Annotated in this window: 35 protein-coding genes and 1 tRNA gene; 19 read left to right on the forward strand and 17 right to left on the reverse strand. The window is 62.2% G+C overall.

Annotation, left to right across the window (positions count from 1 at the left end; all coding sequences use genetic code 11):
• Window positions 1–2,087 (reverse strand): hypothetical protein (locus V7D69_RS05200; RefSeq protein WP_333605242.1); only part of this gene is annotated, 2,087 nt, incomplete at its 3' end.
• A gap of 202 nt (window positions 2,088–2,289) precedes the next feature.
• Here V7D69_RS05200 and infA point away from each other — a divergent pair.
• The 5 genes from infA to V7D69_RS05225 all read left to right on the forward strand — a co-directional run bounded on the left by infA (window position 2,290) and on the right by V7D69_RS05225 (window position 4,442).
• On the forward strand, window positions 2,290–2,535 hold the full coding sequence (gene infA, locus V7D69_RS05205; protein ID WP_091145658.1) for a translation initiation factor IF-1: 246 nt from the start codon (window positions 2,290–2,292) through the stop codon (window positions 2,533–2,535).
• The gene (locus V7D69_RS05210) at window positions 2,516–3,139 is read left to right on the forward strand and encodes a Maf family protein (protein WP_324063480.1); all 624 of its coding nucleotides are present in this window, start codon (window positions 2,516–2,518) and stop codon (window positions 3,137–3,139) included. Before infA ends, V7D69_RS05210 begins: the two co-directional genes overlap by 20 nt.
• Window positions 3,132–4,106 (forward strand): ribonuclease, encoded by a 975-nt coding sequence (locus V7D69_RS05215; protein ID WP_333605262.1) that lies wholly within the window; start codon window positions 3,132–3,134, stop codon window positions 4,104–4,106. Before V7D69_RS05210 ends, V7D69_RS05215 begins: the two co-directional genes overlap by 8 nt.
• Window positions 4,103–4,270, forward strand: a complete 168-nt coding sequence (gene yacG, locus V7D69_RS05220) for a DNA gyrase inhibitor YacG (RefSeq protein WP_324064362.1) — start codon at window positions 4,103–4,105, stop codon at window positions 4,268–4,270. Before V7D69_RS05215 ends, yacG begins: the two co-directional genes overlap by 4 nt.
• A 96-nt stretch (window positions 4,271–4,366) precedes the next feature.
• Window positions 4,367–4,442, forward strand: a tRNA-Phe gene (locus V7D69_RS05225).
• Between the two features lie 208 nt (window positions 4,443–4,650).
• Here the strand turns inward: V7D69_RS05225 and V7D69_RS05230 are convergent.
• The 6 genes from V7D69_RS05230 to V7D69_RS05255 form a co-directional block, all read right to left on the reverse strand.
• Window positions 4,651–4,815 (reverse strand): hypothetical protein, encoded by a 165-nt coding sequence (locus tag V7D69_RS05230; protein WP_333605243.1) that lies wholly within the window; start codon window positions 4,813–4,815, stop codon window positions 4,651–4,653.
• Window positions 4,816–4,832: 17 nt separating this feature from the next.
• A complete protein-coding gene (locus tag V7D69_RS05235; RefSeq protein WP_324064363.1) occupies window positions 4,833–5,957 on the reverse strand; it encodes a glycerophosphodiester phosphodiesterase in 1,125 nt (374 codons plus the stop codon).
• A gap of 2 nt (window positions 5,958–5,959) precedes the next feature.
• Entirely contained in the window at window positions 5,960–8,470 is a 2,511-nt protein-coding gene (locus tag V7D69_RS05240) for a TonB-dependent receptor (protein ID WP_324064360.1), read from the reverse strand.
• 358 nt (window positions 8,471–8,828) lie between these two features.
• Complete coding sequence (locus V7D69_RS05245) at window positions 8,829–9,026, reverse strand: hypothetical protein (RefSeq protein WP_324064359.1); 198 nt, start codon at window positions 9,024–9,026, stop codon at window positions 8,829–8,831.
• A 96-nt stretch (window positions 9,027–9,122) separates the two neighbouring features.
• Window positions 9,123–10,862 carry an alkaline phosphatase D family protein gene (locus V7D69_RS05250; protein ID WP_333605244.1) on the reverse strand — a complete coding sequence of 580 codons (1,740 nt, stop codon included), beginning with the start codon at window positions 10,860–10,862 and terminating at the stop codon, window positions 9,123–9,125.
• 133 nt (window positions 10,863–10,995) lie between these two features.
• A complete protein-coding gene (locus tag V7D69_RS05255) occupies window positions 10,996–13,287 on the reverse strand; it encodes a TonB-dependent receptor (RefSeq protein ID WP_442947041.1) in 2,292 nt (763 codons plus the stop codon).
• 294 nt (window positions 13,288–13,581) lie between these two features.
• Here V7D69_RS05255 and V7D69_RS05260 point away from each other — a divergent pair, with 294 nt between their 5' ends.
• The 11 genes from V7D69_RS05260 (at window position 13,582) to V7D69_RS05310 (ending at window position 38,293) form a co-directional block, all read left to right on the forward strand.
• Window positions 13,582–13,869: a hypothetical protein gene (locus tag V7D69_RS05260; protein ID WP_324063931.1), complete on the forward strand. Its 288-nt coding sequence runs from the start codon at window positions 13,582–13,584 to the stop codon at window positions 13,867–13,869.
• Window positions 13,870–14,157: 288 nt separating this feature from the next.
• Entirely contained in the window at window positions 14,158–15,249 is a 1,092-nt protein-coding gene (locus V7D69_RS05265; RefSeq protein ID WP_324063930.1) for an acyltransferase family protein, read from the forward strand.
• Between the two features lie 188 nt (window positions 15,250–15,437).
• Entirely contained in the window at window positions 15,438–18,521 is a 3,084-nt protein-coding gene (locus V7D69_RS05270; protein ID WP_333605245.1) for a CHAT domain-containing protein, read from the forward strand.
• A 92-nt stretch (window positions 18,522–18,613) separates the two neighbouring features.
• The gene (locus V7D69_RS05275; protein ID WP_333605246.1) at window positions 18,614–20,605 is read left to right on the forward strand and encodes an adenylate/guanylate cyclase domain-containing protein; all 1,992 of its coding nucleotides are present in this window, start codon (window positions 18,614–18,616) and stop codon (window positions 20,603–20,605) included.
• Window positions 20,592–21,341: a hypothetical protein gene (locus tag V7D69_RS05280; protein WP_333605247.1), complete on the forward strand. Its 750-nt coding sequence runs from the start codon at window positions 20,592–20,594 to the stop codon at window positions 21,339–21,341. The genes V7D69_RS05275 and V7D69_RS05280 overlap by 14 nt, the downstream gene beginning before the upstream one ends.
• A gap of 123 nt (window positions 21,342–21,464) precedes the next feature.
• The gene (locus V7D69_RS05285; RefSeq protein WP_333605248.1) at window positions 21,465–23,219 is read left to right on the forward strand and encodes a ShlB/FhaC/HecB family hemolysin secretion/activation protein; all 1,755 of its coding nucleotides are present in this window, start codon (window positions 21,465–21,467) and stop codon (window positions 23,217–23,219) included.
• Window positions 23,216–29,020, forward strand: a complete 5,805-nt coding sequence (locus V7D69_RS05290; RefSeq protein WP_333605249.1) for a hypothetical protein — start codon at window positions 23,216–23,218, stop codon at window positions 29,018–29,020. The genes V7D69_RS05285 and V7D69_RS05290 overlap by 4 nt, the downstream gene beginning before the upstream one ends.
• The gene (locus V7D69_RS05295; protein WP_333605250.1) at window positions 29,017–30,402 is read left to right on the forward strand and encodes a multiheme c-type cytochrome; all 1,386 of its coding nucleotides are present in this window, start codon (window positions 29,017–29,019) and stop codon (window positions 30,400–30,402) included. Before V7D69_RS05290 ends, V7D69_RS05295 begins: the two co-directional genes overlap by 4 nt.
• The gene (locus tag V7D69_RS05300) at window positions 30,402–32,384 is read left to right on the forward strand and encodes a heme-binding protein (protein WP_333605251.1); all 1,983 of its coding nucleotides are present in this window, start codon (window positions 30,402–30,404) and stop codon (window positions 32,382–32,384) included. Before V7D69_RS05295 ends, V7D69_RS05300 begins: the two co-directional genes overlap by 1 nt.
• A 21-nt stretch (window positions 32,385–32,405) precedes the next feature.
• Window positions 32,406–34,235, forward strand: a complete 1,830-nt coding sequence (locus V7D69_RS05305; protein WP_442947042.1) for a hypothetical protein — start codon at window positions 32,406–32,408, stop codon at window positions 34,233–34,235.
• Window positions 34,235–38,293 carry a hypothetical protein gene (locus tag V7D69_RS05310; protein WP_333605252.1) on the forward strand — a complete coding sequence of 1,353 codons (4,059 nt, stop codon included), beginning with the start codon at window positions 34,235–34,237 and terminating at the stop codon, window positions 38,291–38,293. The genes V7D69_RS05305 and V7D69_RS05310 overlap by 1 nt, the downstream gene beginning before the upstream one ends.
• Before the next feature lie 24 nt (window positions 38,294–38,317).
• Here the strand turns inward: V7D69_RS05310 and V7D69_RS05315 are convergent, their stop codons facing one another.
• From V7D69_RS05315 to V7D69_RS05330, 4 genes are read right to left on the reverse strand one after another with little or no spacing between them, the layout of a single operon-like run.
• Window positions 38,318–39,169, reverse strand: coding sequence for a phosphodiesterase (locus V7D69_RS05315; protein WP_324063813.1), 852 nt, complete (start codon window positions 39,167–39,169; stop codon window positions 38,318–38,320).
• A gap of 29 nt (window positions 39,170–39,198) precedes the next feature.
• Window positions 39,199–40,938 (reverse strand): cytochrome c3 family protein, encoded by a 1,740-nt coding sequence (locus tag V7D69_RS05320; RefSeq protein ID WP_333605253.1) that lies wholly within the window; start codon window positions 40,936–40,938, stop codon window positions 39,199–39,201.
• Window positions 40,939–40,942: 4 nt separating this feature from the next.
• Window positions 40,943–41,794, reverse strand: a complete 852-nt coding sequence (locus tag V7D69_RS05325) for a hypothetical protein (protein WP_324063815.1) — start codon at window positions 41,792–41,794, stop codon at window positions 40,943–40,945.
• A complete protein-coding gene (locus tag V7D69_RS05330) occupies window positions 41,794–44,238 on the reverse strand; it encodes a cyclic nucleotide-binding domain-containing protein (protein WP_333605254.1) in 2,445 nt (814 codons plus the stop codon). Before V7D69_RS05330 ends, V7D69_RS05325 begins: the two co-directional genes overlap by 1 nt.
• A 132-nt stretch (window positions 44,239–44,370) precedes the next feature.
• Between V7D69_RS05330 and V7D69_RS05335 the strand changes: the two genes are divergently transcribed.
• On the forward strand, window positions 44,371–45,303 hold the full coding sequence (locus V7D69_RS05335) for a tetratricopeptide repeat protein (protein ID WP_333605255.1): 933 nt from the start codon (window positions 44,371–44,373) through the stop codon (window positions 45,301–45,303).
• A gap of 20 nt (window positions 45,304–45,323) precedes the next feature.
• Here V7D69_RS05335 and V7D69_RS05340 read toward each other — a convergent pair whose 3' ends face one another.
• From V7D69_RS05340 to V7D69_RS05350, 3 genes are all read right to left on the reverse strand, one after another.
• Window positions 45,324–45,875, reverse strand: coding sequence for a Pycsar system effector family protein (locus V7D69_RS05340; RefSeq protein ID WP_333605256.1), 552 nt, complete (start codon window positions 45,873–45,875; stop codon window positions 45,324–45,326).
• Window positions 45,876–45,881: 6 nt separating this feature from the next.
• Window positions 45,882–47,237, reverse strand: coding sequence for an NADP-specific glutamate dehydrogenase (gdhA, locus tag V7D69_RS05345; protein WP_333605257.1), 1,356 nt, complete (start codon window positions 47,235–47,237; stop codon window positions 45,882–45,884).
• A 299-nt stretch (window positions 47,238–47,536) separates the two neighbouring features.
• Entirely contained in the window at window positions 47,537–47,884 is a 348-nt protein-coding gene (locus V7D69_RS05350; RefSeq protein ID WP_324064405.1) for a hypothetical protein, read from the reverse strand.
• Window positions 47,885–48,144: 260 nt separating this feature from the next.
• Here V7D69_RS05350 and V7D69_RS05355 point away from each other — a divergent pair, with 260 nt between their 5' ends.
• Window positions 48,145–49,074, forward strand: a complete 930-nt coding sequence (locus V7D69_RS05355) for a sensor histidine kinase (protein ID WP_324064406.1) — start codon at window positions 48,145–48,147, stop codon at window positions 49,072–49,074.
• 58 nt (window positions 49,075–49,132) lie between these two features.
• A complete protein-coding gene (locus V7D69_RS05360) occupies window positions 49,133–50,230 on the forward strand; it encodes a glycosyltransferase family 4 protein (RefSeq protein ID WP_324064407.1) in 1,098 nt (365 codons plus the stop codon).
• On the opposite strand, the gene V7D69_RS05365 is transcribed toward V7D69_RS05360, so the two are convergent.
• From V7D69_RS05365 to V7D69_RS05375, 3 genes are all read right to left on the reverse strand, one after another.
• Window positions 50,196–51,092, reverse strand: coding sequence for a glucosamine inositolphosphorylceramide transferase family protein (locus V7D69_RS05365; RefSeq protein ID WP_333605258.1), 897 nt, complete (start codon window positions 51,090–51,092; stop codon window positions 50,196–50,198). The two genes, V7D69_RS05360 and V7D69_RS05365, sit on opposite strands and share 35 nt — an antisense overlap.
• A 52-nt stretch (window positions 51,093–51,144) precedes the next feature.
• Window positions 51,145–52,371, reverse strand: coding sequence for a glycosyltransferase family 4 protein (locus V7D69_RS05370; protein ID WP_414691018.1), 1,227 nt, complete (start codon window positions 52,369–52,371; stop codon window positions 51,145–51,147).
• Window positions 52,368–52,952 (reverse strand): MlaA family lipoprotein (locus tag V7D69_RS05375; RefSeq protein ID WP_333605259.1); only part of this gene is annotated, 585 nt, incomplete at its 5' end. The genes V7D69_RS05370 and V7D69_RS05375, both read right to left, overlap by 4 nt.

Raw genomic sequence — 52,952 nt, forward strand, 5'->3', positions numbered from 1 at the left:
GCTGTCGGTGTGCAGAGCTGCTGGCGAATTGCCACGAAACGCGAGGAGTCAAAGCTTGGCCGGCCATCCGGTGCGACCACGCCCGGCGCTCCTGGCATCGGCCCCTTGGAACCGACTGCGGATTGCGCGGGCATGGCGCGAACCGGCGCCGCATCGCCTAACGAACCGACGGCGGCCCTGCCTCCGGATCCTGATCCGCCGCCTCCGAGACTGCCGGAAAGGTTCACCCCCCAACGAAGACGCGAACTGGACACTTCATGGAATGTCACCGCTCGGCGATCGACGGCAAGGAGATCTCCAGCCTCGTCACGTAGGACTCGTCCAGGAAATGCGGCCTCGATTGCCGGTGTCAGCAGCGGGAACGCTTCCGTCACGTCTGTCGATCGATTGTGGAAGTATTCGACGACCAGGTTGGATCGGGCGAGAAAAGGCAGCTTCCACGTTGCCGAAAGCTTGATGTCTCGCTGCTTTTCCTTGACCAGATCCGGATTTCCGCCGGTCGTGACCGTCACCAAGGCAGTCGTATCATGAGCGAAATCGTAAACCGGCACGTTGTAATTCAGGATTGTCGGCCCGCCGAGCTGCGCCAGGGTGGGAGCGGACTCGTTCGCGAGATAGCTTGCCTGGAAAGTCAATGTGCTGCTCGGCGACCAGGTAAAACCCGCACTCCAGTTCTTGAGCGTCCCGAAATCCGAAAGGCGATCCGCGCCGCCACTGACGTTGAAGGTCAGAGCGCCGATCGCGCTAAGGAAATCGCCGCTTGTAAGCGGCAAGGCAAGGTCGACGCCGCCCTGCACGTCACCCCGCAGAAGCTTTATAGTGCCAAGCGAATTGCGGGTATCATCGCTGAGTGTCCGATTGAAATCGTAGCCCGCCTTCAGCGTCAAGCTGGCATCGCCGGCGGGCAGGTGGAACGGCTTCCCCGCCAGCGTTGCCAGATTGCTGATCGTCATAGTGCGATTACGGGCGGTATCGACGCCAACGCCAGGTATGAAGGGCAGCGGACCGTCAAGTCGTAGTTCACCAGCCGCTGCGGCGCTCACCATGCTGGCGAGAGCGGGGCTGGAAGATACGGTACGCCGCCGGTCGACACCGGTGTTCGTCTCGACATAGCTGCCGTCGCTCGTGACATTGAGCTGCCACCTCCCCAGCATTTTGCCGTAGCCCAAGCTGGCATCGAACTCATCCGTGATGACCTCGGTTGTCAGGGGATCGGGCAAGGTTCGCCGCCTCGTTTGGTCGTCATAATGGAGCGTCACGGTGTCGAGCCCCGACCAGGATGTGGTCTCGGTATGCGTGTAGCCGCCACTTGCGGTGATGGAGCCGTCAAGCCCGTCCTTGCCCAACCCCTGCGTCATGGTGCCTTCGAGAGTGAATTGATGGTTTGCCGCGGCAAGGCTGCGATAACGGGCGGGATCAGGATCTCCGGCCACTTGGGAGGTCGCCGATTGCTTCTGCAGCACGTCCCGCTCGGCCTCTGTCAGCATGGAGGTTTCGTCCACCTTTGCCGTAACATTGTACCGGCGCGGGCCGGAAACTCTGAACAGGCCGCTCGATAGCTCGTAATTATCATAACCGCCGCGCGTCGGCCGGTTGTATTCGCCAGAACCGGTCACTGAGGCGAACTGATCCTTGAGGATGATGTTCACGACCCGCTGGTTGGGCGGATACCCGAAACGCAACGCGACTTCTTCGGGCAGAACCTCCAACCGCCGGATCGCTTCGGGTGGAATGTTGCGCATCTCTCGAAAATTGGTGATGCGCTGGCCGTTCACCAGGATCACCGGGCGACCGTCCCCACGCCCCCGCCCGCTGGTTGTCTGCGGCGAGATCGCGTCAATCAGTTCCTCGATCGAGTTGACGCCATAAGAGGCGATATCCTCTTCGTCGAAGACTTCGATGGGCTGTTCCGGAACATCGAGCTGCCCGCGAATACGCGGTGCATATACGAGGATTTCATTGCCGTGGACCTCCAGCGGGATATCCTGCTGCCGGCCCTTCCGGTCCGGCGGCGCCACGTCTTCGGCAAAGGCAGAGGTCGGAACGCACAGGCAAGCCGCCAGGCTGAGCAGGGGGAACGAACGCAACCGAGTATCTCCGCTGAGAAATATCCACTTTCCCCATCCCTGCCGTGCTGATGCCGTCCTCCCTTTTCCCGCACAAGTTGGGGCCCGGTAACATTTTGTCGCAACACTATTGCGCCGCCAAACCGCCAAGGCTTCCATTTTTGCCACGCCATAGCTATGTCGCGCCGCTATGACATTTCAGAACAATGGATATTGATCGCCAATGGCGAAAGAAGAACTCCTCGAGATGCGCGGCAAGGTGGTCGAACTCCTGCCTAACGCCATGTTCCGTGTAGAGCTGGAAAACGGCCACGAGATCCTGGGTCATACCGCAGGCAAGATGCGCAAGAACCGTATCCGCGTCCTCGTCGGAGACGAAGTGCTTGTCGAGTTGACGCCTTACGACCTTACCAAGGGACGCATCACTTACCGTTTCATGCCCGGTCGCGGTGGCCCAGGACAGTATTGAGGTCCTGCCGAGGGAGGAATCCACCGGCAATCCCTCACCGCGGCTGATACTCGCCTCGGCCAGCCCGCGTCGTCGGGAACTGCTTTCACGCCTTGGCGTGACCCCGGCCTCGATCGAAGCGGCTGATATCGACGAAAACCCCAGACCGCGCGAATTGCCGCGCGACTATGCCAGGCGCATGGCCAGCGAAAAAGCACTCGCCGTCGCTCCCTGCGACGGGTTCGTGCTCGCCGGCGATACTGTGGTCGCCTGCGGCAGGCGAATCCTGCCCAAGGCGGAAGACCAGGCCACCGCGCGCGCTTGTCTGACCCTGCTCTCCGGCCGGCGCCATCGGGTACTTTCAGCCATTGCGCTGTGGGGCCCCGATGGAAGCTTGCGCGATCGCTTGTCGGAAACGGTGGTACGTTTCAAACCGCTCTCCAGCCAGGAGATCGACGCGTATATCGCCGGCGGAGAATGGGACGGCAAGGCCGGCGGCTATGCTATCCAGGGTAGCGCCGAAGGACTGATCGCCTGGATATCCGGCAGCCATTCGGGCGTGGTTGGGCTTCCGCTTTTCGAAACCCGCGCTCTGCTGAAAGCGGCGGGGTTTGCAATTGCCTGAGTGGCTGGTCGAAGAAGGGATCGGCGAAAGTCGCGCGGTCCTGTTCGATCATGACGAAGCCATCGCCGCCCGCCTCGACTGGCCCGGCCGCCTCGGATCAGGCCAGGTCGCCGACGCCGTACTAGTTTCCCGGCGCGCGGGTTCGCCGCGCGGCACCGTTCGCTTCATCTCAGGCGAAGAAGCGCTGGTGGATGGACTTTCCGCCTCGGCCAGCGAAGGCGCTGCCGTCCGGGTGCAGGTGACTCGCGCCGCGATGGCCGAAACCGGTCGCTACAAACGCGCGCAGACGCGGGCTTGCGACTTGCCACCACGCGCCGCCCCCTCACTGGCGGAGAGCCTGAGCGTGGGCGGCGCCCGTGTTCGTGTGGTACGACGGTTTCCCGACGATATATGGCTGGATCTTATTGCCCAGGCGTGGGACGGCGTCATTCCATTCGATGGCGGCGCCATAGTCGTCACACCCACTCCCGCGATGACGCTGATCGACATCGACGGCCATCTGCCGCCGCGAGCTCTGGCGCTGGCCGCTGTCCCTACAATCGCCAAAGCCATCGGTCAGTTTGATCTGGCCGGCTCGATCGGTGTCGATTTCCCTACGCTTGAGAGCAAGGAGCATCGGCGCGCGGTTGACGAGGCGTTGTCGGAAAGTCTCAGCGCCTGGCCGCATCAGCGTACGGCTATGAACGGCTTCGGTTTCGTCCAGCTCGTGGCCCGACTGGAACGCCCCTCGATCCTCCAGCGTATCCGCAACGATCCGGCTGGTGCTGCAGCGCGTATGTTGCTCCGACAGGCAGAGCGTGTGGACGAACCGGGCCTCCTGCTACTGACGGCGCACCCCGCCATCCGCGCAAGCGTGAGCGCGGCATGGGAAGCCGAACTCGCTCGCCGCATGGGGCGCACTTTACGGTGGCATGAAGATCGCGGACTTGCACTGAACGGCGGATTCGCGCAGGCCATCGCCCCATGACCCGTTCCGAAAGAAAGTGCCCCATCTGCGGCAAGCCGCGCAGCGAGGAACATGCCCCGTTCTGTTCAAAGCGCTGTCGGGACCGTGACCTGCTCCAATGGCTTGACGAAGGTTATGCCCTGCCGGGCCCGCCCAGCTTTTCCGATGATTTAGAGGCGGATTGAAGTTCATCGGGATTAGGGGGTTGCCAAGGCGCGCCCGCTTCGCCATAGGCCCCCCACCAACGCTCGCCTGTCCATATGGATGGTCGCCGAAACAATGCCCGGGTAGCTCAGTTGGTAGAGCACATGACTGAAAATCATGGTGTCGGTGGTTCGATTCCGCCCCCGGGCACCATTACCGCTATCGCGGGATGGTGCATCACCTTTTGCCACATCGCGAAATCGTGTCGTTTGATTTGATGCTGTGAAAGTCGGCGTCGCCGAAATGACGGTTGTAACCATCGGTGTGCTTCCTGGGAGGCACAGAAAGACAATCAGCGTGCGAGGTGGCCCAGGCTGGACTCGGCAACGCCGGCGCGCTCCACGGGCCTTCTGCGCGCGTTCTATGGGGTGGTCAGATAGGCGATCACTTCGGCGACGTCGGCACCGGTCAAATCGTATCGCATGCCAGAAACCGCAAAGCGAGTGTTCGGATCGATCAGCATGTATCCTCCATGATTGTCGATGCCGCCATAACCGCGGACGCGACTTGCGCACGACATAGCCATGAGGGTCAGCCCAGGTCTCAAGCGCGCGCACCGTCCAGCGCCATGCGGCCCAGCCGGGGATCGTCGGTGAAGAACCCATCGATCCCGGCCGCCAGATAGAGACGGATCTCGGCCACGCTGCCACCGGGGTTGCGCGCGCCTCCTCCGGCGCCGTCACGAAAATCGGCGGCAAGGAAGTGGTTCTCGGGACGGAAAGTCCAGGTGCCGACGAGCAACCCTGCGGCGTGAGCATCGCCGATCAAGGCTGTCGGCGCGGTGAGGCGGCCGTCCGGGCCTAGCGGGATCAGGTCTCGACAATAGGGAGCCACAAAGTCCGCATAAGTGGCGATTTCGCGCAGGCCCTCGGGCGTCAGACGCTCTGCCCAGGTTCGCTTGTCGCCTGCCGCCACGCGGTCGGCTGGCGCGGCATCGTTTTCGGTGAGTTGCATCAGCCGCACATTTCGCGTGGCGGAAGACCGGCCATGCAGCCACTTCAGGTTGGCGATCTCGAAGCTCTGCACGATCACCGGCGCGCTTGAAAGATAGCTGTGCGCGCCCAACACGTCGAGGAAGCGCTGCTCCATCGGCAGGCCGATCGAGGCGAAGTAGCTGGAATGCTTAATCTCGGGGATGATCCCTACCACGCGGCCCCGCGCGGCGGCTTCGGCGGCGGCGAAATCGATCATCTCGTCGAAAGAGAGGACTTGGAACATGCCGTCGTAGCGCTGGCTCTCTGGCCGCAGTGAGCCAAGCCTTTCGCGTGCGCGCAAAGTCTTGATCTCGGCAAAAGTGAAATCCTCCGAGAACCACCCGGTCATCGCCACGCCGTCGATGGTCTTGGTCGTCCTGCGGGCGGCGTATTCGGGCCGGGCGGAGACATCGGTGGTTTCGGACAGATTGTTCTCGTGACGGACTATCAGGACGCCATCCTTGGTGGGCACCAGGTCCGGCTCCACGAAGTCCGCCCCGTCGGCGATCGCCAGCGCATAGGAGGCCAGCGTGTGCTCGGGCCGGTGCGCAGGTGCGCCCCGGTGGCCGAACACCAAGGGTTTCGGGCGGGCAGGCGAGGCGCCCCCCACCGCCGTCCCTTCGGCAAGGGCCAACAACGCCGCGGCAGCGGTGCCGGCCAGAGCAGCGCGACGGGTGATCGGCGCCGCCCTCATCGTCACAGGCCGGCCGAGAACGTGACGAACCACTGGCGCGGCGGGATCGGATAGGCCGAGAAGCTGTTCGTCGCAGAGCCCACTGAAATGGCCGACCAGCCGGTCCTGTCGGTCAGGTTGGTAACGTTCAGGCTGATCTCGGCTTTCCTCAAGTGCACCAGATCCTCTGGCAGATGCGCGGCAAGGCGCAGCGAGGCGAGGAAGTAGGACGGTACGCTGGTGTCGTTGGTATACGTCGCGAAGCGCTTGCCAACATAGTCGCCGACAAGCTGCAGCTCGAACGGCTCGACCGAAAGCGTAGCGACCGTCTTGTTCATCCACTTGGGCGATCCGGGCACCTGCTTGCCGCAAGTGGGCACCACGCCGCCTCGCACAGCGAAACCGCCAATGCAGGAACCGGTGGACGCGCCGATGCCGATGGCGGCAGCGGTGTAATCGCTCTGGTAGGTGGAGCTGTTGTAGGACAGCGCGTTGTATAGGGAGAATGTCTGCCCAAAGTGCAGCGTCACGGCGGCATCGACGCCGTCGGTGTGGACAGAGCCTACGTTGACCAAAACAGAGGTGCCGCCAGTGATGCCGCCACCCGCGATGCCGCCAGGGTTAGTGGGGATTCCCAGGAGGCGGTTATTGAAAACGACGTGGTAATAATTGACCTGCGCCTCGATCCCCGAAAGCAGTCCGGGGAAGCTGCGGCGCGTGCGTAAGCCCGCTTCGTAAGTCCAGCTCGTTTCCGGCTTGCCCTGCTGGGCGAAGGCATTGAACGCCGCCTGGCTGCCGGTGAACCAGGGCGAGAGCGAGCCGCCGCCCAGATAGGTCATGTACTGGTGCAGGTTCTTCTGCACGTTGAAATAGACCTGCTCATGCCCGTTGACGTCGTAGGTCGCGCCGACCGAAGGCAGGAACCAACGCGTGGTGTCGATCTTGCCGCTCGGCAAGCCGCCTGCGCCAAGACCCGAAAGCGACCCGGCCCTGGGCTGCACCACAAAGTTGCCCCGCGCCCACTGGCCGCTGGTCTTGACGCCCGCCTCGATCGTCAGGCGATCGGTAGGTTTCCACATGTCTTGCAGGTGGAGCTGCAGTTCGTCCACCTTGGCATTGCCCTGGTACTGGGTGAAAAGCGGGTTGGAGGGGCGGATATAAGGCGTGCTGCCGCCGGGATTATTGATGTCGAACGCGTACCAACGGCGGTACTGGGTAGCGCTGTTGCGCTCGTACCATGCGCCCAGTTCGACCTGGTGCGCGCCAAGGTCTGCATGGATCGTCGAGATCATGCCCCAGCGATCGATCCGGTACTCGGTGGTGCGGGTAATCAGCCCCGAACCGCCAGTGGCAGCGACCAAGGCATTGCCAAGCGCGGCGTTGCCGGCCCCATTGGCGTTGCTCCCGAAATGCGCGTCCGTCGCATAGTTAGGGTCGAGATATGCCTGCGCCACCGTTATCGACTGGCCAAGCGGGCCGGCAACGACGCCGACGCCGTCGTTATGGTGGTAATAAGCCGTGTTCGACCAAGTCAGCTTCGAGGAGAGGTGGGCGTCATAGCGGCCATAAGCGAGATAGTCGGTGCGCTGCGCGTCCGAGTAATAGTTGCGATAGTTGCTGCCGTTCGCTCCTGGCGTGTTACCGAAGGCGTCCATATAGCTGCGGATGCCAGCAAGGTTGGGGTAGAAGTAAGGTCGGGTGTAAGGCGTATATGCCTGCGCCGCGTTGGTGGCGGGGATGCGGAACACGGTCGCATCCTCGTTCGGCTCGATCTTGTCCGAATAGTCGAAGAACAGCGTCAGTTTGCCTGCGCCATCCTCATGCACGAACTTGCCGTTGGCCTGCCAGCCGCCCTGCCTGCCGTTGAAATCCCAGGCGCGGGCGCGCTGGCGCGCGGCCGAGACGTAGAACGCATTGTCGCCTGCGAACTTGCCGCTGTCGAGCCGGACATACGTGCGCGAAGTGCCGTAGGAGCCAATCGTCTGGTTGACCAGCGCCCCCATTTTGGGCGTCGGGTCGGCCGAGAAAGTCTCCACCGTGCCGCCCAGATTGCTGGTCGAAGGCGTGCCAAGATCGCCCGCGCCGGTCGTCACCACCACGCGGCCAACGTTCTCGGAAATCACCGCGCGCTGCGGCGAAAGGCCGTTGTAATTGCCATAGTTCTGGTCGCCCAGCGGTATCCCGTCCATCGTGTAGCCGAGCTGCTGGAAATTGAACCCGTGAATGAAGATTTGCGCGTTCTGCTCATTGTTACCCCAGGGGTCGGCGGTAATGTAGAGCACGCCGGGCAGCGTCTGGATCGCTTTCAGCGGCGAGACACCGGGCAGGATCTTCTGGATTTCCGCCTGCTGGATCGCAGTGGCCGAACGCGTGGTCTTTGCCGTGACGAGAATGGCTTCGGAGCCGCCATCAACAGCGCCTTCGCTGCTCGCGGCAGCGGCCGCAACGTCCTCTGCGTAAGCGGGCATGGTCGAAAGAGTGATGGCTATAGCGGAAAGCGAAAGCGTGGCGCAAAGTGCGCGGCGGAATGACATGATGCCCCCCTGGCGATGAAATATTGCAACTGCGAACGGGCACCTAGGCGTTTGATATTTCAGTGAGACGATGGATCGACGACAGTTCCATGAATCGCACAGGCAAAACCGGCCCCGACGATGCTAGACAGCATGCTCCCTATGCCTTGGGATTTGCAGGATCAGGCGGTCAGCTTGCGCAGAACGAACTGGACAATACAACGCGGAAATTCAGACATGCAGGATTTTCGCGCTGTTTTACGATGACACCCCGACACCATCTTTGTTATCGCGGCGCCTATCGAGAAGCGGTGGAGCATCTTCCATAAAGCGCGGGATAACATGAGGTCCCTTCAGATCGGTTTCAGCGAAGGCAAGGCTATACGTTGCGGCCTGGTGGGCGGCCGTGTTCAGGCGCCGCCTTATCGGCATCGATAACTGCTTTCGATCCAAGCTTCTTGCGCTCGCTTAGGATGCGCGCCTCCTCGTCGCCCATGTCGCCGGTATCGTTACCGCCGGTGGCGGGTAATACACGCTCCATCGAATCGAGGCTGTTTTCGCGGCGGTCCCGGTCCATGGATTTTCTCCGTTCTCACGCCGAGAACGCCGGGTGGGGACTGTCAGTTCTTCGCAAGGCCATGCCAATCCGTAGAAAACCATTACAAATCGTCGATCAGGCCGTAAATTCGACCTGACCATTTCGGCGCGCAAAGGGGACCCGGCGCAATACCGCCGTCCGGTAGAACGGGGAAAGAACAGTATCGACGGCGACGAAGGTAGCCATGCCTTGCTCGCGCCCAAATTCTACGCGGACGTAGCCCTGGTGCATGTTGTCGGTCCAGACAACCTCCGGAATATGCTCGGCATAAGCCCCGTCAAGCGAACGAGCGGTTGCGTCATCGAAGCCGCTGCTCACAAAATCGCCGGGAGAGGAAATGCCCGCCGCGCCGAACTCGATTCCGGCGGAGCGGCCCGCATCGTCAGCCAGCCGGTTAACCCAGAAGCTGTGACTGTCGCCTGAAAGGAATATCAGATCCCCCGCCCCGGCGCGACGCGACAAATCGTAAAGCCGCTCGCGCGCCCAGGGATAGCCGCCCCAGGCATCGGTATAGTCCGGCAGATTGAAGCGGCCCCTCCAAGCCAATGAAACTACCGGATCGGCGGCGAGCTGGACAAGCTCCTCCTTCGACTTGACGGTTGCCAACCGGGAAAAAGGGTCGGGAACCAAGCCCAGCTTCGCAACATCGGGCACTTCGACGCGCGCGATCACCATCGGGCAGCCGATGATCCGCCATGGCTGGCCTTGCTTTACTGAGCGAGACAGCGCCGCTTCCAGGTCTGCCTCGCATTCGGGCGATAGAATGCGCCGGCCGGACGCGCCAAGCACCTCTTTCTTGAAGCGCTCCGCCGATGCGGCGTCCGTGATCGTTTGCGCGTAATCGAGATACTCGATCTGCCGCGCGCGGGCAGTATGGCGGGTTTCCAGCGTATGCAGCGTGGCGAGGTCGCCAAAGCTGTAGCCGCGCCAGAACTGCATCCGCGTGAGGCCCTTGTGCGCCAGCCACTCCGGCTCACGCACGGGCATCCATTCGTAATATGCCTGAATCGAGGCGGCGCGGCGGCTGGGCCAATCGCCCTCGGTTTCGGGATGGTGATTCTGAGCGCCGCCAGTCCAGGGATTGTTGGCGCTCTCGTGGTCGTCCCAGCATGCCAGCAGGGTATGATTGGCGTGCATCGCCTGCGAGCCGGCGTCCGTCTTGTACTGCGCGTGCCGCGTACGGTAATCAGTCAGCGAGACGATGTCGTGCAACGGATCATGCACCCGGCCTATGCGACGGCCGACGTCAGCGCCCCAGCCATCCTTGCCGCCATATTCGTAAATATAGTCGCCTGTGTGCAGCACGAAATCGACGTCAGCATCGCGAGCGATGGCGTCATAGGCGTTGAAATACCCGAAGGCATAGTTGGAGCACGTCATCAGCGCGATCCCGAGACGATCCAGCTTGCCCTGCGGCAGAGTGCGCGCCCGACCCAGCGGCGAGATCACCTTACCCATCCGGAAGCGATAGTAATAAATGCCGCCAGGGATGAGACCTGTCGCCAATACTTTGACCGTCCAGTCGCGGGTGGCGTCAGTGGCGAACGCGCCGGTCTTCACGACTTGCGCGAAATCGGGCGTGGCACTCAGTTCCCACATGCCGTTCGCGGCGGTGTCCGCGCCGCTCACGCGGGTCCACAGAACGACGCTGGTGGCATCGGGATCGCCACTGGCCACACCGTGGCGGAAGGTCGGATTGGCAGGCGTCGCCTGAGCCAGCAACCGCGCCGGAGCCGTCAGGAAGGCAGTGCTCCCGGCTATTCCCGCAAGTATTGCCCGGCGGGATACTCCTGCATGGCGGAACGGATGATGCATGATTTGGGCTCCTGCGGCATGACGAAAGCCTTCTTTGTCACACCGATGTTGCGGTATTTGGAAAAAGAAGACGGGCCGGCATTCGCTGCCGTCCCGTCTTCAGAATGACTCCCGACAGGTCGGAAAGTGTCGATCAGAAGCCGGTCTTGAGCGTCATGAACGCCTGGCGCGGAGCGCCGACCAGCAGCGTCTGGTTGTCACCCGAGTTAGTGAAGCCGTTCGAACCGATGGTGGCGATGTACTGCTTGTCGAACACGTTGTTGACGGTGAACTGCAGCTCGGTCTTCTCATTGAAGTGATAGCCGATGGAAACGTCCGCCAGAAAGCGGCCGGGCACCGACTGGTCGTTGGTATAAGTGAAGTATCGCTTCGACATCCAGTTGAGGCCGATGCGGGCAAAGGCCCCATCATGCTGCCAGTTCACCTCGCCTCGCGCCATGTGCTTGGGACTATCGACCACGGTCTTGCCCTTGATCGGCGCGATGAGTTGGTTGTTACCGTTGAACACGTCGTCACGATAAGTCGAATCTGTATAGGTATACGAGGCGAAGAGGCTGATATCGCTGGTGACCTTGAAGTCGCCCGCTGCTTCCACGCCGATCGAGCGAACCGAACCGACATTCTGCAAAGCGGACGGATTGCCCTGAATGCCCGAGCCTACCGAAACTGCGAGCAGGCGGTTTTTGAAGTTCACCAGGTAGGCGCCGAGCACACCATTGAAGCGCGAGGTGTTGAAGCGCAGGCCCAGTTCGTATGTGTCCGAGGTTTCCGGCTTGAGCTTGTCCTTGATCGCGTTGAACCCGGCCTGGGTCGTGGAGAACGGGCCGCTCGTAACCGCCGCGGGGAAAGCACGGGTTGATTGCGTGAAGCCGGCGAATGCCTCAGCCTGGTCGGAAAGCTCGTAAACCACGCCGACATGCGGCTGGAACCAGTCCCGAGCCCTAATCTTGCCCTGGGGGAAGACGGACTGAACGATGGCCTTGGCCTCGTTGCTGACGTCGAAGCCCTTCCAGCCCAGTTCGGCCTTCAACGCGCCGAGATCGATCTTGTCCGAGACGTAGTACTGCTTGGTGATGGTGGTGAAATCGAACTCCCACTGCGTTGCGAACGGGTTCTTGGGGTAGTCGCGAAACGACAGGCCCGGATCGGTGCGGCTGGCCAGCGCGTAGAAACGACGGGCCTGGTTGAAGTCATTGTGCTCATACCAACCGCCGACGCTGATCGACTGGATGCCGAGCGTAAAGTCGAGCGATCCGAACACGCCGCCGCGATCAATGTCGTATTCGGTCGTGCGCAGGGAAATCGGCACGCCGTTCGGGCTAGGCACATAAGGGGTGGCCCAAAGGCCCCGGCCCTTGTTGTGGTGGTAATAGCCTTTGAGCGAGAACTTGACGTTATCTCCGAGGGGCGTGGTCATGCCCAATGAAGCGAGCGTGTCCTTGCGCAGGCCCGAAGCATCATAATAGGCATCGTCCACGGAGGTATACTTGCCAGGATAAACTTTCCCCGCTGCGGCGTTGGAAATGGGCGCGCCGGTATCGCCACGGTTATTACCGATATCCGCCAGCTGGATGGCCAGTGCATAGTTCGGATGCGTATTGTCGGAACTGTAGCCCAGCCGGCTGAGCATCCCCAGCGACATATCCTGGTAATCCTCTTCGCGGCGATCCGAATAGCTGAACCAGCCGTCGACCTTTGCCTCCCCAATCGGGATCACGACCTTGGCATTAACCAGATGCTGGTCCTGCGTGCCGTCGCCCTTGTACTTATCGGTGGAGCCATAAGCATAAGAGACATAGCCCTTCACGCCGTCCTGCGTGCCCATGTTCAGGCGGACGAAGCCGCGCTTGGTCTCGTCGCTGCCGTAAGTGCCCGCAACGTCAATGCCGAAGCGCCCTTCCGGGTCGGCCGAAAAGGTCTGGACCGTGCCGCCCAGGTTGCTGGTCGATTGCGTGCCAAGCGCGCCGGCGCCCTGCGCGACGCGCACCGACCCGACGTTTTCCGGGCTGACCGCGCGGCTGACATGCAGGCCGTTGTAATTGCCGTAAGACATGTCGCCCAGCGGAATGCCGTCAAACGTGAAGCCGAGCTGGTTCTGGTTGAAGCTGCGGATGGTGACGCGGGTGGACCACTCATAGTTGCCGAAGGCGTCGGCGGACTGGAAGTTCACGCTCGGTAGCTTCTCGATCGCCTTCAGCGGGCTGGTGCCGGGCGCCAGATCCGCGATGTCCTTGCTGGTGATCGACTGCTCCTGATGCGTTTCGCCCCGGCCGTAAACAACGATTGCGTCGCCATCCATGGAAGCGTCGGCGGCGGTCGCATCGTCTGCATGAGCTGCCTCGTCAGCCAAAACGGGTGACGCAGCGGAAATCGCTGCAAGGCAGACGCCCATAAGGCAGTAATGGCGGACAGCGTAAAAGCGCATGATTGATACCCCTGGCATGAATATTGCGCCGCAGCATTGGCCCAGTTTTCTGACTCCCTGCGGTCAGTTTCGGGGCATTTTTCTGTCAGATTGGTAACAGTAAAATGTCAGTCCACAGCCGGTTCGGGGATGGTTCGGCGCGCCATGGAATGACCAACCGGCTGCGCGCCGGAAGGGGAGCAAAGAACTGCAGAGGAACCAGAAATAGATCGAACATCAATTGCGTGAAGGCGTTATGGTCTTCACTCCGACGGCGAGTCGGAACGGTTGGTAGAAAAAGCAAAGGAGAGTGCGATGTCGATTTCAGTCAACTTACGCTCCGTTTTTATGGCAGGCGCTGCCGGATTGCTGGCGATGTCCGTACCGGCCATTGCACAAAGCCAGGATATGTCAGACCAACACCTTCCGATGTGCTCGTCGACCGTTACGGATCATTGCATGCAACGTGAGGGGCATGGCGCCACTCATGCTGCAGCGCGTCATCATGCACGCCACACCACCCATGCCAAAAGGCATCACCATCGTCATCACAAGGCGCACGCGGCGAACAAGCAGGCGGCCGCCGCGCCCGCCAAACATTGAGCGCCTCCCGGAGGAGCGGACATCCCAGTCGGCCTCCTCCGGGATACATGCCCAGCAAATCAAAAGAGCGTCGCGACCGCGCTTGGCCGCGAAGAGACTGCATAAGCTAACCAGGCACAGGGATGCCCGACGAGCAAACCCGAGTTCGCTGACGGCTGCGCATCTGCTCGCCAGAAATGGCGGACGTTGCGGCGAACGCTTCGACCGATTTCCTGAGCGTCACGTCAAAAAGGGATGGAACCGAGGGCAGCCGTGCTGTTGGCAGCAGGTCGCAATCGGGAAAGAAACTTGTTCGCGACGAAGATCGAAAGAAAAGAGTCGCAGAAGGTATTTCGCTACGACGCGATTTCCATCGCGCGAGTGATCTGCATTCTCGGCGTCGTGTATGTTCATGCCTGGACGGGTCTTACCGGGCCTGAACTGGAATCGGCGCATGGGACAGCCCAGGAAAGCCTGCGTTGGTTCCTGATGGAAACGTTCGGACGAAGTGCGGTGCCTTTGCTCGGGCTGATCTCCGGCTGGCTGGTGGCGGGCTCGGAACGCACGCGCCATTGGCAACGCCACATCGCCCGAAAAGCGCGGACGATCCTCCTGCCCATGGTCCTGTGGAACATGTTGGCATTGCTGCTTGTGTGCGGATCGGCATGGCTCTTCGGCCTTCCGGCTCCCACGCCGCAGTCGGCTCGGTGGGTGGTCGAGGAAATCTTCATCCTCACCCGCAACCCGGACGTCAACGTACAAATGCCGTTTCTGCGCGATCTGTTTCTCTGCATGATGATCGCGCCGATGCTGGTGCGAATGCCCGGCTGGGGACTGACGGTCCTGATACTATTCGCCGCGACGTGCCAGGTGCTTGGCGTGGGGCCACCGATCATGATGCGACCTGCCATCCTCATGTTCTTCACGCTGGGAATTGTCGCGCGCCGCTGCCAAGCGGCTGAGCGCGTGGCGGCGTGGCCATTGCCGGTTACGCTGGCGCCTTTCATCTTGCTTATGCCGCTGCAATTCTGGCTGGCGACACAATCGGATATCGCCCGCACCAGCCTCTGGATCTCATTGCTGGATATCCTGGTCCGCCTGGCCGCCGCTCTTTTTTTCTGGCGGATCTCATGGGAACTGGCGCGACGCCGGGCGGGCGATCTGCTGTTGAAGATCGAACCTTTCGCGTTTTTCCTCTTCTGTTCCCACCTCATTCTGATCTGGTTGGGTGGCCCCGTGCTGGGCGCGATGTTCGGCAAGCTCGGCTCACCGGGCTATCCCGTTTATCTGCTAACGCAGCCGCTGCTTGTGCTGGCCTGCGTTGTAGTATTGGGGGCATTGATGCGCCGATCCACACCGGGAATGGCCCTCATATTGAGCGGAGGCCGGCTTAAGCCGTAACATTCGTTGCGAGACGCAGTTGAATTTGCGGCTGAAACGAGTGTCGCAGCGGCAATTCGCGGTTGCGGCGAATCCGGCTTCTTGGCTAAGATGAGCGCCAAGTCAGCAGAAAAACTGTTGTCCCAGGGGCGAAGCAAAAGACCGAAGATATTCGGCGAGATCCTGTTCATGCAGGTGGGGTGGGGGCAATGCGGATTACCAGATTTCTCAAAAGTTTCGCATGGCTGACCGGGCTGGGGCTGCCTTGCGCCGCCTTTGCCGCCGCGCCTGCCCTGCACCCCCTCGCAGAAGAAAGCTTCAGCGTCGGCACCGCTGGCCCCGCGTGCGAGGCGCAGGGACAAGCCATGGGGGGATTGCGCACCTCGGTTTATGACCGCAAATGGGCGGTGCTTTGTGCCGACGTGGCCAGACCGATAGGCACTGCCTATCTTCTGCAGGACGTCGCCGGCGCCGATGCGCGCATAGCGCCGCAGCGGCAGGAAGTGCTGGATTGTGACCAGAACCCCGACGACCGGCGCGGCGTGACTTGTACCGGAACGCAATCCGGGCTGAAATGGCGCGTCTATCGTCAGCAGACGGCACGCGGGCTGATCCTGGTGGAAGGCTATGCCGCTTACGACGATGCGCTGCGCCTTACGCTTGCCTCCATAGTAGAAGATCGTCTGGTGCCGGGCTCTATCTCGATCGCCAATTTGGGCTCCAGTGACGCGCTGTCGCTGGCGAGGGCCCGCGCAGGTATCGGCGATCCCGCCACGCTGATCGGCCAGGGCTATCGTGGCAACGGCGCCGGTTCCTTTGCCGAAGCGGCCGAGTTCTTCGCCGCCGCGCCCGCCCTGTTCGTCGGCACCAAACCCGCTGACACCGAAAATAGGGAAGCACAAGTTCACGAAGCACTTGTGAACCGCGCGCTGCAACTATCCAACTTGGGGTCGTTCGACCAGGCCGCACGCAATTTCACGGCGGCGGAAAAGATCGAACTGCGTGACCCGGTCCAGTCCCGCCTTGCCCGAAATTACGCCGCGATTGACGCCATCAATCAGCGGCAGTTCGATAAGGCGCTGGAGGTTCTCGATCGGCCTGTGCCCTCTTTCACCCCCGCCCCGGCCGATGCAAATGAGGTGCGGATAGATGGAGTGACAGCGGCCGGACTCAATTCCTCCGCGCAAGGGGCAACGGTCGCGTTGCTGGGGCAGGCGACCCGTCTTTCGCCACAGGAACGCGCGGCGATCATCGATGCGCAGGCCCTGCAACTGCGAGGCACCGTTCTGCGTTTGCAAGGCGATGCCAACAAAGCGCGGGATGCGTTCAGCCGCGCTTATGACGATGCCATGAAGGTGCGCGATGGCCGGGTGGTGTCGATCTATCGCCTATTGGGGCAGATCCTCTCGGAAATGGCTCTGAGCTATGAGACGGAAGGCAATCCGCACATGGCGGAGGGCAAGTTCCGCGAGGCGCTCACCCTGGTGGAAAGACAATACCCCGACAGCACCTCGGTCAATCTTATTCGCACGCGCCTGGCCGGCTTTCTGGCCCGGCATGGACAGACCGCAGAAGCAATGGGTCTTTATCGCCAGGTTGTGGGCAATGTTGTCTCCAGCAATGGCGCGCTAATCGGGATGGAAAATCTGATGCAGCCCTATTTCGACCTGCTGGTCGGATCGGGCACTGACGATCAGGCAAAGGTTGCGGACGTATTCCTGGCCAGCCAGCTTGTTGAAGCGCCCGGCGTGGCTGACACCCTCGCCCAGCTTTCGCGCAGGCTCGAAGGCGGCTCAGACGAGGCATCCACGCTGTTTCGCCGCGCGCAAGCTGTCTCCCGTGAACTTGAGCGCACGCGTATCGAGATTGCCCACCTCAATGCATCGCAAGCTTCGGGCGGCGATGGCAGCGGGTTGCCCGCGCTTCAACAACGCCAGGCCCAGCTTGCCGATGCGCAGCTTACGGTCATGGATCAGCTTTCAGCTTTCCCGCGCTACCGTGCTTTCGCCAGTCGCACCATCGCTCTGGATCAGATGCGCAGCGTGCTAAAGCCGGGCGAAGCCTATCTCAAGCTCGCCGACGTGGCCGGATCGCTTTACGCGATATATGTCAGACCCAATACGGCCAGGGCCTGGAAACTGCCGCTAACCTCATCGCAGACGAACGCATTGGTCGATACCCTGCGTGACAGCATTTCGCTCACGATCAACGGCGTGCAATCGACTTATCCCTTCGATGTCGACAGCGCATTGAAACTGGACGCAGCCGTACTTGGGCCAGCGCAGGCCGATCTCTCAGGCGTCACACACCTGATCTTCGAACCGGCCGGGCCGCTGCTGCGCCTGCCGATCAGCCTGCTGACGGACGACCAGCACGGCGTCGCGGCCTATCACAAGCGCGTCGACGCGGGCGGCGACGAATACGATTTCACGGGGATCGACTGGCTGGGCCGCGACCGGGCTGTGAGCACCGCGCTCTCCGCCGCAAGCTTTCGCGATGCACGGGGCGCACCCGTCTCCACCGCGACCGGCGCTTATCTCGGCCTGGGCAACAATGTGCCACTCGGCCCGGTTAGTACGCGGCCGGGCACGCGATCAGGCGGCGAAACCGCGATCGACGCCGATTGCTCCTGGCCGCTTTCCACCTGGAACCAGCCTATCTCGCCCCGCGAACTCAATGAAGCCTCCGCGCTGTTCGCGACGGATCGGACGCAACTCATCACCGGCGCGCAATTCACCGACGACGGCATCATGGCTCGCAAAGACCTGAGCGCATTCCGCATCATTCATTTCGCGACACACGGTCTGGTCACCGCGCCCCGACCCGGCTGCCCGGTCCGCCCTGCGCTGCTGACCTCCTTCGGCGGCAGTGGATCGGACGGATTGCTTTCTTTCGGCGAAATCTTCGACCTCTCGCTCGATGCCGATCTCGTGATCCTTTCCGCTTGCGATACGGCCGGCGGCGCCGGGCTTGACGTTACTCGCGAGGCTGGTCTCACCACCGGCGGGGGCGAGGCGCTTGACGGCCTGGTCCGTGCGTTCATCGCTGCGGGTGGACGCCAGGTCATCGCCAGCCATTGGCCCGCGCCTGACGATTACAACGCCACAGAGAGGCTTTTTGCCGGGTTCTACGGCTCGAAGGACACATCAATCGGACAGGCGCTGATGACGTCCGAACGCAAGCTGATGGATGATCCGCAAACCTCACACCCCTATTACTGGGCCGGTTTCGCAGTGATCGGCGATGCGGCGCGCGCCGCCCCTGCCGCTGATCCGGCAAGTCCGGCGCCATGACCAATTCCTCTCCAACAGCAACACCAGGAAGCCGCTCTTCCTCGGAGGTGCCGGCACGATTGATCGGCCTCCTCAGCAAAGGCTGGCGAAAAGTGCGCTCTGCCAGCCGCCGCCAGTTGACCGCGACGATGTTGATGCTGCTGAGCGCCTTATTGATCGCCCGCTTCTCCTGGTACATCCCGGTCGTCGGCGATGCCGAGGATTCTCTGTACGATCTGCGCAGCTTCCTGATCGCGCCGCAAGTGAAGCAGGACCCGCGCGTCCAGATTGTCGCTTATACCGACCAGACCCTCATAAATGTGAAAAAGCGGTCGCCCTTGGATCGCGGACTGTTGGCCCGCGCACTCAGAGCGATAGACGGCATGGGCGCCAAGGCGATCGGCATCGACGTCCTGATCGATCAGCCGCAGGACGAGGACGAGCAACTCATCGCCACCCTGCGGGCGATGAAGACGCCCACGTTCCTCGCCTATATCGACCTGGCGACCAACAAGGACGACATGAAGTACGAACAGCAGGTCTACCTGCAGTCGTTCCTGAGGCATCTGGGAGGCAGCAATGTCAGACCCGCAAGCGTCCGTCTCAGCAACGCGCAGGGCACCACGCGGGTTTGGCCAGAGATCGTGCCGAGCCTGCCCCCGCTCCTGGGCCGGGCGATGGTCTCCGCCGGCCATGGTGGCGAGGATCGGACTTTCACCGGCTACACTGGCTCCATCCGCTACCGCCGCGTGATCGGCGACGCCGGCGAGGATGCAGCGAAAGTAACGACGCCGCTGTTCTCGGAAGTTCCCATCGATGTCTTCGCGACAAACAGCACGGAAATGATGGCCATGCTTAGGCAGCAGATAGCAGGGCGCTATGTGCTGATCGGTGGTGACATCGTCGATACCGACCAAGTGAACACGACGCTCACCGCCTCCACTGGTCGGACCGTGCCGGGGATCGACGTTCATGCCGAGATGATCGCGCAAATGCTTGATGGTGCACGCATGGCGCAAATCGCCGACTGGCAGCGTTGGGCGGTCGCGGCCCTCGTGATCCTGGCAGCCGCGACCACGAGCCTGGTGGAAGCACGGATATGGAAGGCAGCACCGTTCTTCCTGGCCCAACTTGTGCTGATCGGCGGCCTGCCCTTCTGGCTGGAACATTCGAACGTGGACACGTACGGCACCCCGGCCTTTGGCTGGGTGGCGGGTTGGATCCTGGCCTTTCTTGCGGTTTCCAGCGCTGTGCGCGCCTCGGGCGCCGTCGAGCGGCGGTTCGCTCAAGATGCGCTCGGCAAATACCTGCCTCGCGACATCGCGCAGGAAATCATTGACAACCCCGAACGCCTCACTCTTTCAGGCAGCAAGCGCGAACTCTTCATTGTGTTCAGCGACCTGGAAGGCTTCACGGCGCTTTCCCATCAGCTGGAACCGGAAGTCGTCGCAAGGCTTCTCAACGATTACCTCGATCGTCTTAGCGCCGTTGTCCTCGAGCATGGAGGGGTCGTAGACAAGTACGTCGGTGATGCAGTCGTCGCGTTTTGGGGCGCTCCGATCAGCCGACCCGACGATGGCCGCAAGGCCGCGCTTGCGGGCTACGCGATGTGGAAGGTGGGAGAGGAATTTCGCAAGAGCGTCGATTCCACGCTGCCGCCTATCGGACGCACGCGTGTCGGCCAGCATTTCGGCGAAGCTGTGGTTGGCAACTTCGGCGGCGAACGGCGCATCCAGTACACGGCGCTGGGGGACGCCATGAACACCGCCTCGCGCCTGGAGGCAGCGAACAAGACGCTCGGAACATCGGTCGTCGCCAGCCGCGAATTTGCAGAACGCTCGGGTCTCGACTGGTGGCGGCCGCTCGGCAGCATAGTTCTGCGCGGCCGGGCCAAGCCTGTGGACATATTCGAGCCGGCCCCCGATTTTCCGGATGCCGACCGGGTAAGATTGACGGAGGCGATCAGTCTTATCAGCCAGGAACCGTCCGCCGCTTTGGCCGAACTTGCGCAAATCCTGCACGACCATCCCAATGACACCGCTTTGGCCAAGTTGATGGAACGGACGCGCGAACTGGAAGGGGATGTGACTTATGTTCTGGGATAGCAATTCCAAGTGCCTGTCTGCGATGCTCGCGGCGTTCGCCGCGGCGGCATCGCCGGGTTATGCTATGGCCGGTATCGTCGTGGCATCCAGCGGACCTTCCTCAGCCAGCTTCCCGCCAGGCAAGAAGCTGGCGGACGATGCGCAAATCACGCTCAAGACCGCCGATTCAGTGACCATTTTGGATGCGAAGGGAACGCGCGTCCTGCGCGGCGCCGGAACTTTCACTGTGGGCGCGCCGGGCGCAGTCACTCGTACTGCCACATTTGTCGCCCTTACCCGCGAAAGGGGTGCCCAGCGTGTCAGAACCGGAGCCGTACGAGGACCAAACGGCAAGCCGGTCAGCCCGAACCTCTGGTATGTGAACCTGACGAAGTCCGGAACCTTCTGCGTCGTCGACCCGACGACGATCCGCGTCTGGCGGCCCGAGAAGGACGGCAGCGCCACTTACCTCGTATCCGACAAGGCCGGGACAAAGACGGCCAGGCTCGTCTATTCCGACGGCGTAACCGTCGCGCCTTGGGACGTGGCCACCGCGCCGGTCACCGAGGGCGCGACCTATGCTATCAACAGCACGAACGGAGCGAACAGGGCGACAGTGTCGTTCACCGTGCTCCCGGCGCGGGATTACGCTCCAGAAGATCTCGCTGCGGTGCTGATCGCCAAGGGCTGCACTGAACAGGTGGATCTGCTGGCCACGTCGCTGGCCCTGCCGCAGGACCCGCCTGCTGCCATGTAATCGCTGCGAAATGAAAGAAACGCCGGTGGGTAGGCTGGTTATGAGGGGGAACGAATGAAGCGATCATCGAAAACTGTCCAAGGCCGGCGTGGGCGCTCGCAAGGGCGAACATCCAGGCGGGCATTGGCAGCGTTCGCGATCTGGCCTCTGGCGGTTCTTCCCTCCGCTGCGCTGGCGCAGGCCGCACCCCCTCCCCCGACCCGCGATCAGGTCGACATCGGATCTCGCCTCCAGGAACGCACGCCTTCACAATCCCGGCTGGTCATCGAAGGCAATATAGAGCATGGCCCCTGCCCCTTGGCCGAGCCCGCCTTCGCCGCGACGCGCGTAACCTTTTCCAGGATCGCATTTCCCGGCCTAAAGGCCATTAGCCCTGAACTGCTCGATGACACATGGCGCGAATATGCGGGAACCGAGCAGCCGGTTTCCGTGCTGTGCGAGGTGCGCGACCGTGCCGCCACGGCGCTGAGGGCCATGGGCTATCTGGCGGCTGTGCAGATCCCGCCGCAGCGGATCGAAAAAAACGGCGATGTGCGCATGGATGTGCTCATTGCGCGTCTTACGGAAGTGCAAGTACGCGGCGATGCCGGGCCAAGCGAAAGGGCAATCGCGGCGCACCTCGCCAAGCTCACGCAGGAACCTTATTTCAATACTCGCGTAGCGGAGCGCCAACTCCTGCTCCTTAGCGATATGCCCGGCTATCAGGTTCGGCTGACCTTGAAGCCTGTGCCGGGATCGCCGGGAGACGTCACCGGCGACGTGTTGGTGCGTCGCATTCCGTTCGAGCTTTTCGGAGGCATTCAGAACCTCGGCTCGAAATCGACCGGGCGCGAAGGGGTGTTCCTGCAGGCGGTGGCGAACGGCGTCACGGGCCTTGCCGACAGGACAACGTTAAGCTTGTTCAACACCCTCGACTTCAGCGAACAAACGGTGGTCCAGGCAAGTCATGACTTTGCCGTCGGCGCCAGCGGCCTACGGTTCGGCGCCAGCCTGATTTACGGCCACAGTGAACCGTCCGGTGCGCTGGACTTCAAGACCGACACCGTAGCCGGCCAGTTGGGCCTGACTTATCCATTGGTACGTCGCCGCGCCTTCTCCATCGTTGCCGGTGGTGGGCTGGAGGTCATCAATCAGAACATCGACCTCGTCGGCGCCGGGCCGTTGGCACGTGACCGACTGCGGGTGTTTTACGGTCGGCTGGGCCTCGACCTCGTAGACAGCGACAGCCTGATCGGTCGCGGCGGCTATAACGGCGCGGAACCCCGATATCGACTGAGCGCCGCGGTTGAGGCCCGTCAAGGCATCCGAGGGCTTGGAGCGAGCCGTGACTGCACGCCGTTTACCAATTGCGCCGCGCCTCATGTGCCGATCAGTAATCTTCTGGCCGATCCCAGCGCCTTCGTTCTGCGGGCAGAGGCGAACGCGGAATTTCGTCCGACTCCGATGGTGACCGTCGCGATGGCTCCGCGCGCGCAATATTCGCCCGATACGCTGCTGTCTTACGAACAGTTCAGCGTCGGCAATTATACGATCGGCCGGGGCCTCGATCCAGGTACGCTCCTGGGCGACAGCGGCATTGGAACCTCATTTGAGCTGCGCTACGGGCGGATTTCGCGCACGACAAACGATAGCATCGCGCTTCAGCCCTTCGCATTTCTGGACGCGGCCTGGACCTGGACGAACGGCGCCAGACCGGCGGACTATTCGGAAAGCGCTTACACCGCCGGGGGCGGCATGCGCGCACGCTGGGGCGATCGGCTTGATGCCGATTTGTCGCTCGCCGTGCCGCTCAAGCGTACCGCACTCCAGACCGAGCGCGGCGATATCCGCCTTCTCTTCACCATAAGGGCGCGGTTCGTACCGTGGAATCCGTCATGACCATGATCTCATCCATACCCGCCCGCCGCGTCCGCTACGCGTCCTTCGCCGGAACCAGCCTTGCGGCGCTCGTTCTGGCTCTCGCTGCACCTACCGCTGTGCGAGCGCAATCATTCGCGGGCACCGGAACGATAACGCAGGGTTCGGCCACGATCACCACAAGCTCGGGCAGAACCGACATCGCTGTCAACAGCGGCCAGGTTCTCATCGACTGGACTACGAGCGCCCCGGCCTCCGGCACGACGATATTCCAACCCGCGGGCACTACCGCAACATTTGCGAGTTCCGGCTTTTCCGCGGTGCCCGGCGATTATGTCGTTCTTAACCGGGTCACGCCGGTCGACGCGTTGGGCGCGCCCACAAACGCGATGATCCAGTTCAATGGAACAGTGAACAGCACGCTCGCCGGGCTGCCGGGCGGCAAGATCTGGTTTTACAGCCCCAACGGCATCATCGTGGGCCCAACCGCCAGCTTCAACGTCGGTGGCCTGGTGCTCACGACCAATCCGATCGACGTGACGGGTGGATTCTTTGGCAGCAAAGGCGAAATCCGTTTTCGCGGCGCGACCGGATCGACCGGGCTCATTCAGATCCAGCCGGGCGCATCCATCAAAGCTTCGCCGAACCCGCAACTGACTGGCGATCAGGCATATATCGCGATGGTCGCGCCGCGCATCGAACAGGGCGGCACTGTCAATGCCGACGGTCCGATCGGTTACATTGCCGCTGAGGATGCGGACATCACAATCAACGCGGGCCTGTTCGACATCTTCGTCAATGCCGGCACCACTGACAGCAACGGCATTGTTCATACCGGAACCACGACTGGCGCCGCGTCTGCCGGCACCGCCGACCCTCGCACGATCTACATGGTGGCGGTGCCCAAGAATGATGGGCTGACCATGCTGCTGAACGGCAATATCGGCTATGCCCCCGCCGCCAGCGCCAGCAACGATGGGGCAGCGGTGATCCTTTCCGCAGGTCACGGATTGAACTTCGATAGCGGCAATCCTCTCAGCAACCCGGCGAATATTGCCATCGGCGATGCAACCTTCTCCAACGTCACCACTGCCACCGCAAGCGACAGCATCTTCATCGCCCCCACCACCCTGACCACGTTCGATCGGTTCGCCACGCTTGATGCCTTCAAAACCGTAAGCCTGACCGCAAGCAACGGCGCACAGATCATCGCCAACGACACGGCGGGTCTGCCCGCCGATATCCCCTTTCCGCCCTCTGGCTCCGGCTACTCGCTCGATGTCTTATCCGGCTTTGGCAACACCGGGGGTGCGATTTCCCTCACGACTTCCAGCGGGGGAGCCACATCCGCCGCCGGGCGGATACGCCTGCGCGCCAACGGCGATGGCGCCTCCACCGCGAGTTCAGGCATCGACGGAAATGGCGGCTCAATCGCTGTGAACGCGCTCGGCGGCAGCTTCAGCGCCTCCGACCTCGAAATCAGCGCCACCGGATCCGGCGGTTTTGCATTCGGCAGCGGCGGCAATGGCCAGGGCGGAACGGTGACGATCCTGTCGCAGGCCGCATTCAATGTGGGAACGCTTACGATCGATGCCGGCGGAACCGGAATTGGCGGGGACGGCAGCGGAGGAAGCGGCGCCGGGGGCGTCGTCAACCTTACCGCCAATGGCGGTTCGATCACCGCTCAATCCATCGGCCTTTCCGCATCGGGCACGGGAGGATCGGGCATATCCAGCGGCGGAAACGGTCAAGGCGGCACGATATCCGTGCTGGTCGCCGGCAATGGAACGATCGCAGCCCCCGGCGGCTTCGCGGCCCAAGCCTCAGGCTTCGGAGGTAACGGCAGCAGCAGCGGCGGAAACGCGCTTGGCGGCCATGTCAGCCTTGCCAGCACATCGGGCCTGCTCGATTTCGATGCGGTCAATCTTGACGCAGCCGCATTCGGAGGCGCCTCGAATGGTCCGGGCGGCAATGCAACGGGGGGAACCGTTCTCATCTCCCTCACGGGCGCGTCGCAGGACTGGACCGACCTTACCGCCGATGCCTCGACCGTTGCCGGAGCGACATTCGGAACCGGGGTTGCTGCCGGCAGCGCGACCGGCGATCTTGCCAGTGGCGTACAGCTCAATATCCAGGGCGGGACTCTGAATTTGAGCGGGGGCGCTACGTTGGCGAACAATGCGACCGGGCAAGTCGGCGACGGGCCAGGAACCTTTGCCAGCGCCGGCAGCGCCAAAGTGTCGGTTAGCGGCGGCGGCGCGATCAATACCGCGACCGGGCTGATCGTGACCTCCGACGCGGATTTCAACCTCGATGGTCTGTCCGCCAGCCCGAACTACACGCCCAAGATGACCGGAGGCGTTGCAAGCGTGCTGCTTGACGGCGGCAGCATCTCCACGCCCCTGCTGGATGTGCGCGCCGACGCAAACGGGCTGGGCGCATTGCTCGGAGCCGGCAGCGCTGCGGGCGGCACCGCGCAAGTGGTGGTGCAGGGCGGCGGAACGCTCACCGTCACCACCGGGGTTCTCGCCAGGCGCCCCGAGGCGTTGACGATCTCCGCCAGCGCCGATGGAAACTACAGCACTGACATCGGCAGCGTCTTCGGCACGGTTGGGGATGGTTTCGCCTCAGCGGCAAGCGGTGGCACGGCGCTGCTTCAACTCGATAGCGGCATAGTCTCCGTCACCGGGACCGCGTTCATCAGAGCTGCCGGTTTTGCCGGTCCGTCCGCCACGATCGGTGGCGCCAATTCGATCGGGAACGGCACGGGCGGAACGGCACGCGTGGCTCTGAATGGAGGCACTATCACGCTGGATAGCGGCCTTACGATCGACGCGACAGGGGATGGCGGCACGATTTCCGGGGGAGCGCGAGGCGGCCTCGGCCAAGGCGGCACGGCCGCGATCGATGCTACGGGAGGAACGCTTAGCGTCAATAACCTCGGCCTTGTGCTGCTTGCTGACGGCACAAGCGAGCCCGTGTCCGGTTCCACCAGCGGCACCGCAGGCGATGCGACGGGCGGCATCGCACGCCTCACCTCGCAAGGGATTGCTATCGTCAACATCCCGATCTCGATCCAGGTCAGCGCTCGCGGCATGTCCGGCTCGGGTTCCGGCCCCACCGGCGCCGGCGGCATCGCCACGGGTGGCATAGCAACTGTGTTGGCCCAAGGCGGCACCATGGCCCTGGGCCCTGCTCAGATCAGCGCGGACGCTGTCTTCGGCTCCGGCCTTGCCGCGCAGACCGGCGCAAATCGCGCGGGCATCGCGCAGATGGAAGCTGCGGGCGGCGCGATCGGCGTCACAGGGGATCTTTCGATCACCGCCAACACCTTTTTGTCAGCCGATCTTCTCGATCTGCACGGCGCCGATGCCATCGGCGGCCAGGCGAGCCTGTTAGCGGACAATGCCGGTAGCATCAGCGTGACTGGCGCAACGGCGCTCAATGCCAACGGTCTGGGCGGTTTCAATACACTGGCCGGCCAGGTGGGCGGCAACGGCACGGGCGGTGCCTCTGTCATGGAGGCATTGACAGGCGGCGCCGTCACGCTCTCCGGCGACGTGACGCTTAACGCCAACGGCGCCGGCGGCAGTGCGACAGGCGTTGGCGGGCTTGGCGGCGCAGGTTTCGGCGGAAGCGCCATGGTCAGCCAGACCGGTGGCGGCTCAATCCACCTGATCGGAAACTTGACGGTCGACAGCAATGCCAATGGCGGAGGCAATGCGATCGTTTCCTTTACCGGCGGCAAAGCGAGCGGCGGCACGAGCACCCTGACCTCGGAGGCAGGAACGCTGCGCATTGACGGCAATGCCACCTTGATCTCCAGCCCCACCGGGGGCGCGAACCCTGACGGATCGACCGCGCCGACGGTTGCCGGCCTAATCGTTCTCGGCACCGGCACAGCAAGTCCCGGCGGCGTCACCGCCGTAGGCGGTTCGCTCAGCGCGACTGCCATCGGCGATGACGCGCGTGCGGACGGAATGGGACTGACGGCCACTATTGACGGAGCCTTGGTCACGGTAAACGGCGATGCGCTGCTGCACACCATGGGGGATATGAAAATCTCCGCTCTCAACGGCGGCGGCCTTACGACGGCAGGCACGCTTACCGTCACTTCGGATGCGGGTGCCATCATATCCACCGGCCTGCTTGCTTCGGGCGGCGCTTCGACATTTCAGGCCCCCGGTTCAGTTTCCCTGGGAACGCTCCAATCAGGCGGACCAACCAGCTTGATTTCCGCCGGCGCTGTTGACGTAAGCGATCTGCTTTCAGCCGGCGCGGTGACTGTCTCCGGCGGGTCAGTCGATATCCTTTCGAGCGGCGGCCTATCCTTTGCCAGCGCCGATGCCACGAATGGCGACCTGACAATCGACGTAGCCGGAAACCTGGTACTTGGAACGGTCGGCACGATCGGCGGGGCAACGCTCCGCAGCCGGAGCGCCTCGGTTACCGCTAATGGATCGCTTACCGCGACCAGCTTCATCGACCTCCTCGCCGGCGGCGCGATTACTACCAATGGAGCGATCGACCCCGCCGTGTTGCGGATGACGGCCGGGACCTCCATCACCGCCAATGCAACGGCTGTCGGGGGCGCGATCACGCTGACGGCGGGCACTGATCTCAACCTGAATGCGGCGATAACCGCCACGACGACGCTCGACATGACGGCAGGGCGCGCCATCGACATCAATGCTCTGGCCAGCGGCGCGCAGATTACTGCGACCTCGGCTGATATAGCCTTGGGCAAAGGTGGACAGCTCGGCAAAGCGGGCACCACGCAAATCGTGCAGCTGACCAGTAGCGTCAGCGCAAACCCTAGTTTCGTCGGGGGCCTGGGCGGGGTCGGCGGCTACAGCCTTGACGCCGGGGAACTGCAGCGGATCTTCGCGGACAATGTGATCCGCTTCTCCGCATCGGGAACGGCGCCGGCACCGATCACGGTCGGCAATCTAGCGCTCACCTTTGGCCCTAACGGCAACATTGGCACCGGCGGCACATTCGCGTTGTCGAGTGCGGGGGCGATAACGGTGACCGGCCCCCTCGCCCTCACGACATCAAACAATGCCGATACGCTGCAGATCAACGCGAGCCGCCTGGATTTAGTGACTGACAGCGGAAGCATCGCCTTGCTGAACACTGCAGGTGCGCCGCAAGGTCAATTGGGGGTGACAGCCCGCAGCTTCGCCGTCGCGACGGCCAATACGCTGGCGCTCCTTGCACCCGGCGGGAACATCCTGGTGAACACGGCACTGATGGACGCTCCGGGCCCGATCCCGAAACCAGGTGTCGTCATCGCCGGATCGATTGCGGCAAACGTGATCGACGGCATTTACATCCAGAACACCGGCGCGACGACGGCTTACACCGATCGACGCGGGTTTACCGCTGGCGCGCTTGCCATAGGCACAGCGTCGGACGCCACGCAGATCGTGGTGAACGGCGTAACGATAGACGCGACGGGCAATGCCGTTGCCGGCCTGGACACGGTCGGAACGATCACCATCAACGGAAGTGTTCCCTCCGGGAGCGGGCGATTCAACGGGCTCTCGTCAGTCAACGGTTGCATCATCAGCCTTCGGTGCGGTTTCACGGGCGACAGACCGCTGCCCGCCAAGCCTGACCTCAGCGGTCCGCCGGATCCGCCGGGAACGGGCAGCAACGCCGCGTTCATCAACGACGCAATCCTGCAAGTTGACGTGCAAAAGAGCAGTCCCGCCACGCTGTTACCCCTTGTTGACGAGCCCGTTACCGGGGTAGGCAACGAAGATCTCTGGGGGGATCGATGCGCTTCAAGCCAGGAGACGTGCGAAGGGGGAAAATGAGGTTGGGGCAGACGCGCAAACCCGGTTGCGGGGCCAATGTGCGGGACGAAGGGCTTGCCGCACTGCTCGCCGTTCTGGCGGCCGTCCTGGCAGCGTGGTCGACCGTCGCACTCGCCGGCAGCTATGAAGGCGTTGCGAGTTGCGCGGGGTCGACCTGCCATGGCCGCAATGAAGGCGATGGGAAGGTCGTGCGCCAGGACGAGCTGCGCCTGTGGCAGGACTCGTCCAGTCCCGCTGGAGCGCATAGCCGTGCTACCGCGGTTTTGACGAGCCCGCGTGGGCAGCGGATCGCAGCCGCGCTTGACCTGGGCCGGGCGGATAGCGCGGGAGCCTGCCTGGGTTGCCATTCGACCAATGCTCCAGCCGCCCAACGCGGCGGCCGCTACCTCGCTGCCGATGGGGTGGGCTGCGAATCCTGCCACGGCGCGGCTTCCGGCTGGATTTCCAGCCACTATGCCGTGCCCGCCAACCATGCTTCCAACATTGCGTCAGGCATGATCGCCCTGGAGCGGCCGCAAACACGCGCCGCGATCTGTCTCGATTGCCATTTCGGCAGTAATAAGCCGGGACAGTTCGTGACTCATGCGATGATGGCGGCAGGCCATCCGCGCGTGTCCTTCGAACTCGACCTGTTTTCCGCGATGCAAGCGCATTATGACATGGACGCGGATTACGTGCACCGCAAAGGCCGGCTTGACAGCGTCCGGCTCTGGGCCGTGGGCCAAGCCGAAGCCATAAGGCGCTCGACTGGGCTTTTCGCTAACCCCGCCTTTGGCATGGAAGGCGTGTTTCCGCAGTTCTATTTCTACGACTGCCATAGCTGCCATCGCCGCATCACTGATAATCCGACGCCGCCCCGGACGTTCGAAACAAACCCCGGTCGGCCGATTCCCTTCGGCAATCCTCCTTTCAATGACGAGAACATGATTATGCTTTCCGCCGTGGCAAGCGTGCTGGCGCCGGCGCAAGCGGTGCGCTTCGATGCCGCCGCGCGCGCCTTTCACGCCGCGATGGGCAAAGGTCGACCGCAAGCAGTCGCGGCGGCGCAAGCGCTAGGCGCGGCGGCGGGAAGCCTGTCCGATGCGTTCGCGGGGCGCGACTACGCGGGCGATACGGCCTTTCAGGTCATTGCGGCGATCTCCGGAAAGGCGATCTCGCCGCGTTTTACGGACTACACCGGCTCGGCTCAGGCCGTTATGGCCATCGACACCCTGCTTAACGCGATGGTGCGTGAAGGGCGCGTGACAGTCGGCGCCGCCGCCGGCATCCGCGCGCAGATCAACAAGGCTTACGCCGCCGTCTCCGCGCCGGAAAAGTACGATCCTCCTGCTTTCCGGGCCGCACTTGGTAATGCTGCCAGCGCGATCGGAGCATTGCGCTGATGCGGGCGCTGACGCGGGCAATTACAACAGCGGCGGCAGCCCTGCTCCTCCTCTCATGCGGCGGTGGGGGGTCCTCCTCGGGCAACTCCGGAAGCGGCAGCGGCGGGTCTTCGACTGGCAGTTCGTCCGGCGGTGGCACTCTCTTGGGCGAATACACCGCACCCGCGCAGGAGGCGCTCAGTACGGCAGAAGTAGGCAAGATTGTCGCTCAGGCCGCAGCGCAGGCCCAACAATCAGGCCACCCCGCAACGATCGCGGTGGTAGACCGAGTGGGCAATGTGCTCGCGGTATTTCGGATGAACGGGGCCCTGACAACCGCCAAGATTCCCAATGCCCCGAACGGCAATGACATCGACATTCAAGGGCTTTCCGTCCCGGCCGAAGCCGCCGCGATCGCCAAGGCCATTACCGGCGCGTACCTCTCCAGCAGCGGCAACGCCTTTTCCACGCGCACGGCGAGCATGATCGTCCAGCAGAATTTCCCTCCAGGGCCGAGCACGGTGGGCCTTGAGAGCGGGCCGCTGTTCGGCGTGCAATTCAGCCAGCTGCCCTGTTCTGACCTGTCAGCCCGCTTTCAACCCGGCGGGTCGGCGGCGCTGATTGGCCCTAAGCGTTCACCGCTCGGCCTCTCAGCCGACCCCGGTGGCTTTCCACTTTACAAGAATGGGGTGGTCGTCGGCGGCGTGGGCGTCATGGCGGACGGGTCCTATTCGCTGGATCCCAACGTGCTCGACACGGATACCGACATCGATGAGGAGATCGCTCTTGCCGGGACGGTAGGCTTTACGGCGCCTGATACGATCCGTGCGGATCGCATCTATGTGGACGGCACGCAACTGCGCTATTCGGATACGATCTATACCAGCCTATTCGACGTTTCGGGCGCGACTTATGCGCAGACCGATCCCGTGCTCGGCGCCCTGGTCGCCGTCAAAGGCTATTTCGAAACAGCTACGCTGCGCGGCGGTGCGGCCTACGGCACTGAAGCATCCGGTATCCGCGCTTCGACCGTCGGTGAATTTTCCGACCGCGACGCCTTCGTCTTGACGGACGGTAGCGGCAACGATCGCTTCCCGATCCGCGGCGGCACTGACGGTGCGGATATAGCCCAGCCTATCACACAGGCCGAAGCGCGCACACTGCTGGAAGAAGCCTTCGCCGTGATGACGCGCGCCCGCGCGCAGATTCGCCAGCCGCTAAACAGCCGGGCGCAGGTCACGATTTCGCTTGTGGACACGCGCGGACAAGTGCTCGGCATCGTGCGTGCGCCCGATGCACCGATCTTCGGCACTGACGTCTCGCTGCAAAAGGCGCGCACCGCCACGTTCTTCTCAGGCGCTCATGCAGGGGCCGAATTGCTCGCCGATCCCAGCAGCGACGTGCAAGGCTTCGTCGGCAAGGTGCGCGCGTTTCTGAACGATCCGAACGCGCTGACCGGAACTTACGCCTTTGCGGACCGATCGGGCGGCAATCTCTCTCGCCCTTATTTCCCAGACGGTCAGGTGGGCAATCCCAACGGCCCACTCTCGCGCCCGATCGCACAATGGAGCCCCTTTTCCACCGGCCTGCAATCGGCGCTGGTCCTGACCAACCTCGCGCAGCACCTGCAATATGTGACCGGCGCCAACGGCAGCGACACCCGCCAGCGCTGTACTTTCCTGCCCGATGTCGTCACCGGGCAGAACCGGCTGCAGAACGGCATCCAAATCTTCCCCGGTTCGGTTCCGGTCTATCGCGGCAACACCCTCGTCGGTGGCATCGGCGTTTCGGGCGACGGCATCGACCAGGACGACATGATTAGCTTTCTAGGCGCCAACAATGCCGGGGTGAAGCTGGGAACCTTGGGCAATGCACCGGCGACAATCCGCGCTGACCAGATCCTGGTCAATGTCAACGGCGCGCAAGTCAGGTTGCGCTACATCAACTGCCCGTTTGCGCCCTTCCTCGATTCCTCTCAACAGAACGTCTGCCAGGGGCTGTAAGTGTCTTTAGCTGCCCTTCTGGTGCCACTTCTGCTGGCCGAACCTGTCGCCCCCGCAGCAAGCGATGCACGGCCCGGCGCACCCGTTCTGCAATCCCCTGGCGAGGAACCCGCGCCGGAGGATGTCGACAACGGCATCATCAACGGACGCCGTCGTCCGGGTTATCAGCCTCCCCTTCCCGACAAGGTCACGCAAAGCAATCCCGGCGCCGTTCGCGCGCCGCCACCGGAAGCCTTTCCAACCGACCAGTTTCCCGTCCCCGACCGCTGGCGCCTGATCCAGACGCTGGGGCTAGTGACAGAGCACTGGTGGGATCCCTACCACCAAAACACTTACAAGGGCGACCGCCCCATCAACCGCGCCAAGGTTCCCTGGCTGCCGATCAGGGGCGATGACTGGTTCTTCACCGCCGGGCTGACTTCGGACACCGTCCTGGAACCTCGCACATTCCCCATCCCGGTGGGCGTGCAGACCACCGAACGAGCGGGCAGCCTGGACGTTTTCGGCAAGGACGCGAGCTTCGTCTTTTCGCAGACCTTTATTGCCAGTGCTTCGCTCGTGAAGGGTCAGACGGCGTTCAAGCCCCCCGAGATCGAGTACAAACTCTCGCTCGCCCTCAATTACAATTACGTCAACGTGCCCGAAAAGCGCGTGCTCTTCGTTCAGCCGTCGAAGCCCTCTCACCGCTCCGACCATTTCCTGGGCGTGCAGGAAGCCTTCATCGATTACCACCTGCGCAACGTTTCGGAGCGTTACGATTTCGATTCGATCCGCGTCGGCATCCAACCTTTCCAGACCGATTTTCGGGGCTTCCTGTTCAACGATGAACAGCTTGGCATTCGCCTGTTCGGCAATCGCGACGGCAACCGCTTTCAATATAATCTCGCGGCGTTCTGGCGATTGGAAAAGGACACCAATTCCGGCCTTAACAGCGTGGTTGAGCGCCCGCGCGACGATTTCCTGTTCATCGCCAACGTCTATCGCCAGGATTTTCTGATTCCGGCGCTGACCAGCCAGATCACCCTCGCTTACAATCGCAACCGAGAGGGTAATGAGATCAAGATCGACGATAATGGCTTTCCGGTGCGCCCGGCCTTGCTAGGCACGCTGAGGGGCCGCGATTACGACGTCTTTTACCTGGGCTACAATGCTGACGGTCATATTGGCCGGATCAATCTCACCGCCTCAGCCTATGTCGCGCTTGGGGAAGATCGGAACAGCTTCTTCACCGGCAAGCCAGCAAAAATCCGCGCCTTCTTCAGCGCCGCAGAATTGAGTTACGACCACGACTGGATGCGCTTTCGTTTGTCGGGTCTTTACGCCAGCGGCGACCACCACCCTTACGACAACAAGGAAACCGGTTTCGATGCAGTGTTCGAGAACCCCATCTTCGCGGGCGCCGACACCAGCTACTGGATCCGCCAGTCCATTCCCTTCGCTGGCGGCGGCCGGGTGATTTCCATCAACGGGCGCAACGGTATTCTCAATTCGCTGCGCTCATCCAAGGAACAGGGTCAATCGAACTTCAACAACCCTGGCACGGTCCTGGTCGGAATGGGCGCGGACTTCGATCTGACGCCGCAACTACGGCTTTCCACCAACGCCAACCACTTGTGGTTCCAGGATACCGCCACCCTGCAAACCCTGCGCAATGAAGGGTCCATACCCGATGACATCGGCTGGGACCTCTCGGCAGCCGCCGTCTGGCGGCCAAAGGCCACGCAGAACATTGTATTCCGCCTTTCGGCGGCAGCCCTCCTACCGGGCAAGGGTTTTCGAGATCTGTTCGACAATGCCGGGAACGACCGGCGCTATTATTCCGTCCTCGCCAACGTGATCGTGAGCTACTGATGCGCCGGCTGCTCCTCCATTCGCTGCTGCTGCTTCTCGCCGTGGCAATTCCGGGAGCGCGTCTTGCCGCCAATAACGAGGAAAAGCCGGTTCCGCGCGACTATTCGCTGGTGCGCGCCGCCCCCGCTCCCGCGAGACAGGGCTTGGTGGAGGTAGCGGCGAAGTCCTCCGGTTGCCTGACTTGTCACACAGACTCCGACGCGCCTTCGATGCACGCCAGCCCGGCCGTGCAACTGGGCTGCACGGATTGTCATGGCGGGAACCCGGCTATCCGCGGCAACCCGGCGCTCGGCTTTGATGCGGCGGAATATGTCGCCGCGCGGGAGCAGGCGCATGTCCTCCCAAAATACCCGCATAGCTGGAACTATCCCAGCAGCGCCAACCCTGAGCGCAGCTACACCCTGCTTAACAAGGAGGCACCTGAATATATCCGCTTCGTCAATCCAGGTGATTACCGCGTGGCGCGCGATTCGTGCGGCGCGTGCCATATGCCCGTGATCGAGGCGGCGGAGCGTTCGCTTATGGCTTCAGGCGCAATGCTGTTCGGCGGGGCGGCCTACAACAACGGCATAGTCCCATACAAGAACTACGTTCTGGGAGAGGCTTATACCCGTGAAGGGCAGCCCGCGAAGATCGTTTCGCCCGGAAATCCGCCCGGCACACTGACCACCGCGCAGAAAGCGCGCGGGGCGCTGGCGGCGCTCTATCCCCTGCCGCGCTGGAACGTGACGCCACCAGCGGACGTGTTCCGCGTATTCGAGCAGGGCGGGCGCACGATCAACTCGGGCTTCGCGGAGGTGGGCCTGCCCAATCCCAGCGGCTCGATCCAGAAGCTGGAAGAACCCGGCCGGCCCGACCTGAAGCAGTCAAATCGTGGCCCCGGCACGGGCCTGCGCGTCGCGATTCCGGTGCTTAACATTCACAAGACCCGCCTCAACGATCCGTACACGTGGTTCATGGGCACCAATGACCAGCCGGGCGATTATCGCAGCTCCGGCTGCACCGCCTGTCATGTGATCTACGCCAACGATCGGGAGCCGCGCCATAGCCTGATCTATGCTCCGCTCGGCCGCGACGGGCAAACGATCACGCGCGATCCCACCATCGCAGCTCTCATGCAAAAAGGCGCGCATGGAGCGCTCAAGGATGGGCATGAAAGCCTGAGCGGCGAGCGCGAGCGGGGCCATCCCCTGCAGCACGTCTTCACCCGCGCGATCCCGACCGCGCAGTGCATGAACTGCCACATGCACCAGCCGAATATCTTCCTGAACTCATACCTCGGCTACACCATGTGGGATTACGAGGCCGACGCGCCGAAGATGTGGCCAGAGCAGCAGAAATACCCCACCGCTGAAGAGATCCGCAAAGTCGAAGATCGCAATCCCGAAGGGGCCGCGCCGCGTGGGAATTGGGCGGACCCGGATTTCCTGCGCAATGTCCATGATCTCAACACGCAGCTCAAGGATACGCAGTTCGCGGACTATCACGGTCACGGCTGGAACTTCCGCGGCGTCTTCAAGCGCGACCGCGCCGGCAACCTGCTTGACGCCGGCGGCAACATGGCCTCCTGGGGCACGGACACCGCGCATATCGTTGCGCCAGACGACCCGGAGAAGTGGCGCAAGGCCGGCGAAGGCAAGTTCGTACCGCCCGGCGTAAACCCAGGCAAAGCCGTCCACATGATGGATATCCACGCCGAAAAGGGCATGCAGTGCGCAGATTGCCATTTTGCGCAGGACGCGCACGGCAACGGCCTGATCTATGGCGAGGTCGCCAATGCCGTCGAGATCGGTTGCAAGGACTGCCATGGCACCGCCGATGCTTATCCCACCTTGCGCACCTCCGGCCCTGCCGCCTCTCCCAAGGGCAATGACTTGACCCTCCTGCGCAACCCGGACGGGCAGAGACGCTTCGAATGGCGCACCGATCCGTCCGGTCGTCGCCATCTGATCCAGCGCTCCATCGTCGATCCCCGGCTGTCTTGGGAAATCGACTTGGTGAAGGACGGAGTCGATCCCGGCTCCCCCTCCTTCAACGCGAAATCCGCCAGGGCGAAGCTCATGAGCAAGTCCGGAGCGGACGACGGCTCCTTCCGCTTCGGCCCCGGCGTACCCGTGGAGGACCGTGCGCACAAGGACGGGGACATGGCTTGCTTTACCTGCCATCTTTCCTGGACGACGAGTTGCGGTGGGTGCCATTTGCCAATCGAGGCCAATTGGAAAACCCAAATGCACCATTATGAGGGAGAGGAAACCCGCAACTTCGCAACCTACAATCCCCAGGTTGCGCGCGACGAGATGTTCCAGCTCGGCAAGCACATGACCACCAAGGGGGCGGAAGTTGCGCCCATCCGATCGACCTCGGCTCTTGTCCTCTCATCCACCAACGTCAATCGTGAGCGCATTTATATCCAGCAGCCGCCGGTGAGCGCCGCCGGTTTCTCCAGCCAGGCGTTCGCACCTCATTTCCCGCACACCGTCCGCCTCACCGAGACCAAGACTTGCAGCGACTGCCACCTTTCGGCCCAAGACGACAACAACGCGATGATGGCGCAAACGCTGCTGCTTGGCACCAATTTCGTAAACTTCGTGGGCCTCAATTCGTGGATCGGCCTGGACAGCGGGTTCGAGGCGGTGCGCGTGACAGAATGGGACGAGCCGCAAGCCGTGATCGGATCCTATCTGCAGAAATATGCCTATCCCGATTATTACAAGCTTCACGTCGAGCAGAACCATCGCGAGTTGAAGAACTGGGTACGCGGCCGGACCTTTGACGGGAAGCTCTCCGGCGAGACGCATCCGATCGAACAATTCCGCAATGTCGTAAAGGACACCGCGGGGCAGGTCGGCTGCCTGCAACTGCGCGGCGAATACATGTACGTTGCCGAGGGACCCGGTGGGTTCAAGGTCTATGACGTCGCCTCCATCGCGAATAAGGGCGTGTCCGAACCCATAATTTCCGCGCCCTTTTCCCCGCTCGGACAGAAGAACGGCGTGAAGACGAAAAACGCCACTTGCATGGCGTTACCGACCGGCCAGCCGATCGCACCGACCCGCAACCGGGCCATGGCGGAAACCGTCCTGAAGGACGATGCAGGCAAGGCAATCCTCAAGACCGACGGCACACCCATGTCGCTACGCGACGCCAATCAGGAACAAGCCTTCGAGCCAATCTATAGCTACGCCGCGATCACTGACAGTGAAGAAGGACTGATCCTCGTCAACGTGGAAACTTTCGCGGACGGGGACTTCCGCAACAACAACCTGAAGCGCGCTGTCACCTGGAATCCCGATCACGTGTTGGACGGCGCGCGCCACGTTATTTTGGCCGGTGAAGTGGCATACATCACCGCCAAGGTCGGGCTGGTAGTCGTGGACCTGCACGATCCGCTGCACCCACGGCTCGCGGCGGTGCGGCCGATGGAAGATGCGCGGGCAAGCGCAATCCAATTCCGCTACCTGTGGGTCACAGACCGCGACGGCCTGAAGCTGTTCGATGTCACCAACCTGAGAAATCCGGTCCCGGTTCCTTCGGGCACCGTGCCCTTGGCCGACGCGCAGCGAATCTACATCGCCCGCACGTACGCCTATGTCGCCGCGGGACGGGACGGGCTGGTAATCGTCAACATCGTTCGTCCCACCGCGCCGGTGATCGACCAGAAGGTGACGTTCGATGGGCAGCTCAACGATGCTCAGGACGTGATCGTCGGCTCCACGAATGCGTCGCTGTTCGCTTATGTCGCTGATGGGCAGAACGGACTCAAGGTCATTCAACTCACTTCCCCATCGACGCAGCCTAACTTTTACGGCTTCTCGCCCCAACCCAGGCCGGAGTTGATCGCCTGGGCCAGAACCGCGTCTCCGGCGCGGGCCTTGTCGAAGGGCCTCGATCGCGATCGCGGTGTCGACGAGACCGGCGGGCAGATTGCCGTTTTCGGCCGGCTCGGTTCACGTCCTTTCACGCGGCCGGAGATGGAGCGCCTGTTCCTCAATCGCCGCGGCGCGCCCTTTAAGGTGCGCGATGAGGTAGACATGAGCGTCTGGTGGCCGGCAAAGTAGTTCGGCGTCACGTGTCCCGGCTGCTCAATCCCCGGACCGTTCGCTTACGATCAAACGTACTACGTCCTGCATGGCCGCATCATAGCGCGCTAATATTCGGTGTTCGCCTACGCTCTCCACGTGGCTGACAAGCCGTGTGCCGTCCCAGCGGTGAAGCGCGTAAACCGGCGGCTCGTCCTGAATCATGTCCCGCGCGTCTGGACGCTCGGGATCGATCGGGTTGAGATCGAGCGCCACCAGCGGCGCGGTTGAGGCGCAGACCATTAGCGGCATTCCACGGAAGGCAGTGTATATCGTGCGATGAAGGTGCCCGCTGATGATCGCCCTGACTTGATCGTGTCCGGCAAGCGCCCCGGCCAGTCTCCCTATCCATGGCTCGCACGCATCGCTGTCCAGCCAGGCGATTCCGCTTTCAAAAGGCGGATGGTGAAGCGCGATCAAGGTCGGCGTAGCGGGATGCGCGTTCAGTTCCGCCGCAAGCCATGCCGCGCGCGTTTCACAGAAGGCGCCGCCGTGGCGGCCGGGCTCCAGCGTATCCAGAACCAGCAGACGCAATCCTTCAAAATCGAGCGCATACTGCACAAAACCGTCATGACTCGGCGTGCTGGGGAAAGCGGCGAGCAATGGCCCGCGCACGTCATGATTTCCCGCCATGGGCAAGACCGGGAAAGGACAATCGGCCACCGCGCTCGCCAGCCTCGCGTAACTGGCGGCATCACCGAACTCAGTGAGGTCTCCCGTCATCAGCAGCAGATCCGGAGAGTTCGGACCCGATGCGATCCTCTTCAGGACGGCCTTGAAGCGCTGCATATTGTGTTCATCCGGATTGTCCGGATCAAACCCGATATGAATGTCGGTGATCTGCGCGATAAGCAACGGCGCCCCCCCAAATCCCGTGCCGAATCTCAGTCCGGCCTTAGCGCGATCTTCGTTTCAATAGGCTTTCGTTTCCTCGAGCCGACTGCACCCGTGTGATATCCGTGGCACATGGCGCAGCTTGACGCCACCTTGTCCTTCGGCGCGGATTCTCCGAGGTGGCAAGTGCGGCATTGCTTGATGCCCGGCAGCAACACGTCCGAGGCACTCTTCGACGCTCTCGCCGCATGGCAGGTCTCGCACTTTTCCTGCCTGTGCGCCGCGTGATCGAACCAGCCGTGCGCAAAGAACCGCATCGGCTGCGTGACGGGCACGACGCCGAGCTTGCCGCCCGTCATGGTCGGCCGATGACACTCGCCGCAGATGCCGTCTTTCGAAAGCGCCCCACGCAATTGCAGACCGTGCCACATCGGCGCCGAGTAGTTGAAGCTGTAAAGCCCGCCGGCGGCGTATTGCCCAGGCCGGCGTCTATTCATGTCGGCGGGTGAACTCGGATGATAATCCCGAGCGGAAAGGTCGGCGATGAGCTGGTTGACATCGCCGTGATGCAGGCGTCGGAAAATCCCCCCAATCTTGTCGTAAGCCAGACTGTGGCATCCCTCGCAGTCGCGCTCCATGCGCACCGGCTTGAAGCGCACGCCGTCCTCTGTGGGGTGGTGACAATCCTTGCATTTCAAGCCGCTTGGGCCATAGCCGCGCTCCGCGCCGATATTCGCAGCCATGCGCGCTACTCCGCCTGAGGGATCAAGGTGCAGCTTATGCGGAAAGCTCAGGCCGCCGTCCTCATGCGGAGCGTGATCCAGAGAAACCTCGCTGACCTTCCGAGTCATGGGGTCGGTTACGACCGTCGCCGTGAATTGCGGATGCAGCTTGCCAAAATCGGATGCATTGCCAAGCACGGTATCCGGCAGATTGCCTTTCAAGCCGGTATGGCAATCGGCACAGAATTGCTGGCTGGGCGCATCCAGTCGCATCGGTCCCTGATGCTCGACGTGGCAATCCTGGCAAGCCCCTGGCCCCTGCTTGCCGAAAGCATGCGCCACGGACCAGAGGAAACGCTGTCCCAGAGGCAGATTGCCGCGTGCCGCCGCCAGACGCATCGGATCTGCATGATCGTGCGCGTCCTTGTGACACGACAGGCAAGTCTCATCACGAACTGAGACGAATGCCTTGACGTGGCATGCCTCGCAGCGGTCGGTCAGCGAATGATGGGCAAGGCTTAGCTCGCCGGGACTCCAACTCGCATCGCCGATAACGCCTTGTTTCGACGCAGGGTCGCGCATCGAATGGCTGACGATCGGCACGGCCAGAAATGCCAAAAGGATCACCGCCGCAAGAATCCACGACATGCCGCGCTTGCCCGGCACTACGCCTGACAGTGAAAAGCGACGTTTTTCCTCTAGGTCGCCAGAGCGCGTAGCGGCGGTTTCGGCTTGGCGGACAATGAGAAGCACGGCACCGTCGCTGTCCTGCGAAACGGTGACACGCCAGGTGCCGAAACCCAGCTCGGCGCCGCCACGCGGATCGATCCCGGCAGAGCGCGTGTCAGCGCCGTCGCGCACGAACCCCAGCGAGCCCGTAGCCGCCACTTCCAGTCGCCCGGCTTGCAAGACCATCGTGGCATGGCGCGGCTCCACCGCCAGGTCCGGCAAGTGAATATCGTTCTGGGTGGAACGCCCTATGGAAAGCGTATTTGTGTTAAGGTCGCGGTCGCGCACAATCTCGCGCCCGGTAGCAGTCAGTTCGATCTGACGAATGCGGAACGTCATGGCGTTACCAATAATAAAACACGGAAATGATGTGCGCGGTCAGCGCCGCCAGAAGCGCCATTGTCGCCGGCACATGGACATAGAGCCACACCTCCAGCATAGCCTTCAGCCTCATCTGTCGCCGCAAGCGTTCAAGCTGAGCCTTGCGGCGCACCAGCAGCTTCTCCACACGTTCGCCGGCAGCGTCGTTCTCGTTTGCCAAGCCCAGCATCGCCTTCTGTGTGGCGCAATCCGGATAATTGCCGGACAAGCGCCGCAACAGGCCGGCGGCAAACGGATCCTCTTCCAGCGCGGCCAGAACCAGATCCGACTGCGCGCGTCCCAGCGGTTGCGCGGCATCGTCAAGCTGGCGATCGAGCGCGCGGATCGCATCGATCATTTGCGCCTGAGTCATTTGCTCGCGGTTGGAGCTCAAGGCGGAAGGCAACGTCGAATAGGCCCAAATGCCGAATAGACCTGATAGGATGACCAGCATCATCAGCGCATAAGCCAGGGTGTGCACATTCCAGCCGAATTGGAAGCCGGTGTGCAGCGTGGCGATCACGATCAGCGAAAGGCCAAGGTAGACATGCGCTGACGTCCACGCCTTCAATGACCAGCGCCCTTCGGTAATCGCCCGCTTGCGGATGCCGAGCAGCGAAAGCCACACGATCAACAAAGCACCGATCGTGCCGAGCGTGTAACCGATCCAGGTACTCCCGCTCGGACGCGGCTTAGGGTCAGTGAGAAGATAAGCGACGATGGCGATGAGGCACAGAGCCGTCGCCATTTTCAGCCAACGAAACTCGCGATGCCTCAGGAACCCTTCGTGGCTGGAGCGATATTCGCGGTTAGTGCTACCGGGTAGGCTGGCCATCAATTTTCCTCCGCCAGCTTCGCCACTGAGAGGAATGCCTCTGGTGAAACACGGATCGCTGCACCGGTAGGGCAGGCACGCACGCAGGAAGGGCCGCCGTCGATTCCCGCGCACATATCGCACTTGATCGCCTTCTTGGGCTTTTCGATCCCTTCCGCGTGTTTCTTGCGCCATGTCTTGGAGGGTTCGCCCGGCCCAGGCCCCGTGCCCAGAAATAGCCACGACAGCAGCGAGGGCTTTTTGGGCGGCGCCGAGTCCATGCGGATTACGCCATAAGGGCAATTGCGCTGACAATTGCCGCAACCGATGCAGGTCTCGTCAATGAAGACCTCACCGTCGACGCCCCGCTGGATTGCGTTAGGCGGGCAATCGGCCATGCAGTGCGGATGCTCGCAGTGGCGGCAGGAAGTCGGCACGTGGAGGTGAGCGTAAGTGGTGCCCGCCTCGCGATCGAGACGCGAAAGGCCGTCATGACTGTCCGCGCATGCCTTTTCGCAATTGTCGCAGCCCACGCAGAGCGTTTCGTCGATCAGCAGGACGTCGGTGGCTTCCCCGATGCCGTTATCGACCAGAAACTGCGCGGTCTGCGAATACATGTCGACGACGCTGGAGAAGTTCTCCTTGCGCCCTTCGATGAAAGAGTTGACTTCCTTGCGACGTTCCATCTCGGCCCGCGCCTTGCGGAGCAGCGCCGGCTTCTGTTCCAACAAACGGACGAACGCTTCACCGGGCAGACGGATGACTTCGGAACGGATCGCCGCCCGGACCGTGGCGCTGCGCCGCGACCCATCAATCACCGCCATCTCGCCCACATAAGAGCCGGCGGGAAGATAGCTCAGGAACACCGGCTTGCCCGCGATCTGGCGCTCGACGATCATGGAGCCGCGCCGGATGATGTAAATGTCGTTGCCCTCATCGCCCTCTTTCAGCACGATCTTGTCCGCCCGCACTTCCTGTATCTCGGCCCCCTCGACCAGTTCGGCGACGTCCTCGCTCGTAAGACCCGAGCCGAAAATCTGCAGCAATTGCCGCTCGATGGAGATGCGGTTGACCACCTTCGCGGCGGCGGGCGCCGTCGCGATCAGCTTGAGCGCAGCGGCGCGGGACAGTTCGACAACGATCAGGTCTTCCGCCGCCCTGATCGTCGCGCCACGCCTGCGGCCTGAAATCAGGCCCACTTCGCCGAAAATCGAACCTTCGCGAATGGGCGCGACGATGCTAGGATCGTCCTTGTTGACTTCGACCAGCACGGAGCCCTGCGCAATCGCGAAGAGTGAGGAACCGGGTTCGTTGCGCTCGAACACGATCTGGCCCCGGGTGAAAGCCTGAACATCGGAATCAAGCATCAGTTCGCGCAACTGCAGGGCGGAAATGTCCTTGAAGATATCGATCCGCGAACCGAACAGGGCTAGCCATTCATCCACGCTGCGCCGCCCAGGCAGGGCTGCGAACTTCTCCGCCAGGATCGGCTCGTCAGCGGGTTTGAGCGTGGTATTGCCGTTGAGAAATTCGACGACATCATAGCCCTGATTCATGCAGTGCTTAATGAGCGGATAGCCCGCCAGCGCGCCGATCACGTGGATGCCTGGCCGCGTCGTCTCAAACACCGGCGACAGCACGGGGAACGCCTCCCGCTCGGGACTTGTGAACTCAGCACCACAGGCTTCCACGAACGGTCGAGGCGGGGCGGAGCCTGTGCGGGCGATAATCCGGTCGCACCGAATAGCTTCCTGACCGTCGCGGGTATCCAGCACCAGCTCCCCTGGCCGGACTTCCGCCGGACTCGCCTCGTAACGCACGAACAGCCGCCCCGCCGCCTCCGCTTCTTGCAGCAGCTTGACGTTTGCCGCCTTGGCCCGGGCGAACTCAGTGCCGCGATTGAGGATCGTCACCACGTTGCGCTGCGCCGGATCGGCGGCCAGGCCGAACGCGTTCTCGATTCCGGCATCACCCGTACCGACGACCGTGATATGCTCGTCGACATATTCGGTGGGATCATCCAGCTGATACTGCACGTGCGGCAAATCGGCGCCTGCGCACCGCAGAAGGTTGGGATTGCCCTGCGTTCCGATCGCCAGGATCACCGCTTCGGCCTTCACCGCGTCCCCGCCCTTGAGCAAGAGCGTGAAATTCCCCTTCTCGCCCTCGATCTTCACCACATCCGCATTGTAACGGACATTGACCGCCAGCTTGCCCGTCTGCTCGTCCCAGACGCCGAGAACGGCCTCGCGTTTGCCCGCTTCGAAACCCAGGTCGGAGCGCAGCACCAGCGAGCTGGGCGTCGCCATCACATGCTTGCCCTTCTGATACTTGTAGATCGTGTCGGAGAGATGATCGGTCTTTTCCAAAAGGACATGACTGAGACCAAGTTGTGCGGCGCGGCCGGCGGCGCTCAGACCGGCAGGGCCCGAGCCGACAATGGCGATGCGCACGCTGACTTCCACGATTTCCCCCCTCGCCGCCGCTCGCTGCGATGACGGACGATTGCATTGCTCTGCAAAAGCCCGCATCTGGCGCGAACACCCTGCCCGGCAAATACCGGCGGTCGATGACGCAGTAATGGACGGGAATTGGCGATGATACAACAGCGCACGAAGAGAATTCCGCTCGGGCGCGTCGTGCTGATACTGGCCGCACTGCTCGTGTTTGGCGTGGTCGGGTATCGGTTTGTTGGAAATCGAGGGCACGGCCCTTCGATGATATCCGGTGCGGCTTCAGGCGAAGCGCAGACGCTTACCGATCTCGAGAAGGCTACCGCAGACGGCCCCGACGATGCGCGCACATGGCGAAAGCTGGGCCTGGCTTACTTCGAAGCCCAGCGCTTCGCCGACGCAGCTCGCGCTTATGAGCGCGCGACCGCGTTGGCGCCGAACGACGCCTCCTCATGGTCTGCCCTGGGCGAAGCGCGGGTGATGGCCAGCGAGCACGATCCCATGCCCTCGGACGCCGCCACCGCGTTTGATAAGGCGCTGGCGCTCGATCCCAAAGATCCGCGTGCGCGCTATTTTCACGCCGTCAGATCGGACCTGGCAGGCAATCACGAAACGGCGTTGAGCGAATGGCTGTCCCTGCTGGCCGACACGCCGCCGGATGCGGCCTGGCACGATGATCTTGTCCGCACCATCGTGCAGGTCGGTAAGATCAACAAGATCGATGTCCACGATCGCATCGCGGCGGCCGAGAAACAGCCGCCCGTGGCTAAACTGCCGGCGACTTCCCTGCCCGCAGCGGCACAAGGCATCCCTGGACCGACGCCGCAAGACCTTGCCCGAGCGTCTTCCATGCGTCCTGAAGATCAGAGCGCCATGGCCGAAGGCATGGTGGCGCGGCTCGAAAACCGGCTGAAGGACGATCCCCGGAACGTGAACGGCTGGATTATGCTGATCCGCAGCCGCGTGACTTTGCAGCAGCCCCAAAAGGCCGCCAACGCGCTGGCCGACGCGGTTGTCGCCAATCCGGGGCAGGCGGACTATCTGAAACAGCAGGCAAGCATATTGGGCGTCCGCTGATAAGAGGCCCCAGAAGTGCCCTAAATCAGCGGCGCCACGTTGCGTCCGCCGAACAGCAGGAACGCGATCAAGGTGAGCGTGAGGCCGGCCAGGAAAAGACGGTAAGCGTATCCCAGATAGCGGTATTTCTTCCGCTGAAGCACCTGACCGTTCTGATAGACGTCACGCAGCATCGTGCGAAACATGCTCTCATCCGTGGCAAGGCGCTCCACCACCAGTTCCGTGAACTCTTCCTCCCTCATCTGCGTAAACACGCCAAAGAACAGAATATTGGATTTCTCGATCTCCGCCGGTGGCCCGCGCGTCGAGGGCATGACCACCATCACCGCGCAAATTGCCGAAAGGAACGAGAAGCACGCCAGCACTAGCAACGGCAGGGGCAGACTGCCCTTGCTCGCCTGCCCGACGGTGATGGTGAAGACAATGAAGGTCGCGCCCATGAGGATGCTCGCCTTCTGGTCGGCCATCTGGCTGAGCACCAGTTGCGTCTGAGTGGCCGTGCGCACCAATTGCACCGCCTGCGCAGGATAGATCCTATCTTTCCCCAGCGGCGGCGGCCCCGAGTCAGTCACGGTCCGTCATACCACCCCAAAGGCGAGCATCGCGTCGGCGACTTTCTTGAAACCTGCGATATTGGCGCCCTTGACATAATCCACATAGCCGCCACCCCGATCGCCGTAAGTAAGGCAGCGCTGGTGTATCCCGTGCATGATGTCTTTGAGCATCTGCTGCAATTCACCCTCGCTCCACGAACGCCGGGCCGAGTTCTGGCTCATTTCCAGTCCGGATACAGCCACACCTCCGGCGTTAGCCGCCTTGCCCGGCGCAAACATGATCTTCGCCGCCTTGAAGGCATGCACCGCGTCAAGATCGCATGGCATATTGGCGCCTTCCGAAACCGCTATGCAGCCGTTTGCCACCAGCGCTCTCGCGTCATCGCCCAGCAGTTCGTTCTGTGTCGCGCAGGGAAGCGCCACGTCGCAGGGCACATGCCAAGGGGTCTTTCCTTCATGGAACCTCGCGCCCTTGAACTGTTCCACATAGTCTTGAATGCGACCCCGCCTATGAGTCTTATGCGCCTTGACCCAGTCGATCTTTTCTAAGGTCAGCCCCTCCGGATCGTGAATGAAACCGCCGGAATCCGAAAGCGTCACCGGCTTGCCGCCAAGATGCACGATCTTCTCCGCCGCGTGCGTGGCAACATTGCCCGAGCCGGAGATCACGGTGATCTTGCCTTCCAGGTTCATGTCCCTGGCGGCCAGCATATTGGCCAGGAAATAGACCGCGCCATAACCGGTCGCTTCCGGTCGGATCAGCGAGCCCCCATACTCCAGACCCTTGCCGGTGAGAACGCCGGTAAAGTGGCCCGTGATGCGCTTGTACTGGCCGAACATGAAGCCGATCTCGCGCCCGCCCACCCCGATATCTCCGGCAGGCACGTCAACATCGGCGCCGATGTGACGGTAAAGTTCGGTCATGAACGACTGGCAGAAGCGCATGATCTCGCGCACGCTCTTGCCCTTGGGGTTGAAGTTCGAACCACCCTTCCCGCCCCCCATCGGCAGACCTGTGAGCGCGTTCTTGAAGGTCTGTTCGAAGGCCAGGAATTTGAGCACCGATTCGGTCACAGAGGGATGAAACCTGATCCCCCCTTTATAAGGGCCGATCGCATTGTTGTTCTGCACACGCCAGCCGCGCTGCACCCGAATGTTCCCCTGATCGTCCTCCCAACAAACCCGAAAGCTGACGACCCGATCAGGCTCCGCAACCCGGCGCAGGATCTGCTGCTCGTGATATTCTTCCTTGTCGCCGATGAAGTCGAAGATATCTTCCGCCACTTCCTGCACCGCCTGGACAAATTCCGGCTGGTAAGGATTGCGGCGCTTAACACCTTCCATGAAGCCATTGAAATCGACGTGGTCGGAAACTGCCATGATAATCCCCCTCTCCTTGCGGACTCTTGTTATATGATTGCCCACTGACGCCAAGAATAAGGCAGCAAAACCTTCTCGTACAGTGAAACGCGGCCGGAATTTTTTCGACCACCGCCGCGCACCCTGCCAAACCGGATTCTGGCCGATAGCGTCATTCCGCCTCGATGACGTTTCGGCCGGCCGCATATGAACCCACCGCCGCGGTTCGTTCAGCCTGGGGCACGGTTTCCTCCCTATGCAGGCACTCCCAGGCAGTCCGGTGAGGAGCGATTATGCGTAAGTATGTGACTATTGCGATGTTAAGTGCGGGGCTTCTCGCATGCCGTTCCGCCAACGCTCAAAGCTGGGGTCTCTACATCGGAAACGGCGGGACCCCCGCTCATTATCGCGATGATGACGACGATGACAACGACGGCGTGGCTCGATCCGTTTGCTCGGGCCAACGCGCTCATGGCCTTGAGGATCGTCTGCGGCACGAGGTGGATGAAAATGAGATCGGTGACGACGAAGCCGATCGCATTCATGGGGTGATCGACCGCCTGGAGGACAAGCAGCGCCATGAGTGCGAGGAAGGCGATCGGCGTGCTATCGGCGAGATAGCATACCGCTATGATCGCATTGCCCAATGGATTGACAGCGAGGCTCACGGCGATCGACGCCAGGGTTGGTGAAGCCGACCCCCTTGCAAATCCTCTATAATCGGGTCGCGTCGCGCTCGCGTGAACCGACAAGACCAAGCTGATCGAACTTCCCGTGGATCGGACACGTCCGATCCACGGATTATGCCTTTCCATGGATCAATTGCTTTGCTTTTGTGGGCGGTTCATATCAACGGATAGTGATCGACACGTGATCGGTGTACCGATAGACCCTCGATCGCTGTCCGTGGGAAGGGGGAAGCATCCACATGTCGGCTTCGGCCAAGCGCTCCGTGCTGCAGATGTCCGTGCCCGTTCAGCTCAGCGTGGCGCTGGCAGGTGTAAGCGTGGCGCTGGGCTTGCGTTGGATCATCGATCGGGGCGCCAGCGGACTCGAGATGGCGACCTTCTTCCCGATCATCGTGATTTCCGCGCTCATCATGTGCTGGCCGGTAGCAGGAGCGACCGCCGTGCTAAGCGTCGTGAGCGCTGTCCTTTTTCTCAGGCATGGACGCGAAGCCACCCCTTTCGCGAATGCCGTCCTGCTTGCGACATATCTGGTCACCGTCAGCCTCATCATCGCCACGGGCCAGGCGCTGCAGCGGGTCGTCCGCGAGTTGCAACTGCAAAAGGATCAGGCGGAGCAATTCAACATCGAGCTTCAACATCGCGTCAAGAACGTCCTTCAGATCGTCAAGGCTCTTGCTTCCCGTGCTGCCAGAACGGAGGATCCTGTAACTTTCTACCGAGCGCTTGAGGGACGCATTGACGCGCTCGCTGGCGCTAATCAGCTGCTCGGCATTACCCGGCACAAAAGCGGTCCTCTTTCCATGGTGATCGCCGCGGCCCTAGCGCCATTTCCTTCGCACTTCTGTGTCGAGGGGAATGACTGTCACATTCGCGGAGACATCGCTGTCACGCTCACGATGGTTCTTCACGAACTAGCCACAAACGCTTTGAAGTATGGCGCGCTTTCCCGCGAAGGCGGTCGAGTGCGTTTGAATTGGGTAGCCGCAGATGGGGAAGCCCTGTTAAACTGGCGGGAGGAAGGCGGCCCCTTCGTAAAACCGCCGGAGCGGCAGGGACTTGGAACAAGGCTCCTGACCAGCCATGGCGGTCTCAAGCATGTCAATGTCGATTTCAACGCCGCAGGGCTGCGATGCAGCATTGCTCTGCCTTGCGAAATGACCGCTGGTTGACTTACGGGCGAAGGGCGGCTCGTTTCCCGCTACTTCATCGACCACACAGAAAGCCGCAATGACCAATCCCCGCATTGCCTACGTCATCAATTCGGTGGAGGGCGGCGGAGCGGCGCTTCCGGTCCCTCATGTAACTCAGGTCCTGCGCCAGGCCGGTGCCGAAGTGAAGGTGTTTGCCCTTACCCGCAGAGACGGCCGCGCGCTTCCCCCCATGATCGATGCGGGGCTTGAACCGGAAGTCCGCGATGGCGGGGAACGCGATCATCTTGCCGCCACGCTATGGCTGACGCGCGAGTTGCGGGATTGGGGTGCGACGCATTTGTGGACCTCTCTCAGTCGCGCAACCATCCTGGGCCTACTGATCGGTCCCTTGCTCGACCTGCCGGTAATCTCTTGGCAGCATGCCGCTTTCCTCAAACCCTGGAACCGGCGGCTGATGCGTCTGCTGCAATCGCGCGCCGCGTTATGGGTTGCCGATTCTCGATCCGTCGCGGAATTGACAGCGGACCGCCTCAAAGTCCCCGCACATCGCCTTGCCACTTGGCCGATCTATTTCGCCGATCCACAGATGCCGCAGGCGCGGCCGTGGCATCCTGGAGAGCCCCTGCGCCTCGGCAGCCTGGGCAGGCTTCATCCGGTAAAAGGTTACGACGTACTGATTGCCGCCTTGGCGCGCTTGCAAGCCATGGGTTTCGTCCCGCCCGTACCCGTCGAAGTGATGATTGGGGGTGAGGGTGAGCAGCGCGGTCAGCTTGCAGCGATGGCTGAGCGGGCGCAGCTCGACGGTCTGCACCTTCCCGGATATACGGCTGAACCGCGCCGGTTTCTGGCGGACTTACACCTTTATCTGCAGCCTTCGCGTTCCGAGGGCTTTTGTATCGCGGCACATGAAGCGTTAACCGCCGGCCTTCCCGTCATTGCCTCCGCCGTGGGCGAGCTATCTCACTCGATCGTGCCCGGACGCACCGGATGGCTTGTTTCGCCCGGCGATGTCGATGCATTGGCAATTGCGCTCCGCAGCGCCCTCTCCAGCCCCGCCTCTCTCGCCGCCGTGGGAAAGGCAGCACGCATGGACATGTTCGAACGCTTTTCACAAGCCCATTTCGAGGCCGCCGGGCGAGCTATCTGGAAGCGGATCGCCCCAGAAAACGCCTGACGTCAAGCGCTATACCGGCAAGGGAGCGATCTATCGTTTTTACGTCGAACAGGGTCACGTCACCGCAAGCGGAAAGAGTATGCATGCCTTCGCAATGCGCCGGTGCGCCGGGCGGAAAGGCCATCGTCTCCCCTCTAGTGGCGGCGAAACCGGTTTCATCAAGCAGATCGATCCACAAGGGGCGGATGCCGCCGCCATAAGTCCTTTCGCAGTCCTGCGTCGGCAACATGATGCGTCCGTCAATTACCTCCGGCGTACCGCCAGGCCGGGCCGAAGCGAAATCGCGTCGCACTGGATTGTCAGGATGCAAGGTCCAGGGCCCACACAGCTTCTCGGACCAGGCAACGTGCAGCGAGCCCAGCTTGGCCGCCTTGCTCGCGGCTGAGGCGTAGAAGAGCCACCACCGGCCGCCATAGCTCAGGATCGAAGCGTCGACGGGCACGCAATCGAGTTCTATCACGCATTCCGGCCGCCAGTCTTCCAGCATGCCGAATGCCCGATAAAGCGTAAGGCGGCCCGATCGGTGAGCTTCGGGAAGCATCCAAGTTGCCCCTTCGCCGTCGAACACGAACGGGTAGGAAAGGTGCCAGGGCTCGCGCAATGCCGGCCGTCGATCGAGGAGTTCGAAACCGGCGTCAAAGGTCAACCTTTCGATGATCCCGTGGCGCGTGCGATAATCGTATTGTTCGACGAATACGTGAAGATTTTCGCCTGATCGGTAACCGAAAGGATCAGCGAGGAAAGTGAATGGCGGCTCTTCGGGAAACCAATGGATGGCGTCTTGCTGGATCCCCGATGACAGGATCGAGCCGATCGGCTGCGCCGCGATGGCGCACCGCCATATATCCTTGCGCCTGGGCATGGCAGACGGTTAGCAGCCGCCGCCATGCGCGCAACGCATCAAATGCGGAATCCTATTTTGCACCCAAGGCAGCGAAATAGGCCCCCACAATTCCGTCGTTAGCGCGATCCCAAGTGTAAGCGCGGCTATGGACCAAGGCATTGACGGCATGCTCCTTCCGCAGCGTGGGATTTTCAAGGTATTTCCGGATCGCGCCGACATAGCCGTCTATATCGCCAGGCGAGACGAGCATGCCGGTCGACCCGTCCACCACGAGGCTTCTATTGCCTGTGGCGTCAGCCGCGACCACCGGCACGCCGCACGCCATCGCCTCCAGTGAGACGTTCCCGAAAGCCTCGGTCACTGACGGATTGAGCAGGATGTCCGCGCCGGCAAGAGCGCGCGCCAGTGCCTCTCCCTGTTGGTAGCCGACGAATACCGCCTCGGGAAGCCTGGGCTCAAACTCCGCGCGAGCTGGCCCCTCGCCGATCACCAGGACGCGAAATTCGGCACCTTCGGCGCGGAGCCGTGCAACCACCTCCCCGAATACGCCGAGGCCCTTTTCCAGCACCAGCCGACCGAGAAAAGCGATGACCGGCACCGTATCGGGAAATCCCATCTCGCGCCGCCAGACTTCGCTGCGGCGGCCCGGATGGAACTCGTCCGGGTCCACGCCGCGCGTCCAGATGCCGATATTCTCGCTCATGCCTTGGGCCCGCATGGTATCCGCTGCTGACTGGCAAGGCACGACAACGCGGTCACAAGCACTATAAAAGCGCCGCAACCTGGCCAGAAGCGGACGCTCCAGCAGGCCCAGGCCATAGTAGCGCGGATAAGTTTCGAAGCGGGTATGCATCGCCGCTACAACCGGTACACCCATGTGCCGGGCCAGCTTCAATGCGCTGCTCCCGTGCAGGAACGGCAACGATATATGGAACAAATTGGGAGCGAAGGCAGCGATATCGGCGCGGACCGCGCGTGACAGCCCCCAAGCGACGCGGTATTCTTTGCGCCCGAAGGGCAACGGTGAGGACGGCACGCTGACCAGGTCCCCCACGGGCTCGAAAGCAGGATTTTCGCAAGTTGGCGAATAGACTCTCACCGCAGCGCCGCGATCAAGCAAATAGCGCACCAGCCGGTTCTGTGCCCGATTGGCGCCATCGCGCAGACAGTTGTAATTGCCGCTCACGAAAGCGATGCGCAACGCGGTCAGATCGGGTTCGAGCAGGCGGCAGGCATGCGGAGCCGCAAGATCGTCCACGGATCGCAGCCGGTGATCGACTATCGCCATGCCGCTCACGGCGAAGTTGCCGGCGGCGATGAGACCGCTCCATTCGCTGGGGCAGCGGACGTTTCCGACGGTTTGCGCTTCGCATCGTCCCGGTTTTTTGGTTCAGTATCCGGCCATTGATAATATGGCGGATCGTCCAGGCTCTTCCGCTTGCCCTTGAGGACTTCGATTTCCGCCTTCCGGCGCGCCAGATATTCCTCCCGCTGGGCGACGTACGGATCAGGGGCGGAACGAAGCCTCAAGAACTTGCCGTCGTCCTGCACGCGCTCATCCAGCGCGTTCAACACGCTCTTGCCCAGCGCGACCTTAGGGTCGGCAAAAGGCTTGGGCGCGATGACCGGAAGGACCAAGAGATCGAAAGGCCGCGCGATAAGATCGCGCAAGGTGGTCGAACCTATCACCGGCAAAAACAGGTAAGGTCCTGGCCCCACCCCATAAAAGCCGAGCGTGTCGGCAAGACCGTTCGAACGGCGCGGCAGGTTGAACGGCTTGCGCTTGGCCACATCGAAAAGTCCAGCCAAGCCCAGCGTCGAATTGATCGCGAAACGTCCCAGCGTTTCCAGCGCCTTACCCGGCTTGAGTTGAAGCAG

The organism is Novosphingobium sp., from assembly GCF_036733805.1.
GTDB lineage: Bacteria > Pseudomonadota > Alphaproteobacteria > Sphingomonadales > Sphingomonadaceae > Novosphingobium.

Bases quoted from the DNA above. Each gene is read 5' to 3' on its own strand.
- infA (WP_091145658.1), top strand. From the start codon at position 2,290: ATGGCGAAAGAAGAACTCCTCGAGATGCGCGGCAAGGTGGTCGAACTC.
- yacG (WP_324064362.1), top strand. From the start codon at position 4,103: ATGACCCGTTCCGAAAGAAAGTGCCCCATCTGCGGCAAGCCGCGCAGC.
- V7D69_RS05230 (WP_333605243.1), bottom strand. From the start codon at position 4,815: ATGGCTATGTCGTGCGCAAGTCGCGTCCGCGGTTATGGCGGCATCGAC.
- V7D69_RS05235 (WP_324064363.1), bottom strand. From the start codon at position 5,957: ATGAGGGCGGCGCCGATCACCCGTCGCGCTGCTCTGGCCGGCACCGCT.
- V7D69_RS05240 (WP_324064360.1), bottom strand. From the start codon at position 8,470: ATGTCATTCCGCCGCGCACTTTGCGCCACGCTTTCGCTTTCCGCTATA.
- V7D69_RS05245 (WP_324064359.1), bottom strand. From the start codon at position 9,026: ATGGACCGGGACCGCCGCGAAAACAGCCTCGATTCGATGGAGCGTGTA.
- V7D69_RS05250 (WP_333605244.1), bottom strand. From the start codon at position 10,862: ATGCATCATCCGTTCCGCCATGCAGGAGTATCCCGCCGGGCAATACTT.
- V7D69_RS05255 (WP_442947041.1), bottom strand. From the start codon at position 13,287: ATGCGCTTTTACGCTGTCCGCCATTACTGCCTTATGGGCGTCTGCCTT.
- V7D69_RS05260 (WP_324063931.1), top strand. From the start codon at position 13,582: ATGTCGATTTCAGTCAACTTACGCTCCGTTTTTATGGCAGGCGCTGCC.
- V7D69_RS05270 (WP_333605245.1), top strand. From the start codon at position 15,438: ATGCGGATTACCAGATTTCTCAAAAGTTTCGCATGGCTGACCGGGCTG.
- V7D69_RS05280 (WP_333605247.1), top strand. From the start codon at position 20,592: ATGTTCTGGGATAGCAATTCCAAGTGCCTGTCTGCGATGCTCGCGGCG.
- V7D69_RS05290 (WP_333605249.1), top strand. From the start codon at position 23,216: ATGACCATGATCTCATCCATACCCGCCCGCCGCGTCCGCTACGCGTCC.
- V7D69_RS05295 (WP_333605250.1), top strand. From the start codon at position 29,017: ATGAGGTTGGGGCAGACGCGCAAACCCGGTTGCGGGGCCAATGTGCGG.
- V7D69_RS05300 (WP_333605251.1), top strand. From the start codon at position 30,402: ATGCGGGCGCTGACGCGGGCAATTACAACAGCGGCGGCAGCCCTGCTC.
- V7D69_RS05310 (WP_333605252.1), top strand. From the start codon at position 34,235: ATGCGCCGGCTGCTCCTCCATTCGCTGCTGCTGCTTCTCGCCGTGGCA.
- V7D69_RS05320 (WP_333605253.1), bottom strand. From the start codon at position 40,938: ATGACGTTCCGCATTCGTCAGATCGAACTGACTGCTACCGGGCGCGAG.
- V7D69_RS05325 (WP_324063815.1), bottom strand. From the start codon at position 41,794: ATGGCCAGCCTACCCGGTAGCACTAACCGCGAATATCGCTCCAGCCAC.
- V7D69_RS05335 (WP_333605255.1), top strand. From the start codon at position 44,371: ATGATACAACAGCGCACGAAGAGAATTCCGCTCGGGCGCGTCGTGCTG.
- gdhA (WP_333605257.1), bottom strand. From the start codon at position 47,237: ATGGCAGTTTCCGACCACGTCGATTTCAATGGCTTCATGGAAGGTGTT.
- V7D69_RS05355 (WP_324064406.1), top strand. From the start codon at position 48,145: ATGTCGGCTTCGGCCAAGCGCTCCGTGCTGCAGATGTCCGTGCCCGTT.
- V7D69_RS05360 (WP_324064407.1), top strand. From the start codon at position 49,133: ATGACCAATCCCCGCATTGCCTACGTCATCAATTCGGTGGAGGGCGGC.
- V7D69_RS05365 (WP_333605258.1), bottom strand. From the start codon at position 51,092: ATGCCCAGGCGCAAGGATATATGGCGGTGCGCCATCGCGGCGCAGCCG.